The 40,608-nt window shown below is 37.6% G+C and carries 35 protein-coding genes and 1 other annotated feature; of the genes, 10 read left to right on the top strand and 25 right to left on the bottom strand.

The features are described from left to right. Positions 1 to 341, top strand: a 341-nt coding sequence (locus DF281_RS09615; RefSeq protein ID WP_146191512.1) for a transposase, incomplete at its 5' end; no start/stop codon positions are given. Between the two features lie 502 nt (positions 342 to 843). On the opposite strand, the gene DF281_RS09625 is transcribed toward DF281_RS09615, so the two are convergent. The 3 genes from DF281_RS09625 to DF281_RS09635 all read right to left on the bottom strand — a co-directional run bounded on the left by DF281_RS09625 (position 844) and on the right by DF281_RS09635 (position 2,259). Next, complete coding sequence (locus DF281_RS09625) at positions 844 to 1,497, bottom strand: YIP1 family protein (RefSeq protein ID WP_109350047.1); 654 nt, start codon at positions 1,495 to 1,497, stop codon at positions 844 to 846. A 135-nt stretch (positions 1,498 to 1,632) separates the two neighbouring features. Further along, positions 1,633 to 1,929 (bottom strand): rhodanese-like domain-containing protein, encoded by a 297-nt coding sequence (locus DF281_RS09630; RefSeq protein WP_109350048.1) that lies wholly within the window; start codon positions 1,927 to 1,929, stop codon positions 1,633 to 1,635. Between the two features lie 66 nt (positions 1,930 to 1,995). Then, positions 1,996 to 2,259 (bottom strand): metal-sensitive transcriptional regulator, encoded by a 264-nt coding sequence (locus DF281_RS09635; RefSeq protein WP_109350049.1) that lies wholly within the window; start codon positions 2,257 to 2,259, stop codon positions 1,996 to 1,998. 128 nt (positions 2,260 to 2,387) lie between these two features. Between DF281_RS09635 and DF281_RS09640 the strand changes: the two genes are divergently transcribed. Further along, a complete protein-coding gene (locus tag DF281_RS09640; RefSeq protein ID WP_109350050.1) occupies positions 2,388 to 3,206 on the top strand; it encodes a cobalamin-binding protein in 819 nt (272 codons plus the stop codon). 94 nt (positions 3,207 to 3,300) lie between these two features. Here DF281_RS09640 and DF281_RS09645 read toward each other — a convergent pair whose 3' ends face one another. Further along, positions 3,301 to 5,982 (bottom strand): transglycosylase domain-containing protein, encoded by a 2,682-nt coding sequence (locus tag DF281_RS09645; RefSeq protein ID WP_373863442.1) that lies wholly within the window; start codon positions 5,980 to 5,982, stop codon positions 3,301 to 3,303. A gap of 415 nt (positions 5,983 to 6,397) precedes the next feature. After that, positions 6,398 to 6,597: a binding site (T-box leader), on the top strand. Between the two features lie 67 nt (positions 6,598 to 6,664). Here DF281_RS09645 and tyrS point away from each other — a divergent pair. Further along, entirely contained in the window at positions 6,665 to 7,933 is a 1,269-nt protein-coding gene (gene tyrS / locus DF281_RS09650) for a tyrosine--tRNA ligase (protein ID WP_109350051.1), read from the top strand. A 49-nt stretch (positions 7,934 to 7,982) separates the two neighbouring features. Here tyrS and acsA read toward each other — a convergent pair whose 3' ends face one another. Further along, complete coding sequence (acsA, locus tag DF281_RS09655) at positions 7,983 to 9,704, bottom strand: acetate--CoA ligase (protein WP_109350052.1); 1,722 nt, start codon at positions 9,702 to 9,704, stop codon at positions 7,983 to 7,985. A 275-nt stretch (positions 9,705 to 9,979) separates the two neighbouring features. Between acsA and DF281_RS09660 the strand changes: the two genes are divergently transcribed. The 3 genes from DF281_RS09660 to DF281_RS09670 are packed head-to-tail and all read left to right on the top strand — an operon-like array spanning position 9,980 to position 12,444. Continuing rightward, positions 9,980 to 10,612: a GNAT family N-acetyltransferase gene (locus tag DF281_RS09660; protein ID WP_109350053.1), complete on the top strand. Its 633-nt coding sequence runs from the start codon at positions 9,980 to 9,982 to the stop codon at positions 10,610 to 10,612. Positions 10,613 to 10,636: 24 nt separating this feature from the next. Then, entirely contained in the window at positions 10,637 to 11,281 is a 645-nt protein-coding gene (locus DF281_RS09665; protein WP_109350054.1) for an acetoin utilization AcuB family protein, read from the top strand. Further along, the gene (locus tag DF281_RS09670) at positions 11,251 to 12,444 is read left to right on the top strand and encodes an acetoin utilization protein AcuC (protein WP_109350055.1); all 1,194 of its coding nucleotides are present in this window, start codon (positions 11,251 to 11,253) and stop codon (positions 12,442 to 12,444) included. The genes DF281_RS09665 and DF281_RS09670 overlap by 31 nt, the downstream gene beginning before the upstream one ends. A gap of 116 nt (positions 12,445 to 12,560) precedes the next feature. On the opposite strand, the gene ccpA is transcribed toward DF281_RS09670, so the two are convergent. Continuing rightward, positions 12,561 to 13,562, bottom strand: a complete 1,002-nt coding sequence (ccpA, locus tag DF281_RS09675) for a catabolite control protein A (protein ID WP_109350056.1) — start codon at positions 13,560 to 13,562, stop codon at positions 12,561 to 12,563. A 128-nt stretch (positions 13,563 to 13,690) separates the two neighbouring features. Next, complete coding sequence (locus DF281_RS09680; protein ID WP_109350057.1) at positions 13,691 to 14,776, bottom strand: bifunctional 3-deoxy-7-phosphoheptulonate synthase/chorismate mutase; 1,086 nt, start codon at positions 14,774 to 14,776, stop codon at positions 13,691 to 13,693. Positions 14,777 to 14,965: 189 nt separating this feature from the next. On the opposite strand from DF281_RS09680, the gene DF281_RS09685 reads away from it, so the two are divergent. Then, a complete protein-coding gene (locus tag DF281_RS09685; protein ID WP_109350058.1) occupies positions 14,966 to 17,122 on the top strand; it encodes a cell division protein FtsA in 2,157 nt (718 codons plus the stop codon). 57 nt (positions 17,123 to 17,179) lie between these two features. On the opposite strand, the gene DF281_RS09690 is transcribed toward DF281_RS09685, so the two are convergent. The 9 genes from DF281_RS09690 to DF281_RS09730 form a co-directional block, all read right to left on the bottom strand. Beyond that, positions 17,180 to 17,698, bottom strand: coding sequence for a YtxH domain-containing protein (locus DF281_RS09690; RefSeq protein ID WP_109350059.1), 519 nt, complete (start codon positions 17,696 to 17,698; stop codon positions 17,180 to 17,182). 16 nt (positions 17,699 to 17,714) lie between these two features. Next, a complete protein-coding gene (locus DF281_RS09695; RefSeq protein WP_109350060.1) occupies positions 17,715 to 18,143 on the bottom strand; it encodes a DUF948 domain-containing protein in 429 nt (142 codons plus the stop codon). Positions 18,144 to 18,317: 174 nt separating this feature from the next. Next, on the bottom strand, positions 18,318 to 19,625 hold the full coding sequence (gene murC / locus DF281_RS09700) for a UDP-N-acetylmuramate--L-alanine ligase (protein ID WP_109350061.1): 1,308 nt from the start codon (positions 19,623 to 19,625) through the stop codon (positions 18,318 to 18,320). A 215-nt stretch (positions 19,626 to 19,840) separates the two neighbouring features. Further along, a complete protein-coding gene (locus tag DF281_RS09705; RefSeq protein WP_240605538.1) occupies positions 19,841 to 22,897 on the bottom strand; it encodes a DNA translocase FtsK in 3,057 nt (1,018 codons plus the stop codon). Between the two features lie 217 nt (positions 22,898 to 23,114). After that, positions 23,115 to 23,726, bottom strand: coding sequence for a YtpR family tRNA-binding protein (ytpR, locus tag DF281_RS09710; protein WP_109350062.1), 612 nt, complete (start codon positions 23,724 to 23,726; stop codon positions 23,115 to 23,117). Positions 23,727 to 23,729: 3 nt separating this feature from the next. Continuing rightward, positions 23,730 to 24,533, bottom strand: coding sequence for a DUF1444 family protein (locus DF281_RS09715; protein WP_109350063.1), 804 nt, complete (start codon positions 24,531 to 24,533; stop codon positions 23,730 to 23,732). Between the two features lie 12 nt (positions 24,534 to 24,545). Further along, positions 24,546 to 24,857, bottom strand: coding sequence for a thioredoxin family protein (locus tag DF281_RS09720; protein ID WP_109350064.1), 312 nt, complete (start codon positions 24,855 to 24,857; stop codon positions 24,546 to 24,548). Between the two features lie 63 nt (positions 24,858 to 24,920). After that, the gene (locus tag DF281_RS09725; protein ID WP_307725175.1) at positions 24,921 to 25,442 is read right to left on the bottom strand and encodes a DUF84 family protein; all 522 of its coding nucleotides are present in this window, start codon (positions 25,440 to 25,442) and stop codon (positions 24,921 to 24,923) included. Positions 25,443 to 25,499: 57 nt separating this feature from the next. Further along, positions 25,500 to 26,573, bottom strand: coding sequence for a M42 family metallopeptidase (locus DF281_RS09730; protein WP_109350066.1), 1,074 nt, complete (start codon positions 26,571 to 26,573; stop codon positions 25,500 to 25,502). Between the two features lie 174 nt (positions 26,574 to 26,747). Here DF281_RS09730 and DF281_RS09735 point away from each other — a divergent pair, with 174 nt between their 5' ends. Continuing rightward, on the top strand, positions 26,748 to 27,065 hold the full coding sequence (locus DF281_RS09735; RefSeq protein WP_109350067.1) for a hypothetical protein: 318 nt from the start codon (positions 26,748 to 26,750) through the stop codon (positions 27,063 to 27,065). Between the two features lie 99 nt (positions 27,066 to 27,164). On the opposite strand, the gene DF281_RS09740 is transcribed toward DF281_RS09735, so the two are convergent. The 7 genes from DF281_RS09740 to pepV form a co-directional block, all read right to left on the bottom strand. After that, positions 27,165 to 28,022, bottom strand: coding sequence for a YtnP family quorum-quenching lactonase (locus DF281_RS09740; protein WP_109350068.1), 858 nt, complete (start codon positions 28,020 to 28,022; stop codon positions 27,165 to 27,167). A gap of 135 nt (positions 28,023 to 28,157) precedes the next feature. After that, positions 28,158 to 28,808, bottom strand: a complete 651-nt coding sequence (gene trmB, locus DF281_RS09745) for a tRNA (guanosine(46)-N7)-methyltransferase TrmB (RefSeq protein WP_109350069.1) — start codon at positions 28,806 to 28,808, stop codon at positions 28,158 to 28,160. 53 nt (positions 28,809 to 28,861) lie between these two features. Continuing rightward, positions 28,862 to 29,779, bottom strand: coding sequence for a diacylglycerol/lipid kinase family protein (locus DF281_RS09750; RefSeq protein ID WP_109350070.1), 918 nt, complete (start codon positions 29,777 to 29,779; stop codon positions 28,862 to 28,864). Positions 29,780 to 29,785: 6 nt separating this feature from the next. Next, the gene (locus tag DF281_RS09755) at positions 29,786 to 30,751 is read right to left on the bottom strand and encodes an NERD domain-containing protein (protein WP_370447842.1); all 966 of its coding nucleotides are present in this window, start codon (positions 30,749 to 30,751) and stop codon (positions 29,786 to 29,788) included. 146 nt (positions 30,752 to 30,897) lie between these two features. Then, positions 30,898 to 31,749 carry a D-amino-acid transaminase gene (dat, locus tag DF281_RS09760; RefSeq protein WP_109350072.1) on the bottom strand — a complete coding sequence of 284 codons (852 nt, stop codon included), beginning with the start codon at positions 31,747 to 31,749 and terminating at the stop codon, positions 30,898 to 30,900. A gap of 162 nt (positions 31,750 to 31,911) precedes the next feature. Next, the gene (locus DF281_RS09765; protein WP_109350073.1) at positions 31,912 to 34,272 is read right to left on the bottom strand and encodes a glycoside hydrolase family protein; all 2,361 of its coding nucleotides are present in this window, start codon (positions 34,270 to 34,272) and stop codon (positions 31,912 to 31,914) included. 153 nt (positions 34,273 to 34,425) lie between these two features. Next, positions 34,426 to 35,814, bottom strand: a complete 1,389-nt coding sequence (gene pepV / locus DF281_RS09770; protein ID WP_109350074.1) for a dipeptidase PepV — start codon at positions 35,812 to 35,814, stop codon at positions 34,426 to 34,428. Positions 35,815 to 36,135: 321 nt separating this feature from the next. Here pepV and DF281_RS09775 point away from each other — a divergent pair, with 321 nt between their 5' ends. Continuing rightward, positions 36,136 to 36,357: a DeoR family transcriptional regulator gene (locus DF281_RS09775; RefSeq protein WP_109350075.1), complete on the top strand. Its 222-nt coding sequence runs from the start codon at positions 36,136 to 36,138 to the stop codon at positions 36,355 to 36,357. Positions 36,358 to 36,650: 293 nt separating this feature from the next. On the opposite strand, the gene DF281_RS09780 is transcribed toward DF281_RS09775, so the two are convergent. Together DF281_RS09780 and DF281_RS09785 are read right to left on the bottom strand one after the other, a co-directional pair. Next, entirely contained in the window at positions 36,651 to 37,373 is a 723-nt protein-coding gene (locus DF281_RS09780) for a pseudouridine synthase (RefSeq protein WP_109350076.1), read from the bottom strand. An 8-nt stretch (positions 37,374 to 37,381) separates the two neighbouring features. Further along, a complete protein-coding gene (locus DF281_RS09785) occupies positions 37,382 to 38,992 on the bottom strand; it encodes a putative polysaccharide biosynthesis protein (RefSeq protein WP_109350077.1) in 1,611 nt (536 codons plus the stop codon). A gap of 126 nt (positions 38,993 to 39,118) precedes the next feature. On the opposite strand from DF281_RS09785, the gene DF281_RS09790 reads away from it, so the two are divergent. Then, on the top strand, positions 39,119 to 40,372 hold the full coding sequence (locus tag DF281_RS09790; protein ID WP_109350078.1) for a BaiN/RdsA family NAD(P)/FAD-dependent oxidoreductase: 1,254 nt from the start codon (positions 39,119 to 39,121) through the stop codon (positions 40,370 to 40,372). The last annotated feature ends 236 nt before the right edge of the window (positions 40,373 to 40,608 follow it).

The raw sequence follows: 40,608 nt of genomic DNA on the forward strand, positions 1-40,608 counted from the left end.
AAAGCGCACATGAATTAAAAGAAGCCTATTGTGAATGGTTTGATTGGGCTAAAACATCGACAGACATGATTGAGATAAAAGAAAGGTTATCGCTTTTTTACCGAAAGGTAATAGAGAGTGATATCCCCGCATTTAATCAGGTCATTAAAACAATGAAGAACTGGCAGACAGAAATACTAAATAGTTTCGCTTTTGGTTATTCAAATGGCTTTTTGGAAGGCATCAATAACAAAACAAAAGTTATGAAACGCAATGCATATGGCTATAAACGATTCGATCGATTTAGAGCCAAAATACTATTAGCAATCAAGTACAAAAAGGTTGGTTTACATCTGGGCTGAATTAATAAAGGTGAATGAAATTGAAAATCCAATTTCATTCACCCCAACATTTGACACAGAGCCCTTTTTTAAGGAAACTATTAAAGGGGCCACTACATAGACTGCTTATGCGTAACATAAAAACACATGGTTTAATGGGTTTACTTCTCATTTTTCACATAACAAAAGCACGAAACCAATAATCCGACTACCTCATTAGGCAGTTTATGTGTTTGAACTTTTCACACAGATTTAAAGGGTTTACTCGTGCTTATCTCATTTATATCTTTTAAAAAATTATACAATGTTTCACCTCGCTCGTAAACAAGGTCATTCACTATAAGGTTTACCGAAATTGCTCGGTGGGAATAAATTGTGAAAAATTATTTGCTGATTAAATAATTTATAGAAATATTCATTTTCAAACTCATATTTTGTGTAAATTGCGTTTGCAATAAAGTCCGCTGCTTGTATAGCAAAAAAACACTTCCATTTTTTAATGGAAGTGTTTTTCGCTCGTATTCTATCCGCCAATTGCTGCTAATCCCATAAATAGAACAACTACAATTACCATGATCACGATGAATAAGATAAATGAAGGAATGAACATTGTGAAAAATGCCTTCCATTTTGAAATTTTATGAATTTCTGAAATCATCACAATTGTTACGACGAATGCGTAAACAGAACCGACAAGTCCTAGTACGACAACGGCCGCGTATAAGAATATTGCTACGCCATCGAAGTTTAAATCGTTATTATAAAACTCGTTTGGATAAATAATTAAAAATGCTAAAATGAACGGCAATGCGATATAGAAAGGTAATGCCGATAACATACTTCCTTTATATAAATCCAAATAAGTTCCTTGACCTTTAAATAATAACTTACCAATTCCCCAATATAATAAAGCGATAAATGCGCCACCAATTAATACTGATGCAATACCACCGATTATACTCGATGCTAACTCCATAGGTAGCGATGGTTGAGTGAATGTCGCATTCTCATCAATTTGCGAGTTTTTTGCGTCTAATGAAGCATATAATGCCGATGCCCAAGCACCAAAGAAACTTAAGATTGCGATTACCCAGAAACCTTTATGCACTAAAACGCTTCGTACAGTTTCACGTGGACTTCTCCAAATCGATACAAATGGGTTTAAATTTTTCTTCATAGTAGCCTCCTAATTCATTGTTCTAAATCTTATAAATTTATTATTATAACCTACTAACAATACCATAATTGGAAAATAAAATACAGAATTTCAATAAAAAAAAGAACATGCATATGACATGTCCCCTAACTACTCTTACTCGACTTCGCCAGTCCAGTTAAGCATTCCACCGTTCATATTCGCTACATCGAATCCTTGTTGCTCTAAAAACGCTGTAGCTTGTCCTGATCGTCCACCAGAACGACATACCATAATATATGGTACTTTTTTGTCTAGCTCGTTCATTCTGAATTCTAATAAACCTAATGGAATATGTGTGATTCCAGGAATTTTATCAGCTTCCACTTCTTCCACTTCTCGGACATCGATTAAGTTTAATTTTTCTCCTGCTGCTAGTTTTTCCTGTACTTCTACTGTTGTAATTGTTTTCATCAAAATTTCTCCTTTTTACCTATAGGGGTATTAAAATAGTTGAAGAAGTATACAAACCTTCTTCTATTAGCGACTTTTCACAAGTAAATTAACCGCTTCTTGAATTAATTCTTCCTGCGATTTATTGTCTTCATTGCCATCGCCTTGAATGCAATTCACCAAATTTGTACTAACTACTAAACCAATTGTGCGGTCAATTGCAGAACGCGAAGCTGATAATTGTGTAATGACTTGCTTACAATCCTTCCCCTCGTCCATCATGCGTAAAATACCTTGAATCTGTCCGTCAATTCGTTTCAGTCGATTTCGAACTTGTTGATCGTATTCCACTATTATTTCCTCCTATTCACTATCATCTTACACAAGAATATACCCCTCGAGGTATTTAGTCAAGCATTTGATTTTTGGATGTATTACTATGGTATAATTTTTTCAATAGAATGTGAAGGAGGAATATGATGCGAATTATCTCAATTTGCCCAAGTAATACTGAAGTCGTCGCTTTACTAGGTTTATTAGATCAATTAATTGCGGTTGATGATTTCTCTGATTGGCCAAAATCAGTAAAATCCTTACCACAACTCGGTCCAGATTTATCAATTGATTTAGATGCAGTTGAACAATTGAAACCCGATCTCGTTCTTTCTTCATTAAGTGTTCCTGGTATGGAAAAGAATGTTGAAGGTCTGACAGAGCGCGGTATTCCGCAACTTGTACTTAATGCGAATTCGCTCGAGGAAATTATCGAAGAAGTCATTTTAGTTGGTGAAAGATGCGGCGTGGCTGAAAAAGCGAATGAAATAGCAGACCAATATCGTGCAAAAATCCAAGAACTCGATGAAGTTTCAAAATCGATTACTTCTCCTCCAAGCCTTTACTGGGAATGGTGGCCGAATCCAATATTTACACCTGGGGGTATAAACTGGCTAACGCCAATTAGTGAACTAGCTGGGTGTAGAAATGAATTTAGAGATGTTGAGTTAGCAAGCGTCATGACGGATCAAGCAGATGTCTTAAATCGAAATCCAGATTACATATTACTAGCTTGGGTCGGCGTAGCGTTTGAAAGAATAAATATTAATGTCGTTGAGAGAAGACAGGGTTGGACAGAGCTAGATGCTTGGAAAAATGAGCGTGTTTTTAAAATGGAAGAATGGCTTTACTGTCGACCATCACCTCGACTGCTCGTTGGCTGTATTCAATTGGCGAAAAAGATTCATCCGCTTGCATATGCTGAAGTGGCAATTCCTTCATTCTTAATAGAAGCAGAAAAATGAGTTACCATTTGGTAGCTCTTTTTTAATCCCATAAATTATTGCAAAAAAAACTGCAGAAACATGACGTTTCTGCAGTGAACAATATATGATTTTTCTATTCTCTATTTGAATTGGAATCTCCAGAAACGCTTGACTGGCCTGTTCCTCCGTTAGAGTTAGGTTTTGAATCAGTTGTATTGTTTGAATTGTTGCCTCCACTAGAGTTCGGCTTACTGGTGTTCGAACTGTTCGAATCATTCGGCTTGTTGTTTGAAGAACCTGAACTTGGCGGTTTTTCCGCTGGTGGTTTTTCATTCGTAGGCTTCTCATCAACTTCTGGCTTTTCATCTATTTCCGGTTTTGGAGTAGATGGTCTTGCCGGTTTTGGAGTTGTCTGATTCGAATTGTTCGTCGTGTTGTTAGACGAATTATTCACAGGTGGTGCTTGATTATTCGCGGTTCCTGGAGCTGTTTCTTCCTTTGACTTATTCCCCTTACCAGAAGGCATTGTACCACCAAATGGCTGTAATAAAGAGTTAGACGTTACAGTCGGCGGGAATATAGATCCGTTGAATAAATCAGTGATCTTTTTGCCACAGCCTGATGAAGCACCAGAATCTGCACAAATTGATCTTGAAACAACATTTGCTGGGCGCGTAAATGACTTACCTTCAGCTGTTGCAAGTTTAGGGTTCGCATCATAAATCGAGTTCATGACCTGTGCCCAGAACATATTAATACGCGTACTTGGTTGGAAGTATGCACCGTTATATTGATCTAATGTTTTCGGTTGGTCATAACCCATCCATACACCTAATGTGATTTTTGGATTGTAACCAACTAGCCATACATCACGATATTCTTGAGAAGTACCTGTCTTACCAGCAAAGTCAGCGCTGAATTTCAGACCTGCTTTTGCTCTAGCACCTGTACCAGATTTCAATACATCGCGCATCATGTCAGTAATGATATAAGAAGTTTCTTCAGAGAATACTTTTTTCTTTTTAGACTTATGTTTGTAAATTACTTTACCGTTACGATCGACAATCTTTTCAATTGCATAGGCATCGACGAAATCTCCGCCATTTGCAAATGTTGAGAATGCGTTCGTATTTTCTTCAACTGTCACACCATATTTCAATGCACCAATCGAAGTTGAGTAGTTCGTATAATCATCGGCATCTAAATGACTGAAGCCCATTTGATCTAAGAATGTAGCTGGGCGATTCCCCATAATTTGAGCGTATAAGCGAATGGCTGGTAAGTTAAGTGAATCCGTCAATGCTGCACGCGCAGAAACGATTCCGCGTTGTTCATTCACATCAAAGTTACTCGGTTCCCATCCACCGTGATTGAATTTCACATCGGCTACCGGGCTACCTGCTCCGATTTTGCCGTATTCAATCGCTGGCGCATATACCAGTAATGGTTTCATCGTAGAACCATTTGATCGTTTTGCTTGTGTCGCATGGTTTAAGTTTTCAAGATTGAAATCTCGACCACCAATGAAGCTTAGTAAACGGCCTGTTTCATTCTCAATAACTGCTCCACCTACTTGTACAGGGTCCGCTACTGTTTTCGTTTCCCCTGTTTCTGGATCTGTCACTGTCTTATTATAAGTTGCGCCGTAGTAAGGGAATGAATCCTTCACTTTTTCCATCGCATCATATAACTCTTTATTAATTGTTGAGTGAATTTCATAACCTTTCGAACGTAATTCACGGTCAGCTAAAATCATATACTTCTCTTGAAGCTTAGATTCTTTATCTAATCGTTTTGTATCAATGCCGTCCTTCTTCGCTATGATTTTCGCCATAATTTTTTTCGCTTGATCTTCAATTTCATATGTTACATATGGATATTTCTCTGTTGCTTGTTTTTCACGTTTACGGAAATCTTTCGTAATATCATATTTCAATGCTTTTTTGTATTGCGCATCTGTAATTGATTCCGTCTCATGCATTCTGAATAAGACAGTTTTCATACGATTTACACCTAGTTTTAGTGCTTTCTTATCCTTCAATTGACCAGATTGTGTAAACGGAGTGTAAGCATAAGGTGACTGTGGAATTCCGGCTATGAACGCTGCTTGAGGTAAGTTTAATTCAGAAGCACTCTTATCGAAAATACCGTTTGACGCAGTTTCTACACCGGCAATATTACGGCCTGATGAGTTACGTCCGTATGGAATAATATTCAAATACGCTTCTAAAATTTCGTCCTTCGTCATGAAGTGTTCAAGTCGCATCGCAAGTAATAATTCCTTCGCTTTACGCTCATATGATACTTCATTCGTTAATACTTGGTTCTTAATCAATTGCTGCGTTAATGTCGAACCACCCGTTTGAGTAGCAGAGTTTGATACATCTTGAAGTAAACCACGGAACACGGCTTTCGGCACGATTCCATCATGTTCATAGAAGTATTCATCCTCCGTAGCAATTACTGCATCCACCACTTTTGGCGATACCTTTTTTAAATCGGTTTCCGTACGTTCTAGATCCGTACGCATTTTTCCTAGTTTTTTATTGTCGGCGAAATACAATTGACTCGTTTCGTCATAGTTGAAAATATTGTCACGCATCTCTTGTTTCGATGCGAGCTTTTCATCTTTGACGAGGTAAGCAAAGTACCCAGCCCCAAGTGAGCCTAAGAAAATGATAGCAATTAATGCTATTGTCAAAAATAATACGAATAGATTCCAAATGGCACTCGTCGAAATACGGAAATATTTCATGAATGGCTTGTCAGAAAATGCTTGTATTTTTTGTTCCCAGCTCTCTAATAGTTTTTTCAATGAATTCACTTGAGCGACCTATTTCAAAATTCACATTTGTGAAAGTTGCAAGATTGAAGTTTGGCCTTCCTCCTTTTATTAAAATCAAACGAAAAAAATAATGGCAACTAATACTTATTTCGTTTGGCCACATAGATAGCAAATGCTACCGCTTTATTTAGTTTTATGATCACAGTAGATGCGTATGTACAAATCTACTCTACTTTAGCATCTGATACTAAAAATTAGTATATATTATTTTACCCCATTTATATGTAGAATATTCCATATTCGTAAGTTGAGTGCAAAATATACTATGATTTTTGTAAACAGCTTTTACGCATACATATGATTTTACATGAAAATGCTCTTTTAATGTATGACAAATTTATATATTGACAAAAAAAAGATATGACGTACAATAACAATTATAACATTTCGTACGGAGAAGAATGCGAAGTAGTTAAGAAATTCCCTGTTTAGAGAGCTGACGGTTGGTGAAAGTCAGACATAATTTCTTAATGAATTACACATTTGGAGTAACGACGTGCCGGCTGCGTTAAAGCTTTAGAGCGGGAGAAGAAAGAATTCTCCAAGCCGGGTGGTACCGCGTTATTCGTCCCTAACGTCCCTGCATCATTATTTTATGATGGCTGGGGCGTTTTTTATTTACTCACATTCAGGTTCAATAGGAGGAATTACAATGACAAACGATTTAATTCAAGATTTAGAATGGCGCGGACTACTTTACCAACAAACAGATGCTGAAGGTATGGCGAAATTATTAAATGACGAGAAAGTATCACTTTACGTAGGTGTTGACCCAACTGCTGATTCAATGCACATCGGACACATCGTACCAATGCTGACACTACGTCGTTTCCAAAACGCTGGTCACCAACCAATTCTATTAGTAGGTGGCGCAACTGGTATGATCGGGGATCCATCTGGTCGTTCTTCAGAGCGTAATTTATTAAATGAAGCGCAAATCGCTCACAACGTAAACTGCATTAAAGGTCAATTAGGCCGTATCTTTGATTTCTCAAACGATGCAAACGGTGCTCAATTAGTCAATAACTTCGACTGGTTCGGTCAAATGACTACAATCGAATTCTTACGTGACTACGGTAAATTAATTAACATCAACTACATGTTAGGGAAAGATAATGTATCTTCTCGTCTAGATTCTGGTTTATCATTCACTGAATTTGCTTACACAATCATTCAAGGTATGGACTTCAACCACCTATACGACAATCACAATGTACGTATCCAAGTTGGGGGTTCAGATCAATGGGGTAACATCACTACAGGTCTTGAAGTCATCCGTAAAACACATGAAGAAGAAACAAATGCATTCGGCTTCACGATTCCATTAGTAATAAAATCTGATGGTACGAAATTCGGTAAAACGGCTGGTGGCGCAATTTGGTTAGATGGCGAAAAAACTTCTCCATACGAGTTCTACCAATTCTGGTTAAACACTGCTGATTCAGATGTTGTGAAATACTTAAAAATCTTCACATTCCTATCTCGCGAAGAAATTGAAGCATTAGAAGGCAAAGTAGAAACTGAAGCTCATTTACGTGAAGCTCAAAAAACGCTTGCTTCTGAAATGACAAAAATGATTCACGGTGAAGAAGGTCTAGAACAAGCACTTAAAATTACGGCTGCTCTATTCTCTGGCGACCTTAAAGCTCTTTCAGTAGAAGAAATGAAAGTAGCATTCTCTGGCGTTCCTTCTGTAGAAGTAGCAAAAGCTGATTCGAAAATCGTAGAACTATTAGTAGAAGCTAAAATTTCTCCATCTAAACGTCAAGCACGTGAAGATGTAACAAATGGTGCGATTTCTATTAATGGTGAAAAAGTACAAGATTTAGAATACACAATCGATGCGAAAGATCGTCTTGAAGATTCATTTACAATTATCCGTCGTGGTAAGAAAAAATACTTCATGGTGAAATTTGCTTAATCTATTAAATAGGAAAGAGTTTGAGACAAGATTGTCTCAAACTCTTTTTTTAGTCGTCTCCAATTGTTGATAAATCGCCTGTTGGAAGATCTAATTCCCATGCTTTTAAAACGCGTCGCATAATTTTACCACTTCTCGTTTTTGGTAGCTTCTCTTTGAATTCAATTTCGCGAGGAGCAGCATGTGCCGCTAGACCAGTTTTGACGAATAATTTAATAGCTGCTTCCAACTCTTCAGATGGCTCTATGCCCTCTTTTAAAGATATGAATGCTTTAATGATTTCGCCACGAATTGGATCAGGCTTGCCGATTACACCCGCTTCTAAAACGGCAGGATGTTCTAAAATTTTGCTCTCCACTTCAAACGGCCCAACACGTTCTCCTGCCGTCATAATGACATCATCAATTCGACCTTGGAACCAGAAATATCCGTCATCATCCATATAGGCTGAATCACCGGACACATACCATTCTTCATTCATAAAGCATGAATCATACTTCGCTTTGTTATTCCAAATTTGGCGCATCATTGACGGCCATCCTTTTTTAATCGCTAAATTCCCCATTGTAAATGGTGGTACTTCAATACCTTGATCATCCACAATTGTCGCAGTCACACCTGGTACTGGTTTGCCCATTGATCCTGGTTTAATCATCATCGAAGGATAATTACAAATCATTTGCGCACCCGTCTCGGTCATCCACCACGTATCATGAATACGTTGATGCAGCACTTCATTCCCCCATTTTACAACTTCTGGATTCAATGGTTCTCCAACAGAAAGGACATGGCGTAAAGAAGATAAATCATAATCTTCCAGCACATGATTTCCTGCCCCCATCAACATTCTGAAGGCAGTAGGCGCGCTATACCATACGGATACTTTGTAGTTTTGTAACGCCCCATACCAATTCTGTGGTGAGAATCTTCCACCGACTACTAACATTGAAATGCCATGTAACCAAGGAGCAAAAATTCCATACGCTGTTCCTGTTACCCAACCCGGGTCAGCTGTACACCAGTAAATATCATCATCTTTCAAATCAAGTACCCATTTACCTGTTTGATATTGTTGAATCATTGCATTGTGTACGTGAAGAATACCTTTCGGCTTGCCAGTTGAACCGGATGTGTAATGTAGAACGAGACCATCTTCAAGATCCACCCACTCAATATCGAATTGATCACGCGCATTCGCAAATTCCTTATTGAAATCAATCGTTGTTTCAGACTCTACAACGTCTTCCCCAATGATGAATATTTTTTCTAAATGTGGTAGTTTTTCTACCGGCACTCTTTCTAATAATGCCTTCGTTGTCACTAACACTTTTGCTTCGCTATCAAGTAAACGATCATAAATCGCTACTTCCATGAAAGCTTCGAACAACGTGCCGGCTACTGCCCCCATCTTAATTGCACCAAGTAATGCAAAGTAAAGTTCAGGTGATCTCGGCATAAAAATAAATAATCGATCCCCTTTTTGAATCGATGACTGTTCCTTGAAAACATTTGCTGCTTTATTCGTTAAAGATTTCATATCCTGAAATGTATAGGATTCTTTGCGATCTGCGTCCTCAAAATATAATGCTGTTCGATTTGCTTTACTTGATTCGGCGTGACGATCAATTGCTTCATATGCCATATTTACTTTTCCTGTTTCATGCCAACTAAATGCTTCGTTCACATTTTCCCAGTTAAAATTTGCATACGTTTTTTCATAATCACTCAGATTATGGTTCCCCTCTGTTGCAACTAACGGTTCAATTCTCATAAAGCTACCCCCTCATTTGATCGATACCTTTTTATTATATAACATATGCATCTGTGTTATAATAGCGAAGTTGATATTTAATGAAATATTCAAAAAACTAAGGTTATATTGCATTTAACTAGCATTTTTGTGCTTAAAAGGTAATTTCCTATCTCCTTGTTTCATTTTGTACATATTTCCATATTGTAAACATAATCCTTTTTTCTAAAAAGTTATGTTTTTCATTCGCATAAGGTATAATAATTTTGACAGTATGTAGAAGGAGTGGTGAAATTTTGGAGCATATTCGTACGTTCTACTCGAACACTATAGACACACCACAAGGCGAAGTCATCGTTGAAGGTCCTGTATTACCTGAAAATTTAGATAAAATGTATTTTCATGAAGATTTAGCTTCATTTAGACCTGCAAAACAGCAGCAAGAAGCTATTTTTGAGATTGCCAAATTGCCAGAAGGCCGCATTATCGTCTGTAGACAAGGTAATTTAATAGTCGGTTACACAACTTTTGTCTATCCAGATCCGCTTGAACGTTGGTCTGAAGGGAATATGGAGAATTTAATCGAACTTGGTGCGATCGAAGTCATTAATGATTTTCGTGGCGCAGGCCTTGGTAAAGCAATGCTGCGACTTTCCATGCTTGATGATGCGATGGAAGATTATATCGTCATTACAACCGAATATTACTGGCATTGGGATTTAAAAAGAACGGGGTTGAGCGTTTGGGATTACCGCAAAGTCATGGAGAAAATGATGCAAGCTGGTGGACTCGAATACTATGCAACTGACGATCCTGAAATCTCTTCCCACCCTGCCAATTGTTTAATGGCGCGAATCGGTAGTCGGGTAGATCAAGAGAGTATCGAACAATTTGACCGTCTTCGTTTTGCGAATAGAATCATGTATTAACACTCACACAAAGGGGGATAAAATATGATTGTCGAAAAAATTATGAAGAAAGATTTATTCACTTTGACGCCAGACCATACTTTAAGAGATGCGAATAAACTCATGCGAGAAAATAAAATTAGACATTTACCAATTGTCATAAATGATGATGAATTAGTAGGTTTGGTCGCTCAAAGAGATATTAAAAATACGATTACACGCCTTTTAAATGAAGATCAAGAAAATATGATTTTAGAAACGCCGATCCGCGACATTATGATTAAAAATCCACTAGTTGGACACCCACTCGATGTCATTGAAGAGATGGCGTTAATTTTTTATGAGCATAAAATTGGCTGTTTACCAATCGTCAGTCAGCATCAGTTAGTCGGTATTATTACAGATACAGATTTACTGTACAACTATATCGAATTGACAGGCGCGACAAAACCAAGCTCTCGCCTTGATATTCGAATCAAAGATGAAGCTGGTGTGTTATTTAATATTACGAAGATTATTTCAGCACATAATGCCAATATATTAAGTATCCTTCTTCATCCTGATGAGAAGCCACAATACCAAGTAATCTCCATCCGTCTAAAAAGTATGAATCCGTTACCGATTATTCAAGATTTACGTAAGGAAGGATTTGATGTTTTATGGCCAAATATGCCGAGCATGAAGCAGTAGAACGTGATGCTGTATTCGTCTATTCGCCTGAACAATTGGACTACAAATTCTCTGAAACACATCCCTTTAATCAAAAACGGCTTCAATTAACGATGGATTTACTAAATAAAATCGGCGCTTTAGATGAAAATGATATTGCGACACCGCGCATCGCAACTGATGATGAATTACTTCTCGGTCATGATGCTGCTTACATAGACATCGTCAAAAGAGCAGGTCATGGCTATTTAAAAGAAGGTGAAGGTCATAGTTTTGGCATTGGCACAGAAGATACGCCAATTTTTAAAAATATGCATGAAGCCAGCGCGACATTCGTAGGTGGTACTTTGACAGCTTGCGACTATGTTATGCAAGGTAAGTCCAATCATGCGATCAATTTAGGTGGCGGCCTTCATCACGGATTTAAAGGGAAGGCCTCTGGTTTCTGTATATATAATGACAGCACAGTTGCCATCAAATATATGCAAAAGAAATACAATGCACGCGTGCTTTATATTGACACGGATGCGCATCATGGCGACGGTGTACAATGGAGTTTCTATGATGATCCGAATGTTTGTACGCTGTCGATTCATGAAACAGGACGTTATTTATTCCCTGGTACCGGTGCAGTAACTGAGCGTGGAAATGGCGAAGGCTACGGCACTTCATTCAATATTCCGCTCGATGCATTTACCGAAGATGAATCGTTTTTAGAAGCGTATGAACAATCAATTCGTGAAATCGCAGCATTTTTCAAACCAGATGTTATTTTGACTCAAAATGGTGCAGATGCTCATTATTTTGATCCATTGACGCATCTGTCATGTACAATGAAAATTTACAATGAAATCCCTCGAATCGCGCATGAAATTGCACATGAATTTTGCGAAGGTCGTTGGGTAGCTGTCGGGGGTGGCGGGTATGATATTTGGCGTGTTGTCCCCCGTGCTTGGTCACTCGTCTGGCTTGAAATGATTGGGCATCCTCACCCTACAGGCCCGCTACCAAACTCTTGGCTTGAGAGATGGCAAGAGGAATCACCTGTGAAGTTCATTCCGACTTGGGAAGATCCAGATCCTCTTTTTGAAGCGATTCCGAGAAAAGCAGAAATCGCCGAAAAAAATGGGCAGGTTTTAGAAAAAGCACTTTATATGATTCGCCATGAATCGCATAAAATTTGAATCAATGGCTCTATAAAATATTTGAATCGTTCAATGAAAGTTCAAAAAAAAAAATCTAACATTTATAATAGAACCAATCAAAAAGCCACCTAATCGTAAAATTAGGTGGCTTTTGTTTATGCTTTTGTAGATTTTCTTTCTTCCATACGGTGAGGAAGAATTACATGAATTTGATCTACTTGTTCTTTACTCATGATTTTTGTTAATAAACGCATTGATACGGCACCAATGTCGTAAAGTGGCAATACCATACTTGATAATTGTGGACGAACCATGCGTGCTAATTTAGAGTTTTCAAAACTGATCACTTCTAAATCATCTGGTACGACTTTACCTGCGTCTTGTGCAGCATGCATAATGCCGATTGCTAACTCATCGCTTCCTGTAAAGTAGGCAGTAGGCGCATCTGTTAATTGATCTAATGTTTCGTAGTCTTCCATTCCACTATCGTAAGAATCTTCAGCAGCTACTACAAGATCTTCATCGACTGTAATGCCAGCTTCTTCTAAAGCTTTTTTGTAGCCGACAAATTTATGCTCTTTATTAATTGTTGAAGAAAATGGACCTGATACGAATGCAATTCGCTTATGACCATGATCAATTAATTTTTTGACTGCTTCATATGCAGCTTGTACATAATCAATATTGACAGCAGGAATCTTTTTAGAATCTTCTACAGAACCAGCTAAAACGATTGGAGATGGCGAGTGACTCATCTTGTCTAAAATATCTGGCGTGACATTTTCGCTCATCATGACAATTCCATCAACTTGCTTACCATACATCGTATCTAATAACTCAATTTCTTTTTTCTCATTTTGATCTGAGTTCGATAAGATAATATTGTAACGGTACATTGTGGCAATGTCTTCGATTCCTCGCGCTAATTCAGCATAGAATACATTTGAAATATCCGGGATAATTACCCCTACTGTTGTTGTTTTTTTACTTGCTAATCCTCGAGCCACCGCATTCGGGCGGTACTCTAAACGGTCAATTACTTCTAGCACTTTTTTTCTAGTTGTAGGTTTTACGTTTGGATTACCATTTACTACTCTAGATACAGTTGCCATCGAAACATTTGCTTCGCGTGCAACATCATATATTGTTACGGTCACCGATGACCCTCCTCTTTTTATACTACTACTAATAATAATACATTATATGAATGCATTTCAATATATAGTCCATAGAAAAAGTGACGATTCAAAGGATATTGAACCGCCACTTTGTGAAATCTGGTTTTTTATGCGTTTAACTCATGTGATTTCATGAATTTTTGAAGTGTTTCGTAGAAGTGATCGAAAGTTTCGAAATCCATTTGCTGCTGTGAATCCGATAATGCTACAGCTGGATCTGGGTGAACTTCTGCCATCACACCATCTGCGCCAATCGCAATTGCAGCTTTTGCACATGGAAGTAATAAATCACGACGACCTGTTGAATGCGTAACATCTACGAATACAGGTAAATGTGTTTCTTGTTTTAAAATTGGTACAGCTGAAATATCTAGCGTATTTCGTGTCGCTCTTTCGTACGTACGAATACCTCGTTCGCAAAGGATGATTTGATCATTCCCTTTCGACATAATGTATTCAGCCGCATGAATGAATTCATCAATCGTTGCAGCAAGACCTCGTTTTAGTAAAACGGGTTTATTCGTTTGCCCTGCAGCTTTTAATAATTCAAAGTTTTGCATATTTCTTGCGCCAATTTGGATAACATCGATGTAATCCAATGCTTCCTCTAAATGAGTAGGTGTCACGATTTCAGAAACGATGCCTAAACCATGTTTTTGACCCACTTCTTTTAAGATTTTAAGACCTTCAAGACCTAAGCCTTGGAAATCATATGGAGAAGTACGTGGTTTGTATGCCCCGCCTCGCATTAATTTCAAGCCTTTTTTAGCAATTTCAGCACCAACAGCATCCGTTTGTTCGAACGACTCAACTGCACATGGTCCGAAAACAAATGATGGCGCTCCTTGGCCAATTGGATCGCCATTCACATTGACAATCGTATCTTCTTTTTTACGTTTACGCGATACAAGTAATTCCTTCTTCGTATTCGTTTGTTGTAAATCTAAAGCTTGTTTGAAAATTTCTTTAAATATATGGCTTACTGAACCTTCTGTAAGAGGTCCTTCATTATTTTCTTTGATTAAATCAAGCATATGGCGTTCACGTAAAGGATCAAATCGGTTCACACCTTGCTTTTCTTTTGCTTTCCCAATCTCTTCTACTAATTGCGCGCGCTTATTGATTAAGTTTAAAATTTCAAGATTGATGTCGTCTACTTGATTTCTTAGTTCTTCTAAAATTTGATGACTCATAACCGTTATCCCCTCTCGTATTGTTATCTGGTTCTTTCAACCTAATAGAATGTATGATACATTTTAAGTTAATAACTGTATTATAAGCAATGGTTACTCAAAAGTCACGAACTTTCTTTATCGCTTCAACGCGGAAAAGTATTTTTCGTTTATTTACTATTCTGAACTATTTAAAAAGGAAGTGTCCATATGTCAGAAAAAATATTTGCTTTAGATATCGGTACACGCTCTGTAGTCGGTATTATACTTGAACAAAATGAGGAAAACTACCATGTCGTGGATCTCATTGTAGAAGAACATACTGAACGTGCGATGGTCGATGGTCAAATACATAATGTCGTTTACGTTGCAGAAGTAATTGCACATATTAAAAATAAATTAGAAGAAAAACATGGCCCATTAACGAAAGTTGCGGTCGCTGCTGCTGGTCGTTCTTTAAAAACCGAGCAAGCGAAGGCGAAGATCACGATCACAAATCGCCCTGCACTTACGCAAGCAGATATTGATCGACTGGAACTAGCTGCCGTCCAACAAGCACAAGCAAATCTACTCGATCATCAAGAACAATTAGAAGGACATCACTACTATTGTGTCGCCTATTCCGTTCTTTATAATCGATTAGATGCTCAGGAAATTGGTAATTTAATTGATCAACAAGGAAATGAAGCTTCCATCGAAGTCATCGCAACATTTTTACCGCGAGTTGTCGTTGAATCTCTAATCGCGGCTTTGAAACGTGCTGGCTTAGAAATGGATGGCCTAACACTTGAACCAATCGCAGCCATCAATGCATTAATTCCAACTTCTATGCGCAGATTAAATGTCGCACTTGTCGATATTGGCGCAGGTACTTCCGATATCGCCATTACCGATCAAAGTACAGTAACAGCGTACGGCATGGTGCCAACCGCGGGTGATGAGATCACGGAAGCTTTGAGCGATCACTACTTACTCGACTTCCCCGTTGCAGAATCATTGAAAAGAGAATTATCTGTCCAAACAGAAGTTACGATTTCTGATATTTTAGGATTTGATGAACAAGTTCCAGTACTTGATGTCATCCAAAATATCGAGCCGGCAATCGATCACCTTGCTTCAACAATTGCCAATGAAATTTTGAAATTAAATGGCCAAAAACCGCCGAAAGCCGTCATTTTAATAGGTGGTGGGAGTTTAACACCGCAAATCACGTCAAAATTAAGTCTTGCACTCGCTTTACCTGATAATCGCGTAGCAGTTCGTGACATCGATGCGATTAAGAATTTGACGCGTGCCGAACATGTACAAGCTACACCTGAATTAGTAACGCCGATTGGTATCGCGATTTCCGCAAAAAATATGCCAATCAAATATATGGCAGTTCAAGTCAATAATCAGATTGTGCGCATGTTTGAATTGAAGGAAATGACTGTCACAGATGCACTACTGTCTGCCAATATCAATGCTTCAAAACTATATGGCAAGCCTGGATTAGCGATGTCTGTGTCATTAAATGGCCAAACGATTCATATTCCTGGTGAATTAGGTAGCCCAACGATGATCAAAATTAACGGCGAAATTGCTTCGATGAAGACTGCTATTACGAATGAAGATGTCATCGAATTAATCGAAGGTACAAACGGCATGGAAGCTTCTGCCACTGCGAGTGATTTAATCGACAATGCAACGTCGCAAATCATCACTTTAAATGGGCAACCTTATTCAATAACGGCCAAATTGAAAATCAATGGTTCAAGTGCCTCCTTTTCTCAACAGCTTCATGAAGGCGACGAAATCCTAGTTGAAACGACTTCAACATTGCAGCAACTAATGACGAAATTAGGCAAAAATTCATTGCTTGATGATCGTTCTATACCAACCTATTACTTGAATGAGCAAAAAGTGAATGTTCCACAATTTGCGGCTACAATCACTGTAAATGGCATGGCTTGTTCATTAGATACGATTTTACAAAATGGTGATGCAATCGAATTTTCAACTGGAATTGATCGCACGCTCGAAAATTTCATCACTGTGCATTCCATCCAAATGGCAGACCGTTGTGACGTAACTTTCCAAGGTGAATCGATTCAATTGAGTAGACCTGCCTTTAAAACGCTCGTCAATCATCGAGAAGCCGATTTGATGACTTCATTGAATATGAATGACAAGATTCAATTACTCCCTTTAGAAGCCACTCCATGGACGTTTCAAGATGTCTTCAAATTTACGAACTGGCAATTACCTGAAGGATTTAAAGGAACTTTCGAATTAGTACGCAATCATGTAAAAGCGCAATTCGACCAGCCCATTCATAATGGCGATGAATTATCATTGCGATTACTACCTTCAAGTACACAAGTTTAAAAATGTAAAAGGCGAGTCGACTGATTGAAACAGTCGACTCGCCTTATTTTTGATTGATTATGCTTTTTTGTTTTCTTCTGCTTCAACTTCTGCAATTGTATTTTCTACAGTTTGCATTAATTCAATTGAGCCTTCATCATCCGAGTATGCAGTACCATCATCTAAAGGCGGTTGAACATTTCCCTTTAATGATTTCATACGGTCAACTACTGGACCCGCTTGCTCTTGAACCTTTTTAGAAAGTTGTGCAGATTTTTCTTTTGCTTGAGAAGCTAATTCAGAACTTTTCTCTTTTACTTGAGAAGTAATCCCTGAACTCTTCTCTTTTAAAGTATTCGCTTGAATAATAACATCATTGCGTAAATCCTTACCTGTTTTTGGTGCTAAAAATAATGCTGCTGCTGCGCCTACAAGACCACCAACGATTGCACCAATGACAAATTCCTTGCCACCTGAAGACTCTTTTTCATAAAGTGCCTCTTGGCGAGATACATATGCTTCTGGTAAGTAAACTGTATGCCCTGTGTTTGCAAGCTCGTCGCGAACATCATTGTAATTTAATTTAGAATCATTCATTTTGTAAACCCCCGTTTTATTGTTGGATTTGCTTATTTTTTTTTGATTTATTTCTGATACTCATTATTGCCGAACCCCATTGCACTACATTCGCAATTTGATCACTATTGCGGTCAACATTTGAGTTAATTGATGAAGTAACAGATTGAACTGTATTGTTCAGTCCTGAAACCGAATCTCCGAAACCTTTAACAGCTCCTACTAAAGAGTTAAGCTGTTGAGATTTCCCTTGAATATCTTCAGCTAAAACATTTGTCTTTTGTAAAAGGCTAGTTGTTTCAGTCGTGATTCCTTGCATCTGACCTTCAATGCCTTCCATTGTTTTCGCTACATTGTTTAAAGTAGTCTTTAAAGATCCTAAAGTCATCGCTAAACTTACACAAAGTACTAATACTCCGATTGCAAAAATTAAAGCTGCGATGTATAGAATGATAATCCAATCCATATGTTTTCCCTCCTACAATAATTAATACTTATAAAAATTCCACAATTTACTCGCTCCTAAACATTGTGTACTAATTACATTCTACAATCTTTCTCTAAATCCTTCCAATAATAAAGGGTTTTCACAGGAATATAAAAAAGAAAGTCACAAATGAATGTGACTTTCTAATCTGATTTAAACTTCAGTTTTTAATAATTCTTCAAAAGCTTTTTGGAATTTACCAATATCTCCTGCACCCATAAATAAGAATACAGCTTCTTTATGCTCAATTAACTCTTGAATATTATCCATACTTAAAATATGGCTATTCGGAATTAAATCTCTTAAATCTTGAATTGTTAATTCACCAGCATTTTCTCTTGCTGATCCGAAAATATCACACAGATACACGCAATCCGCTTCATTTAAACTTTCCGCAAAGTTTTCTAAGAATGCTTTTGTCCGTGAGAAAGTATGTGGTTGGAATACAGCTAATAATTCTCGCTCTGGATATTTTTGACGAGCAGATTGAATTGTCGCGCTAATCTCCGTTGGGTGATGTGCATAGTCATCAATCAAAGTACGTTCACCTATATGCGTTTCAGTAAAACGTCTTTTCACACCATGATATGTGTAAAGCTGATCTTGAATTAATGCAGCTGGAATTCCTTCATATTCACATAATGAAATAACAGCTAATGTATTTAATACATTGTGATCTCCGAATAGTGGAATATGGAATCTGCTGTAAAATTCATTACGCACAAATACATCAAAATCAGTACCTTTTGTCGTTTTCTCGATATTACGTGCTTCAAAATCATTTTCAGATCCAAAACCATAATAAACAACTGGTACATTCGCTTGAATGCGTTGTAAGTTTTCATCATCACCACATGCGATAATTGCTTTTTTCACTTGTAACGCCATCTCTTGGAATGCGCTAAATACATCGTCAATGCTTGAATAGTAATCTGGGTGATCAAAATCCACATTTAACATGATTGCGTAATCTGGGTGATATGCTAAGAAGTGTCTGCGATATTCGCATGCTTCCATTACGAAGTTTTTAGCATCTGCTGCGCCACTTCCCGTACCATCACCGATTAAGTATGATGTAGGTTCATTACCTGCAAGTACGTGCGCTAGTAAACCTGTAGTCGAAGTTTTACCATGCGCTCCTGTTACTGCTACAGAAGTGTATTTTTCTAAGTACTCACCTAAGAATTTATGGTAACGAATTACTTCTACACCTAATTCTTTCGCTCGTACAATTTCAGGGTGGCTATCTGGGAATGCATTACCGGCAATAACTGTCATTCCTTGTTGAATATTCGCTTCAGCAAAAGGAAGTACTTGAATGCCTCGTTCGTGTAATGGAGCTTCTGTAAAGAAGTATTTTTCTATGTCAGAACCTTGAACTGATTCACCCGAGTCAAATAAAATTTGAGCTAGTGAACTCATGCCAGAGCCTTTAATTCCAGTAAAATGATATAGTGTCATGTTGAAACCTCCTGGGAATTCTCTAAAAACAAGTATGCGATTCCCTTTTTCATCGTTCATAATTATTTTTTTAATTAGTTAAATTTGTAAGTGCTTTTTCAAAACATCTAATATTATAGCACGAAACGAATAGATTCAAAAACGTCATTCAATTTTAATTCCATATACCTACAAAAGACGCAATTCTTCAACATTACTTAGTAAAAATTAAGGTACTATTGAAAAATTTCATCCGCTTTTTCAGGCGTTAAAAATACATCTCGTGGTTTTGAACCTTTCGACTCCGAAATGAATCCATGTGAATCCATCATTTCAACGAGTCTTGCCGCTCGATTATATCCTATTCGATACTTTCGTTGAATAGCTGAAATTGAGATGCTACTTTCTTCCGCTGCAGATCTGCACACTTCTTCAAACAGTTCATCCTGTTCTTCAGCTTGTTCAACTTTCTGCACTAACTCTTCTGGAGCAAATGCGTATGAAGGTTTGCCGAGTGAACGAATATGATTCGTCACTTGCTCAATTTCTTGATCGGTAACAAAAGTACCTTGTAACCTTACTGGTGCTGATTTACCATAACCAAGATAAAGCATATCGCCTCGTCCTAATAATCGCTCTGCCCCTTGAGAATCGATAATCGTACGTGAATCAATTTGAGAAGAAACTGCAAATGCGATTCGCGTAGGAATATTCGATTTAATCAATCCTGTAATAACGTCTACAGATGGTCTCTGCGTTGCTAATACAAGGTGAATCCCACACGCTCTAGCTTTTTGAGCAATTCTACAAATAGATTCTTCTACGTCTGCAGGTGCCATCATCATTAAATCCGCTAACTCATCAATGACAATAACTAAATATGGCATTTTCAAAGAATATTTACGTTGTTCTTCAACAATTTCATTATATCTCGAAATATGTCTTACTTTCATATGATGGAATAATTGATATCTTCGTTCCATCTCTTCCACTGCCCATTTCAATGCAGCAGTAGCGGCTTTTACATCCGTAATGACTGGACTAACTAGGTGTGGCAATTCATCATAAACTGCTAATTCAACCATTTTCGGATCAATTAAAAGTAATTTTACATCATTCGGACTTGCCTTCATTAAAAGGCTGACTAGTAATGAATTAATACAGACCGATTTACCAGAACCAGTAGCTCCAGCAATAAGTCCATGTGGCATATTTGCTAAATCAAATGTTACAGGTTTTCCTGTAATATCAAGACCTAGTGCAACCTCAAGTAGATTTTCACTATCCTTAAAGTTATTAGTACCCACTATTTCTGACAATCTAACAGGTCTTGAAGTCGCATTTGGAATTTCAATACCAATTGAACGTTTGCCTGGAATTGGTGCTTCAATACGAATATCACGCGCTGCCAATGCTAGTTTTAAGTTATCTGAAAGATTTTTGATTTTACTAATTTTCACACCATGACCAACTGTAATTTCAAATTGTGTCACTGCTGGTCCTTGTACAATATCAACAATCTCCGCTTGAACATTAAATTCGGCTAGCACTTCTACTAATAACTCACCTTGTGATTCCATCCATTCCAAATCCTGTTGTTCTTCCTCTGGTTCACGTAGAACAGCAAGTGTTTCTTTGTAGCTATCCCAATGCGCAGGCTTCACTTCAACTTCAGTTGGAATGTCCATAACAATTTGTTCTTCCGATAATTCATTTACAAATTGCGGTTCGGTGGGAGTCACCTCATCAGCTGAATTATTTTCGGCAGTTTCTTTTTTAATCGTTGTTGGCGTCGCACGATAGTTTTGCATAACTTTCAGCGGATTTTTCTTCCAATCCGGAAATTCTAAGCTGCTCTTTGGAGTCGAAGGTGTTGCATTTAATTTTTCTTTATCCGATTTCAGCATGACAACATTGATCGGTGTACGACTCACGCGACGATCTGCTACAACTTGTTCAGTTTCCATCACTGGCGCTGCTTCTGCTTCAACTAGTTCAGTTCCAATCACTGGCGCTGTCTCTGCTTCGACTTGTTCAGCTTCCACAACTGGTGCTGGCTCTTCTTCAACTTGATCAGTTTCCATCACTGGTGCTGCTTCTACTTCAACTATTTCAGTTTCCACAACTGGTGCTGACTCTTCTTCAACTAGTTCCGTTCCAATCACTGGCGCTGTCTCTGCTTCAACTTGTTCAGCTTCCACAACTGGTGCTGACTCTTCTTCAACTTGATCAGTTTCCATCACTGGTGCTGCTTCTACTTCAACTATTTTAGTTTCCACAACTGGTGCTGACTCTGCTTCAACTAGTTCCGTTCCAATCACTGGCGCTGTCTCTGCTTCAACTTGTTCAGCTTCCACAACTGGTGCTGACTCTGCTTCAACTTGTTCAGCTTCCACAACTGGTGCTGACTCTTCTTCAACTTGTTCAGCTTCCACAACTGGTGCTGACTCTTCTTCAACTTGTACAGTTTCCATCACTGGCGCTGGCTCTTCTTCAACTTGTGCAGTTTCCACAATTGGCTCTGCCACCGCAACTTGTCGTTGTGGCTCGGATTGTTCTTTTGGACTATTTGATTCCGTCATTGTTGGAGCTTTATGTACCGGTTGCTCTAATACATTCACTTCCACATCAGAATCACCGAAAATTCGTTGTTCGCGTAATTTTCGTTCATGAATTAATTGTTCAGCTAATGTGCCTTTTACTTTACTCGTTTCAGGTAATGCATTCTTTTGAGATTCATGCTGAACATCGGCATGTAATTTAGCTTTTTTCAGACCAAACACTGGTGAAGGAACTTCTGTCGGAACGAACTTCGGTTTTGCAATTGGTTCCGGTTGATAGACTTTCTTTTCTTCTACTTTTACTTCTTTCATTTTTTCATTATATTTTGGCTTCTGTTTTGATATCACTGGCTCTTTAGCTTTCGTTTTTACAGCAGGACTTCCTCCAAAAGGATTGTATTGATTTCTCGCAATCCCTTGAACTGGACTTCCACCGGCTCGACTCGATCCAAATGGCGCATATGCATTCTTATTCACTTCTTCAACTTCTGGATAATTCATTTTCAACGGTGTGTCACCAATAGGTTCAGCATTCTCCGCCGGTTGTTCTTCAACTAAAGGAAAATTAAACTTCTTCTCTTGTTTTGGTTCTTCATTCATTTCTTCTTCATAGTATTCATTTTCTTCATATTCATATTGTTCATCAAATTGTTTATGTTGTTTTTTCGTATTATTATCATTTTCTTCTTCATCACTAATAATTTTATTAAAAAGGTTTTTAATCCAACTCATTTTTATCACTCATTTCCAAAATCATTGATTTCATTTTATCAGTAAAAATCGTTCTCTTGCAACGACTATCCTGTATTTCACTAAGAGATTCGACTAATATAATTCGATTTTCCCTATTTTATACAATTATAGTCGTATTTTCGGATAAAAGGTGAAATTTAATGTAAAAAAGAAAAAAAGAACTGATATAGATTTCTCTATACCAGTTCTTTCGATTTTATGCTTTGAATGGTGTTCCAGCTTGAGCAGAATCATCTAAAATCATGATTCCTTTCACTTGTGGAGCGTTTGGAATTTCTAACTCACGTGCTGAACATAGCATACCGAACGATTCAACGCCGCGAAGTGCTGATTCTTTGATTACCATACCAGAAGGCATTACTGCGCCGATTTTTGCTACGACAACTTTTTGACCTTGTGCAACGTTTGGTGCGCCACATACGATTTGTAGTAGTTCATCTTCGCCAACATCTACTTTTGTAATATGCAATTTATCTGCATTCGGGTGATCGCCTAATTCAACGACATGCCCTACTACGAATTTTGGTGAGAAATCTACGTTTAAATCAAGTGCAGCACCTGATTCAGCGATTGCTTTTTCGATTGAAGCTACAAATTCTTTCGAAATTTCTACGTTTCCAACTACGCCATCTAGTTCAACATACTTGCTCGCATTGAAAAGGTTGAAGCCTTTTACTTCTGAAGTAGACTCTTCTTGTAAAAGAACTAAGTCACCGTGACGCTCTAATTTTGTCTTAACTGCACTTTCAGTTGTTAATTCAACTAGGAGTACATCCCCTACGAATTCTCTATTATACGAAGCGATCATGATTTATTCTTTCTCCTTTTTGGCTTTTGCCATAATAAATATTGGTTCTAAATGATTATTTTCATAAATGAACGATAGCGATGTAACCGGTACTGCTCCTACCGAGAAGAAATGCATCGTCATTTGTGCTAATATATCATATCCTTCTTTGTTACGAATGTCACCTATGATTAGGACATCTTGATGCGGCACAGATACTGTCATATCACCTTCGACTTGCTCGGCCATATGTTGTAAAAATGGCTCATTTAAAATACGACTCGCATCGTAGCCATCATTATGATTTAAAAAGTAAAAAATATTGCCATTCACTTCATCAGCTTTGACGTCCGTAGGCAATGTTTTAACTTGGAATCTCGCCATTTCCTTCACTTGCGCTTCAGTCAATTCTAATTTTTCAAGCATCGCTTCATCAATCAAACGATATGTCGCACCTAAATCTAGCGCGTAGAAAATAGTTGTTTCAGCTGTATGTTTTTCAAAAATGAACGGAATACCTTCTTTTGATTTCTTAGGGAATGAACCCGAACGAATGGCAGGGAAAATTTTAAGTCCTTTCGCAAAACCTTCCGCTTGTTCTTTGGCCATCGCATCAAAAGTTTGTTGAATAATATAGAGTACTTCATCAATTGCTGCTTCTTTGCGCTCCTCATATTTTTGAAGAACGTCGCCTACAACTAACTCCATCCCCTTATTTAATGAACGGTGATGAATTCTTAATTTATTTGTTTTCGCATCTAATTGAATTTCGTACTGCTCTTCATTTAGACGTTTTTTTAAGATATTTATTAGTTCTGGTGCTTTCATTCAATCACTCCGTTACTGTTTTGCAAGAAATGCTTCAATTTCTTCCTGCGTTTTACGATCTTTTGATACAAAACGTCCTGTTTCTTCACCATTATTAAATGCGACAAAGCTTGGAATACCAAAGACATCTAGCTCAATACATACATCAATGAATTTGTCGCGGTCCACATAGATGAAGTTGAATTCAGGGAATTTACCTTCTACTTCTGGCATGAATGGATCGATGAATCGGCAATCTGGACACCAATCTGCCGAGAAAAGGAATACCGTTTTCCCTTCGTTTTTTAAAGTCTTGAATTGTTCTTCTGATTGTAATGCGTTCATTCCAAAAACCTCCGTTACGATGTTATTTTCATCACTTACTTTACATGAAATAGTTGTGAAACTCTACTGTTTTGCCCAGTAACGATATTGACCGACTAACATCATGACAATTGGTTCGAACATTTCTGCTCGATCGATTAGTCCATCTGTGAATACGCCGATTGCTCCAGCGTTTTGTCGCGTATCCTGTTCTCCTACATAACAATCCATGATTGGCCCTAGTTCTTCACCAGTTAATAAAGCTTGTGCCACTTCTTTTGGTAGCGGAATTTGAGCGCCGGCTGCTGTATAAACGGTATCTACCGTTGCAAGTGCCGCCCAGTTGCATAAATATAGTGCATTGCCAATCCATTTCACGCCGCCTTCAAGTCCAAAACCTACTTCTGCACCTGTTTGCTCTCTTGCCGCAATCGCACGATTAATCGCACCTTGTCGCGTTTCTTCTTCTGAAAAAGGCTGTTTCGCAACATTTGAAGCAACTGAAATAGCTTGAATTTCAAATTCATTTGTTAAAGTATCTTGTACCACTTTTTCTACTGCTTTTAATTTCGCTTTATTCTTCGTTCCTACCGCTATTTTCATCATTCATTCCTCCATTAAAAAAGCTATCCTTAACAATAAGGATAGCTTAAATCATTCAAATTAACCGTTATTTTTAATTGTATCCAATGTAGATTGATCTGCATTACGCACAAGGTTGACGATTAATTCTTTTGCCGCATCAATGTCATCTGTATGAATAATTGAAGCATGTGTATGAATATAACGTGAGCAAATACCAATTACTGATGAAGGAACGCCGTCATTTGAAATGTGTACATTCCCTGCATCTGTACCACCTGGTGATACAAAATACTGGTATGGAATATTATTTGATTCCGCAGTATCTAAAATGTATTCGCGCATACCTTTATGCGTCACCATCGTACGGTCGAAAATACGTAATAATGCACCTTTACCCATTTGACCGAATTGGTTTTTATCGCCCGTTACATCGTTTGCAGGGCTAGCATCTAATGCGAAGAATAAATCTGGTTTAATCATGTTCGCAGAAACTTTCGCGCCACGTAAACCAACTTCTTCCATTACATTCGCACCTGAATAAAGTGTATTCGGTAATTTCTCATCTTTTAATTCTTTTAAAAGCTCAATTGCAAGGCCACAACCATAGCGGTTATCCCATGCTTTCGCCATAATTTTCTTAGGATTTGCCATTTGAGTAAATTGGCTAGTTGGAATAATCGATTGCCCTGGTTTTACACCCATTGCAATCGCATCTGCACGGTCATCTGCGCCGATATCAATTAGCATATTTTTAATTTCCATAGGTTTTTTAGCCATTTCAGGTGTTAATAAATGTGGTGGAACTGAACTAATGACACCTGGAACAACACCATTTTCACCATACACATCAACACGTTGCGCTAGCATGACTTGATTTGACCAGCCACCAAGTGGTTGGAAACGAATTAGTCCGTTATCCGTAATTTGTGTCACCATAAATGCGACTTCATCCATATGACCAGCTACTAAAATTCTTGGGCCATTGTCGTCACCTTTTTTAAGACCAAAAATACCGCCTAAATTATCTTGCACAATTTCGTCCGAGTATTTCGTCAATTCTTGGCGCATGAAAGCACGCACTGCATGTTCATTCCCCGGCGCCCCTGGTAGTTCTGTAAGTGTTTTAAACATTTCTAAAGTATCTTGATTCATTCCATTTACCCCCTATTAAATCAATCATTACTACCTATTTTAGTCGTATTGAAATAAAAAAACCACTAATAATTTCGTTTTCCGTAATAAACACACTTGTTTATCATTTTCCCGAAATCCATTTTTTATGTTACACTTACACGGAATAGAACATAATGAGGGGGTATTCATTTTATGAAAACACGTGACTTTTTAATCGGAGTTGTTGCTGGTATTGCAGCTGCATATGTAATCAAAGAAGCATCGACGAAAGTAAATCCGAATCGTAATCCTAATTCAATCTTAGAAGAAGTGAAGAAAGAATTTAAAAAGGAAGGACCAATCGACGGTTCTTGGATTTTCATGCAACCTGAAACATTCTATAAAGAAAACATCTCGATTCCTGTTTTTAAAGGCGGTATTTCACGCATCGAAAACGGCGAGAGTGTTAACTTTGAATTCGCAGCTGAAAGTACGAGCGGCACGATTGTTGACTTAGTTCGTATTTCTTAATCTACATTACTGGAATGCATGGTTTCTTCATTGAAATCATGCTTTTTTATTTTTGGGGAAAGTAAAAAAGCTGAACAAATGAATGTTCAGCTTGCCATTTTATTGATTCACTTTTTCAGTAACGAGTACTTCATCTAGTATTTCCTTACCAGTTGGATCCCACTTGATCAAACGTTTATAAGCATCGTGGTAGAAACTGACGAAATGACCTTTTTCTAAAATTTCTCCGACTAACTGCTCTTTTGCAAAAACCGAAGTCATTGGATAATCATCGTATGCAAGTACCCATAGCGGATTTTGATGTGCATGCGTCGGCATAATGTCCGCCATATGAATAATGACCTCATCGCCCTGCGTTAGGCGAATCACCGCATGACCATCACTATGGCCGCCTGTATGGATCATCTCGATACCGTCCGTCACTTGGAATGTACCTTCATATGTTTCGACTTGATCAACGATTGGTTGCCAATTTTCTTTCCAATACGTGTTTGCAGAACGGATATTAGGCTTGCGCATCTCATCCCATTCTACTTTTGTCACGTATACTTTTGCATTCGGGAAGGTTGGTACTAACTTCTCCCCTTCATACTTCGTTAAGCCACATGCGTGGTCAAAATGAAGATGCGTCATTAATACATAATCTATGTCATTCACTGTTAAGCCAAGTTTTTGTAAATCATCTTCTAAATGAGATTGATCTGTCACGCCGAAGTTTCTCAATTGTTTTTCGGTAAATTTACCATTACCAACACCGGTATCAATTAAATAATTCTTCCCCTTTAGTTGAATTAAAATTGGGTGTGTCGGTAATTCAATTTGATTATTGTCGTTTACAGGGTATTTTCTCGACCAAAGAGGCTTCGGTACTACCCCGAACATTGCTCCACCATCTAAAAAAGTGACGCCACCATTTAACCAAGTTAAAGTCATATCATGAAATTTATAAGTATCCATCCAATTCCCCCCTAATACTATTCAAACTCCATTCCATTTTACCATATTATGTCGAAAAGAGAATTATTTACTGTATAAAGGTGTTTTTTTGTAAAAAAAAGATTAGTAATTTTCACATTACTAATCTCAGTGTTATTATTTTTTCGTAATAAATTGAGCTTCCACGCGGTAAATTGGTTGACCTTTTGCAGAGAATTTCTCTTCATATTCCGTCATAATATTACCTTCTGGATTGTCATCATGTAAGTCTAATGATACAAGATTTAACTTCATACCATAGTCAGTCATGCTAATTAAAGAATATTCAAAAAGACCGCGGTTGTCTGTTTTGAAATGCACTTCGCCATTATCAACTAGTACGTTCTCATACAGCTTTAAGAAGCCTTCATGTGTCAGACGGCGTTTCGCATGACGTGTTTTAGGCCATGGATCAGAGAAGTTTAAGTAAAGACGATCTACATCGTTTTTAGCAAAAAACTTTTCTAAATCTGAACCATCTACACGTAGTAGACGAAGGTTCGCAGGTGAACCAGCATCCAATGCTTTTTCACAAGCTTTCATCATAACACTTTCAAAAAGTTCGATGCCGATATAGTTAATTTCAGGATTTGCTAAAGCCATGCCTGTAATGAATTGTCCTTTACCAGTACCTACTTCAATATGCAATGGATTGTCATTATTGAATAATGATTTCCAGTTCGTGCGATAGTTTTCCGGATTCGGTTCAACGATTTCTGGATGCGCTTCTAAAAAACTCGGCGCATTTGGATTATGTCTAAGTCTCAAAAAATTTCCTCATTTCATTTTTTCTTCTCAATTGTTCATTTTAAAGAAACATATTATTTAGTCAAGTTATTATAGCCTAGTCGCCAATTATTCTCTTGAACAAAATAGGAGATTGTTTGATTTTCTTTCGCTTGACCTATGTACTCACCATCTGCATGACCGATGACCGAATCATGTAAACGAATGTCAAACTTGCTTGATTTATACGATTTGACGGTATTGAATTTTGTATGTTTGCCGAAAAAAACAGTTAAAAATATTAATAATAATTTCAATTTAGTGATATCATGTACGACTGTTAATTCCATTAATCCATCATTCGAAATAGAATTCGGAGAAATTTTCATGCCACCTCCAAAATACGGTTGGTTACTCGCTACAACGAAGTAGCAGTTTTTCAAATGTCCGTGATTTTCAATCGTTAAATCAAATGGTTTGAAGCGGAATAGCTCGCGAATCAAAATCCAAACATAAGCTAGCTTTCCTAAAGAAATTTTATTCAACCATGCTTTCATCTTTGAACGATTCACTTCATAGGTCACGACAGCATCGAAACCAAAACCACAATTATTCATAAAAACATCTTCAACATCTACAGATTTCACTGCGCCAAGATCATACGGCAAACTTGTCGGATTTTGTATAAACGATTCGATTTGATGAGCGGTCGTAAATGTAGGGAATGCTCGACCAAAATCATTGCCAGAGCCACCATTCATGACACCGACTACTAGATGCTCATACGATACTGCTCCTTTAATCACTTCATGAATCGTCCCATCTCCGCCAATTGTTAGAAGCAATGTCGGTTCTTGCAATTCACCATATTTTTTCGCGATTTCCACAGCATGACCTGTAGCGTTCGTTCTTTCTAAAATATATGGCGTTTGAAGCGTCTTCGATAACTTCTCAAACTTCCGCTTTGCCCTTCCATGCCCTGCGTAATCATTGACTATAATGACTAGACGCATTTACAATCATTCCCCTTCCTCTGTAAACCATTCAGCTCGCATGAAAGATGTTGTCTGGACGTTATTTAAAAAAGTTTCCGTCACTTTAAATTGCATATGCTTCATCGGTGAATGATGATTCTGTAATTGTTCAACCCAATTTTCATAATGTCTTCGATCAATGAATTCGACGCCATATGAAGAACCAGGATAGTCGATATAACCATTTCTTGATAACACGACTTTCTGAATTTTCATCGACACGTCATTTTGTTCAAATAACGCCTTAATAATCATTTCCATACGATTCAAACTAATCATCGGATTGACGACACGATTCATTTGTTCGCCAATTCGCTTTTCCCAAAAACGATCTGAATTGATTCCAGTAAAAGTAGCACGTTCTTCTGCTTCAATATTTTGAATGCAGTAACATTCAGTCGGGGTAATAATAATGATTCCCATCTCGACTGGTGCTTTTTTGATTAGGAAAATCGGTTCATACATGACGAAGAATGTATCTGGTAGCTTCATTAATAAATCCTTCAATAGCGAGCTACGGTAATACTTCGCATCAATATTCGATTTTTCTCGCATCGTCGTACTTGCCCAACTTAATTGGAATGAGAAAAGTTGATCCATATACATTCTTCTTAATTCACCGACTGTTTTAGGATGGAATAGTAATTGCGGTTGAAAATCTGATTGAGGATCTTCTTGCGGCTCATGCTCTTCCTCATCTTCCACTTCAAACGCTAATTCCTTTTCTTTTCTTTTGAAAGGATTTAATTTTTGGAACAGTGTTTTTCTTTCATTGACGATCAATTCATCATCTTCCCACTGATCTTCAAATTCTACTGGGTTCTCCCACTCTTCCTTTAATCGATCCCACTTTGATTTTTTCAGTCGAATATATTGTGTTGGATATCGTTTCGCATCTACTTGATAGCGAGATATATAATCCTGTAGTTTTATGAGTTGTGCCAAAGCCACTCTCTCCTTACTTTTATTACTAATTAATATTCATATTACCATTATTCTTCTATAATGAGTGATATTTTTGAATAGTCTTATTAGAAAAACCTGTTTTAGAAAGTCGCTCGTTCAGCTTGACTTTCAAAACAGGTTTCATACATCTATTAAATGACTAACATATTCGGGAGTTTCGCTTCAAATGCTTGTTGGATTTTTCTCGTCCATTCACCTGGGTGACCTTCACCAACTACAACTTCATCAATTTGGACAATGGGCGTCACTTCAGATGTTGTAGAGGTTAAAAATAGCTCATCCATCGATTTGAATTGCGTCTTCGTCATCGCTTCTTCTACGACTGGTAAGCCAATTTCACGACAGCATTCAAGCATGACCATACGTGTAATACCATTTAAAATATAATTATTAATTGGGTGTGTGTAAAGAACGCCTTCTTTAATACCAAAAACATTAGAAGAAGATCCTTCCGTAACGATTTCATCACGATGTAAAACTGCTTCATAACAACCTTGCTCATGTGCTGTCTGCTTCGCTAATACCGCTCCTAATAAATTCAAAGATTTAATATCACAACGTAACCAACGAATATCATCTTGGAAAATCGTCTTGACACCATTCTTCAAATTATTCACCGGACGTGCGCCCTCAGTTGTGTAAGCTACAAAAGTCGCTTGTGGATTATTCCCTGGGAAATAGTGAGTACGTGGCGCAACTCCTCGCGTAATTTGCATATACACATGCCCCGTACCTAATTCATTTTCTTCTACTAACTCATAAATCATTTGATGCATTTTGTCTTTTGTATAAGGAATGACAATTTTCAATTCATCCGCACAACGATAAAAACGATCTATATGTTGTTCAGCTGTAAATAAATTACCATTATATACTTTAATTACTTCATAGATTCCGTCACCAAATTGAAATCCGCGATCTTCGATTTGGACAGTTGCTTGTTGTTGCTCCATTAATTGCTCATTCAGCCAGATTTTCGACAAATTGCTGCACTTCCTAACTCTGTAGATTTATTTATGTACTCGTGCCCCAATTTCTCAGAAAGCATTCTTCTATTATGACAAATATTTTTAATAATTAATATACTAAAAAAGAAAAATAGCACAATCACCGCTATTTCCCGGGTAATTGCACTATTTCATAACTTACTGTTTCTTAATTTTATATTTTTTAGGGTTCGAATAAACGCCGTAAACTTGCGTATAGCGAACGAAGTATTCATCCATGTTTTTGCCTGTATTCGTTTTTAAAGCTGCAATACTATCCGCCGGCAATGAATCCACGATGATATCGTATTCGGAAGCATTCACACTGTTTTTCCAAGCCATGAATTGAATCGGTCGGCTCGTATTTTCAAAGTGATTGTTTTTGAAAATCGGATGAATGGCGCCGCTTGATAAAATCCCGCGTTTGCCACTTCCCCCAATCGAATTGAATTTATTATTTTCAATGATTGGGTCGACCCAGTTCATGACGCGAATGGCATCATTACGCATTTGTTTAAATTCATTGTTGATGATTTTCACATTCACATGCGGGCTGTTTTCATACGTGATTCCATCAATTACACCGCTACCCGAATACTTATGCGTACCAATTCCGCGATCTAGGTTTACAAATTTCGAATTTTGAATCGTAACACCATCAGTCGCAGTACGGTCAAAGTTACTCCATGCAGAACTAAAACCTTTCGTCGCTAAATCAGGTGTATCTAAATTGATTGCTTCCTTCGTTAAATTTTCCGTCGGATCAGAATCAATAAAGGTACAATTGTCAATTAAGACATTTTTAGAAGCATCTAATTCGATAAAATGCCCTGAATTCATATTTCTGAAATCAATATTTGAGAATTCGACATTCGTTGTATGCGCCATAATGACCGCAAAGCTAAAGAATTTATTTTGCAAATCAAGTTTCGCTCTACCAGGTGAATAGATTTTCACATTTTGAGTACCGTCAAATCCGCCAACCGTTCCTTTTCCTGTCGATTTCGACGGTGGGACTAGTTGGAATAATGATGCGGATACATCCATCGTTTGAGCATCCGTCACAACACCTTTTTTCATCACGACTCCATCTTCTAATTCAATCGTGACATTTGATGGGACAAATAATGTATTTGTAATCGTATACTCGCCTTTTTTAATTAAGATTTTACCGCCACCTTGTTTTTCAAGATGTTCTAAAATTGAGCGAAGTACATAATAATCCTTCGTCATAGGTGTATAGGAAGGTCGTAAATCATATCTTGGATTTAGTGAAGCTGTATCATGATCGAACTCATATACTTGCTTCGTTAAATCTTCCAAATTGATGATCGTCGCTACATTCCCAGTGCCTTCATAATCGCCCATGGGCAAAGTGACATCATACGTAGATAAGCCATCCCCGATATTCGTCACAACTTCTCGTTTATTTTCAAGCGATAAAACATTTTGATAATCCGATACATCTAATTGCAGTGAAGTAGATACATTATTAAATGCAATGACGCGATTTGATTTCATAAATGTATTACTTTTAATTGTCGGATATTGTACACCGCGTACCACAATTGTCGAACTTGGATTGTAAATTGAATCATCAAATTTATTACTTGAGATGACTGGTTTTTCCCAACCTGTTAAGTAAAGTGACGCATTTCTATTCTGTGTAAATTCGTTTTTCGTAACTGTAATTGACGTCTGTAAATCCGTCGGAATAAATGCTGTTGTTTTTACGCCAGTATATTGTTTATGAAATTTATTCTTTTGAATTTTGATTTTTTTATTCGGCGTATCATCATATTCATTCCAACTGACTGATAATACTGACTTCGACTTCTTCGCATTTTCTAAACGCACTGCTGGCACTTTAGTCGTTTCGGTAGAATTTTCAAAGCGATTATTTTCGATTGTTGTAATATTCGTACCAATCAAATGAATGAATGTACTCGCATTATTATTTGTAAATTGAATGCCTGATATATTAAAATCACTCGTATGCGCAGCAATGATTCCGTGTGAATTGGCCACTTTTCTTAAATCAATTTTCGCATTTCCTTCACCAATGATGGCAACATTTGAAGTGCCATTGTACGCCTCGACTTTTTCTTCTTTATCTTTTGCTATATCTGATTCGATAATTTGGAACATCGTTTTTGATGGTTTAAAACTAGCGCCACCAGTAGTCGTTCCTTTTCGAATTGTTGTTCCGTCGCTTAAAATAACGGTCGTATTCGAAGGTATGTATAGTACATTCGGAATTGTATAAGTACCTTTTTTCAAACGTAAAGTACCGCCACCTTCTCGTTCAATTCTCTCCAAATAACTACGTAAAGTGTAGTATTGTTTCGTGCTGTTATTATACGTCTTATACTTCAAATAATTTTTGTTAATTGGCTTAGTCGTGGTTGAAATCGAATATGTTTTTCCGTCTGCCTTCGCTTCAAAATCATTATTCATAAAAATGAATAGTGAAACGAATAAAACGAACGAGCTCACCAATATTTTCGTTCTTTTTCTCACCGTACAATTACCCCGATTCTTAAATTATTGAATAGTTTTTCAACAGATAAAAAGCCTTCCTACATAAAAGTAGGAAAGCTTTTTAAGAATGATTTAATAATTTTTCCTATTATTCCATCATTTTATAGTAAAATTTTACTAGAGTCAACCAAACTACTTCGTTGCAAGTTCAACGATTGCATCCGCATAAATCGCCGCTGCTTTCACTAAGTTTTCGATTACTACGAACTCATCTGCTTGGTGAGCGATGTCTGGTTCGCCTGGGAATAACATACCGAAAGCTACGCCATTTTTAAGTTCACGTGCATACGTACCGCCACCGATTGATAGTAATTCTGCTTTTTCTCCAGTATTTCTTTCATATACTTTTGAAAGTTTTTGAATTAATTCTTCTTTTTCGTCAACATAGTGAGGAGTTGAATTTTCTGTCACTTCTAATGAAAATCCTAATGCATCAATGACAGGTTGTACTGCTGCGATTTTTTCATCATAAGGGTAGCTTACTGAATAACGCATACTTACTTCTACTTTACCACCCGCTTGAGGTGTGTATGAAACAACTCCAGCATTTAAAGTAGTATCGCCAGAAATTTCGTCATTGAAGTTTAATTGCAATGCTTTACCACGAGTTTCATTTGCAAATGCTGTTACGACAAAGTTTGCGAATTGTTTGGCATGTTCAGTTGTTAGTACTGTATTTAAGAATTGCGCTAATTTAACAGCTGCATTGATCCCGATATTCGGTTCCATTGCATGCGCAGATTTTCCTTTTACTGAAATAATGACTTGATCGCCATCTACTTTATATTCCCCAACTAATTTCGCGTTTGCTAAAAATGCTTGGAAAATCATTTCCGTTGATTCTGGGGCATCTTTTAATACCGCTTCGGCAAAATCAGGAACCATATTCGTACGGTGGCCTGCTTTGAAACTGATTAATTGTTCGTCATTTGACGTACCTTCTTGATTAAATTCAAGTACTGCGATTCCTTTTTCAGCATTAATGATTGGGAAATCTGCATCAGGAGCAAATCCTAAAGTTGGCATTTCGTCATTTGCGAAATAATGATCGACACAACGGAAGCCCGTTTCTTCATCTGAACCGATGATCATACGAACACGGCGATCTAGTTTAACACCTGAATCTTTTACCATTTTCATTGCTAACCATGCAGCCATTGTTGGCCCTTTATCATCAATTGCACCGCGACCGAATAATTTACCATCTTCAATCACTGCGCCGAACGGTTCGTGTTTCCAATCACTTCCAGCTGGAACAACATCCACGTGACATAGAATGCCGACCATTTCTTCGCCCTCGCCCATTTCAATATAACCTACTTTATTCGCTAGGTTTTTAGTTGCCATGTTTTGAGCTTTACCTTGATCTAACATCCAGTTTAATGCTTCAAGAGGACCGTTACCAAATGGTACTTCCTCCGTCATTGTTGATTCATCTAACACACTATTAATTTGTACCAGGGATTGTAATTCTGTCAGTAATTCTTCTTTACGCTGTTCAGCTTGTTGTTGCCAATTCATCGCAATACCTCCTCTATATAATCTATAAATAGTGTACACCTTCTACCACTTTAATAAAATCTAAAAATTAAAACACGAACATTTAAGTTCACTAAAACTATTAATGTACGCTTTTATTTGTAAAGCTATTGTTAAGATAGCTTTTTTTAGTCTTTTTTATGGAAAAATTATTACTTATCCGTTATAATGTAATTGTCAGATAATAAAATCTGGCAAAAACCGAAGTAAAAGGAGATGTCGAGGCAAAATTAAATTCGCCTAACGCTCGCAATTTCTATCGTCCGCTAGTCTTATGAATAAAGATGAAGGAGTGGTTCACCAATGAAACCAACAACTGATCGGATGCTTAATCGTATTAAAGATGTGTACAAGTATATCCATGAGAATGGAACCGTTACAACACAGGATTTAGTCGACGAATTCGGCATCACTCCTCGCACCATTCAAAGAGATTTGAATGTGTTAGCCTTTAATGACTTAGTTGAAAGTCCATCTAGAGGTAAATGGACAACGACGCGTAAAAAAGTGAAAATGACATCTTAGAAAGGTTTAATGAGCTTTATCTCACATTCGCTCATTAGACGGAGAAGACAACTAGCCCTAAGATTTACATGCTGAGGCCAACTTCTCATTTAATCGACTACAACTTAAAAACGTAAAAAAGAATGATCTTGCTGCGTCGCTAGGTCATTCTTTATTTTTGAACAAAGCAGACATATTCAATTATGTCTGCTTTTATTTTGGCGTTTCAGAAGTAACATCTACGCAATCTAAAAAAAAAGTGAATGAAATTGAAAATCCAATTTCACTCTCTCTTTTTGACTCATGCATTTGTATTATTTTGCAGGTTTTGCATTTTTCAATTGTTCTAGTTCATCCTCTGTAAGTTCACGGTACTCGCCTAAAGCTAGCGATTCGTCTAATGATAAAGGCCCCATCGAAATTCGTTTTAAGTAAGTTACTTTCTTACCTACTGACTCAAACATTCTTTTCACTTGATGGAATTTCCCTTCAGAAATTTCTAATTCAATTTCTGATTGTTCATCAGATTTAAGAATTTTCAACTTCCCTGGCTTCGTATGATAACCATCATCTAAAGTGACACCTTCAGCAAAAGCATCGATATCTGCTTGTGTTACGCGCCCTTCGATTTCAGCAAAATACACTTTTGGTACATGCTTCTTCGGAGAAAGTAAATTATGAGTTAATTGACCATCATTCGTGATTAGTAAGAATCCCTCAGTATCTTTATCTAAACGACCTACAGGGAACGGTTCGAAATGGGCATGGAATGGATCCAATAAATCGATGACCGTTTGATCATACTTATCTTCCGTCGCAGAGATGACATCTTGAGGCTTGTGCATCATCAAGTAGATAAACTCTTGATAATGAACATGCTCTCCGTAAACCGTCACAACTTGTGCAACTGGATCTACTTGTTTCGCAACATCTCTCACAACTTCCCCATCAACTTGGCAAGCCTTACCCTTTAATAAAATCTTTACTTCTTTACGAGAACCAAATCCCATATTTGATAATAATTTATCTAAACGCATAGTTCCTCCTACATACCTAACTTATTTGCAATTTTCGTGAATTTACTACCTAATAATTTCTGCGCTAATCCTAGTTTCATCGATAGAAGTCCGTAAACTGCGATTCCGACAAAACCACATACTGCGATATAGATAAACGCGACACCGCGCCCTTCAGCTGGCGGTAGGATGAATGATAACCCTTTATGCGTTAACCATACAGATACAGCCATGATTGCTGTTAAAATAATGATTAAAATCGAGCGACGTACAAGCATTTTCGACTTGTAGTTCAGTACTTTTCCTAGCACGACCATATTAATGACAATCGATACAATGTAACCAAGTGAAGTAGCTAAAATCGCACCATTAACGCCGAATTGTTCAACTAGAGGAATATTGAGTGATAGTTTCACTAAAATACCTGTTAGTAAACTGAAAATAATCCATTTTTGATAATCGATCCCTTGTAACAATGCGGCTGTTACTTGGAAAAAGGCGAATAAAATAGCAACTGGCGCATAGTAAGCTAATACACTTGCCCCAACTTTATCCGGTTCATACAACATCGTGAAAATATCATATGATAGGATCGATATCCCGATGACGGCTGGCAATGTGACAAATAATAAAATTTGATACGTCTTATCCATCGCATTAATTAATTCGCCACGCTGTTTTTGCGTATAGAATTTTGTAATGACCGGCACGAGCGCCATCGAAAAACCTGTCGCAAGCATTACTGGGATAATGACAATCTTATGTGTCGTGAAATTTAACATCCCCAGTAAATTATCCGAGATATTCGCTAAACCAACATTCGACATCGCTTGGTTAAATGTCAACATATCGACTAATTGGAATAGTGGGTTGGCGATCCCTACGAACACATATGGAATCGAATACGTAATAACTTCCTTGTAAATTTTCGAGTAACTTAATTCCCCAGAAGACACGCTACTCTCCAACTTCAGATCAAACTCTGGCTGCAGCTTCTTCCAATAATAATATAGACAAGCAAGTCCACCAATTGCCCCAATGAACGCAGAGAACACGGCGAATGATACAGCTGTTTGAGCAGTACCTGATAATACTTTCATCACGACGAATGAACCCGCTAATAAAGCGACAATTCGTACAATTTGTTCGACTAACTGTGATACAGCTGTTGGTGTCATATGACCATATCCTTGGAAGAATCCACGAACTAAACTCATAAACGGGACAGCAATTAATGCAAAACTTACCCAACGAATTACGCTGGCAATTTGATCAACCGAGAAAATTTGGTCATCATCTTTAATGACCAAGTGTGCGATCGGCGTCGCAAGTGAGAATAAAAGTAAAAACGATAGAAAACCTGTCGTTAGCATAATCAATAAGCCTGATTTAACAAGCTTTCTTCCAGACTCATAATCGCCCATACTATTATATTTTGATACGAACTTAGAAACCGCTACTGGCGCTCCTGAAATCGCAATCGAAAGCATAATTGAATAAGGAATATAAGCGTACGAATATAACGTGACATTTTCTTGTCCGATAATCGCATAGAATGGGAATATGTAAACAAGGCCTAAAATTTTTGATAAAAACATACCAATCGTGAGGATGGCAGTACCTTTCATTAATGACGACATAAAATCCTTCCATTCTGTCCAAATCTAATAAAACCTAAACTTTAGTTTACAACTAGGCATACAATTTCTCAAATAGTTTCTGTGTTTCATGTATAATAAAATAAAAAAAGAAAGTGAGCGACATAAATGTATGATGTAATTGTAATCGGCGGTGGTCCATCTGGACTAATGGCTTCGATAGCCGCCGGGTCTAAAGGTAAGAAAGTATTATTGCTCGAAAAAGGTAAAAAACTTGGTCAAAAGCTCGCTATTTCTGGCGGAGGACGTTGTAATGTGACAAACAGACTCCCAGTTGATGAAATCGTAAAAAACATTCCTGGTAATGGACGCTTCCTTTATAGTCCATTTACTATTTTTAATAATGAAGATATTATCTCATTTTTTGAAAATCTAGGCGTTGCATTAAAAGAAGAAGATCATGGACGCATGTTCCCTGTCTCTAACCGCGCTTTGGATGTCGTAGATGCTTTATTAAATGAACAAGTACGACTTCACGTGGAAGTTCGTAAAAACACAGCTGTATCCAAACTATTAATGGACGACGACAAGATCCTTGGGGTTCGCCTGCAAGATGGGACAGAAATCCAATCGAAGGCTGTTGTCGTTGCTGTAGGTGGCAAAGCAGTACCTCAAACGGGTTCGACAGGCGATGGATATCCTTGGGCGGAAAAAGCAGGTCATACCGTTACTGACTTATACCCGACTGAAGTACCTTTACTCTCGAATGATCCATTTATTCGTTCAAAAGAGTTACAAGGTTTAGCTCTACGTGACGCAGCAGTTTCTGTTTTAAAGAAAAATGGTAAACCTATCATCACGCATCAAATGGATATGTTATTCACTCACTTCGGCTTAAGTGGCCCTGCGATTTTACGTTGTAGCCAATTCGTCGTGAAAGAATTGAAGAAAAATGGCAACAAGCCTGTTACAATGCGCATTGCTGCCCTACCGGATTTGAATGCTGAATCAGCTTTCCAAAAAGTATTCAAAATGGCTAAGGAAGAACCAAAGAAAGCATTGAAAAATGTATGGAAAGGTCTCGTTCCTGAACGTTGGTTACTATTCTTGATGGCTCAAGCTGATCTCGATGAAACTCTTACAGGTGCAGATCTACCTGCCGAAAAAGCACGTCAATTCGCACATGATCTCGTATCATTTGAAATGACTGTTTACGGCACTCAACCAATTGAGAAAGCATTCGTTACGGGTGGTGGCGTGTCAACGAAAGAAATCGATCCAAAAACAATGGGCTCAAAAATCAAAAACGGCCTATTCTTCTGCGGAGAAATTCTTGATGTACATGGTTACACAGGTGGTTACAATATTACCTCTGCACTCGTAACAGGAAGAATTGCTGGAGATAGTGCTTCAAGTATATAACCCTAAAACCCCTCCTTTCGTATTAAAATGTACCCTATCAGATAGACACTTTGAAAAAAGTCCTCTGATAGGGTACTTTTGTTTATAATGAAAAAAAAGATGTTGGAGCGGATTAGAATGACTAAATTATATTTTACTAGAGAACAACAAGAACAATTAAAATGTAATCCCAATGTACAAGCTGTAAGTGAAAAAGCAATTACATATACGGATGCATTTAAACGACACTTTATTGC

It is taken from the genome of Kurthia zopfii, from assembly GCF_003143955.1.
GTDB lineage: Bacteria > Bacillota > Bacilli > Bacillales_A > Planococcaceae > Kurthia > Kurthia zopfii.

Coding starts and splice junctions, on each gene's coding strand:
- DF281_RS09625 (WP_109350047.1), bottom strand. CDS start 1,497: ATGAAGAAAAATTTAAACCCATTTGTATCGATTTGGAGAAGTCCACGT.
- DF281_RS09630 (WP_109350048.1), bottom strand. CDS start 1,929: ATGAAAACAATTACAACAGTAGAAGTACAGGAAAAACTAGCAGCAGGA.
- DF281_RS09640 (WP_109350050.1), top strand. CDS start 2,388: ATGCGAATTATCTCAATTTGCCCAAGTAATACTGAAGTCGTCGCTTTA.
- tyrS (WP_109350051.1), top strand. CDS start 6,665: ATGACAAACGATTTAATTCAAGATTTAGAATGGCGCGGACTACTTTAC.
- acsA (WP_109350052.1), bottom strand. CDS start 9,704: ATGAGAATTGAACCGTTAGTTGCAACAGAGGGGAACCATAATCTGAGT.
- DF281_RS09665 (WP_109350054.1), top strand. CDS start 10,637: ATGATTGTCGAAAAAATTATGAAGAAAGATTTATTCACTTTGACGCCA.
- DF281_RS09670 (WP_109350055.1), top strand. CDS start 11,251: ATGGCCAAATATGCCGAGCATGAAGCAGTAGAACGTGATGCTGTATTC.
- DF281_RS09680 (WP_109350057.1), bottom strand. CDS start 14,776: ATGAGTCATCAAATTTTAGAAGAACTAAGAAATCAAGTAGACGACATC.
- DF281_RS09685 (WP_109350058.1), top strand. CDS start 14,966: ATGTCAGAAAAAATATTTGCTTTAGATATCGGTACACGCTCTGTAGTC.
- DF281_RS09690 (WP_109350059.1), bottom strand. CDS start 17,698: ATGAATGATTCTAAATTAAATTACAATGATGTTCGCGACGAGCTTGCA.
- DF281_RS09695 (WP_109350060.1), bottom strand. CDS start 18,143: ATGGATTGGATTATCATTCTATACATCGCAGCTTTAATTTTTGCAATC.
- murC (WP_109350061.1), bottom strand. CDS start 19,625: ATGACACTATATCATTTTACTGGAATTAAAGGCTCTGGCATGAGTTCA.
- DF281_RS09705 (WP_240605538.1), bottom strand. CDS start 22,897: ATGAGTTGGATTAAAAACCTTTTTAATAAAATTATTAGTGATGAAGAA.
- ytpR (WP_109350062.1), bottom strand. CDS start 23,726: ATGATCGCTTCGTATAATAGAGAATTCGTAGGGGATGTACTCCTAGTT.
- DF281_RS09715 (WP_109350063.1), bottom strand. CDS start 24,533: ATGAAAGCACCAGAACTAATAAATATCTTAAAAAAACGTCTAAATGAA.
- DF281_RS09720 (WP_109350064.1), bottom strand. CDS start 24,857: ATGAACGCATTACAATCAGAAGAACAATTCAAGACTTTAAAAAACGAA.
- DF281_RS09725 (WP_307725175.1), bottom strand. CDS start 25,442: ATGATGAAAATAGCGGTAGGAACGAAGAATAAAGCGAAATTAAAAGCA.
- DF281_RS09730 (WP_109350066.1), bottom strand. CDS start 26,573: ATGAATCAAGATACTTTAGAAATGTTTAAAACACTTACAGAACTACCA.
- DF281_RS09735 (WP_109350067.1), top strand. CDS start 26,748: ATGAAAACACGTGACTTTTTAATCGGAGTTGTTGCTGGTATTGCAGCT.
- DF281_RS09740 (WP_109350068.1), bottom strand. CDS start 28,022: ATGGATACTTATAAATTTCATGATATGACTTTAACTTGGTTAAATGGT.
- DF281_RS09750 (WP_109350070.1), bottom strand. CDS start 29,779: ATGCGTCTAGTCATTATAGTCAATGATTACGCAGGGCATGGAAGGGCA.
- pepV (WP_109350074.1), bottom strand. CDS start 35,814: ATGAATTGGCAACAACAAGCTGAACAGCGTAAAGAAGAATTACTGACA.
- DF281_RS09775 (WP_109350075.1), top strand. CDS start 36,136: ATGAAACCAACAACTGATCGGATGCTTAATCGTATTAAAGATGTGTAC.
- DF281_RS09780 (WP_109350076.1), bottom strand. CDS start 37,373: ATGCGTTTAGATAAATTATTATCAAATATGGGATTTGGTTCTCGTAAA.
- DF281_RS09785 (WP_109350077.1), bottom strand. CDS start 38,992: ATGTCGTCATTAATGAAAGGTACTGCCATCCTCACGATTGGTATGTTT.
- DF281_RS09790 (WP_109350078.1), top strand. CDS start 39,119: ATGTATGATGTAATTGTAATCGGCGGTGGTCCATCTGGACTAATGGCT.